Raw genomic sequence first — 56,453 nt, forward strand, 5'->3', positions numbered from 1 at the left:
CAGGGCCTCGACGTGGATGCGGCAAGCCGCGAGTTGCTCAATCATGAAAACATGCTCAAAAAATTAAGGATCGGCAAAAACGGCCGATAACAACGGTGAACGGCATTTTGCCAGAGCTGAGCGTCGACCGAGAAAAATGTCAGACATTCAATCCACATCGATAGGCGTTATCTCCCCTTACGGCGATTACAGCCTGCGTAACACCCAAGCGCTGAGCGGCGTCAGTCACCTGTGGCAGGATTTTTTTGCCCGGGCCCTGGCCGATCAGTTGGGTGAAAACGCACCGGCGCCCGGCAGCTACCAGCCAGTCGCCCTCGATGAAGCGGTTGAACCGACCCTGGGCGCCGAGCTGCTGGAGCATATCGTCAGCCAGCGCACCTGCGACGTGACGGAAACCCAGGTCAAGCCACCCGAGCCGTTGTTCCTGCCGATCGCCGAGTTCGAACTCGATTTGCTCGACAAGCCGTTCCCGCCCTTCCCGCCAGAAGAAATCGTCGCACAGCAAAAGCAGCAGACCTTCGAGAGCAACTGGGTTCGCCCGATCGTCCTCGCCGCCGGTCAACCGTTGCCAGAACCGGGCCCGGCACCACAGCCGCGTCGACTGCCCCTGCCGATTGCCGAATTCGAACTCGACCTGTTGGACAAGCCATTCCCTCCATTCCCGGAAGAGGAACTGGTGGCGCAGCAGAAACAACTGGACTTCGACACTCGCTGGGCGCGTCCGATCGTATTGCAGAACCTGCGCATCGCTGCCTGATTCCTCAACGACAAATCCACCAGGGCCCCACATCCAGATGAAAATGGTTGCGGTGCGCCGCGTTGTAATCCGGACTCAAGACCACACTGAACATGTCGCAGGCGCCATCGCGCACCTGCCGTAGAAACTGCGCATCGGTGTTGTCCTTCGGCCAATCCCTGAGCACGCTGACGGCTCGTCCATCGGCCAGGCGAAACCCGGCGATGTCCAATGCGCTGGCAGTGGCGTGCTGGCTGCGCGCGCCGCTTTCACGACCGTACATGTTGCGACAGGCAAAACTGCCCAGGTGATCGACCCGCGTGACTTGCTTGCCATAGGCGGCCATTGCCGCCGGCTGCAATGCATGGCGCTCGAACAGCGCGAAGGCCACCGCCAGTGGGCAACTGGCGAGGAAGCTGCTGCTCAGCGCCACCTCACCGCCCTGCACCCGCAGCACATTGGTCAGCGGGCACGAGGTATTGGCGCCGCTGTCGGCCTGGCGAGCGGTGCGCAGCCCCGACGTGGCGAGCGCCTGGTCACACAGTTGCGGATCGTTGCGCAGCGCCATGAGTTTGTAGCGGGTCAGCAGATTTGGCGGCGCTTTCACGTCCAGCGGCGCCCAGGGGTTCCATTGCGGCGGTACGGTCAGCCAACCGCGCCATACCGCCACCACCGCGACGCCAGCGATCAGCGTCAATACCATCAGTCCTTTCAAAAACCGCACGACAACGCCTCGGGATTCAACCCTTGAATAATTGATTGGCCTGGTTGAAAGGCATTGAGCGACGGGTGAAGGTGAAGGTCCCCTGCCGTTGGATTTCTTCGGCGGCGCGGAAAAACTCGCCATACGCCGCCAGCGCGAGGGCCGATCCGACACTGATGCGCTTGACGCCCAGTTCACTCAACTGGGCTACCGTCAGATCCAGCGCGCCGGACATCAGTACGTTAACGGGCTTGGGCGCCACGGCCCGGACCACCGCCAGCACTTGCTCGGCGCTGCTCAGCCCCGGCGCGTACAGCACATCGGCGCCGGCGTCGGCGAAGGCCTTCAGGCGTCGGATCGTGTCGTCCAGATCCGGCCTGCCATGGAGGAAATTTTCCGCCCGCGCGGTCAGCAGGAAAGGGAAAGGCAGACTGCGCACCGCCTCGGCGGCGGCCTTGACCCGCGCCACGGCGTGCTCGAAATCGTAGATCGGGCTGTCTTCGCGGCCCGTGGCATCTTCGATGGAGCCCCCTACCGCGCCGGCTTGTGCCGCGCGGAGCAAGCTGCGGGCGCAGTCTTCGGGCGCATCGGCAAAGCCGTTTTCCAGGTCGACGGCGACTGGCAGGTCCGTGGCCGCAACAATCGCTCGCACATTCGCCAGCGTGTCATCAAGGCCCAGGGCGCCGTCGGGTCGTGCCAGGGAAAAAGCGTGACCGGCACTGGTCGTCGCCAATGCTTCAAAGCCGAGGCTGGCGAGCATCTTTGCCGAACCGGCATCCCATGGATTGGGAATGACAAACGCCCCATCGCGTTCGTGCAAGGCCTTGAACGCCTGGGCTCGGCGGGTTTGTGCATCCATGAAAGTCGCTCCTGAGCAATTTTGCGCAATTCGCCTCAGAGCAGACCGAGTTGCTCGGCGGCGGGTTCTCTATATAGCTCAGGCAGCGCCGGCAAGCCAGGCAAACGCTTCATCAGGCGGCTGTGAAAATGCATCGCGAGTTTCGCCGCCAGCAGATTGTCGGCGGTGTGCAGGAACATATACGGCGTGCGCCCCTCTTCGATCCACACGGCGATTTTTTCTACCCATGGCGTCAGGAACGGCTCGTTGGCCTCCACTACCGGATGACCGACGAAGCGCACCTGCGGGTATTGAGTGAACGCCGCCGGTCGCGTCGGCACCCGGGGCTTCTTGTATTGCGCGTGAATGACTTCAGGGGCGGTCGACGCGCAGCTGAACAGGCCGCGGGGATCGAGACAGATGCGTTCGACACCACGATCGAGCAGCAAACGGTTGAGCTGTCGTTCAGCGTCGCCTTTGGCAAAAAACTCATCGTGACGCACCTCTACGGCCAACGACCGTGGGAACGCGTCGATGAATGCCGCCAGCTCCTGCAATCGATTGGGCGTGAACGCCTTGGACAGTTGCAGCCAGAACGGCGAGACGCGCTCGCCCAACGGGCTCAGCAACTGGACAAAGGTTTCGGTGGCGGTCAGGTGTTCGCGCAGGTCGCCGCCGTGGCTGATGTCACCGGGGATCTTGGCGGTGAAGCGAAAGTGCTCGGGCATGATCTCGGCCCAGCGCTGAACGGTGGACGCGGCCGGGCTCGCGTAGAAGGTCGTGTTGCCTTCCACGGCGTTGAATACTTGAGAGTAGAGACCGAGGAAATCGGAGCTTTTGGCGTCTTGGGGATAAAGATAATCGCGCCAGGCGTTTTCGCTCCAGGACGGGCAACCCAGATAGTAGGGCAACCGCATCAGATGTAGAGGTCGAGGCCCAGCACTTCCATATCCCAATCAACGAAACCGGCGGTGCTCAGGTAGCTGGCCAGCGCCGTCGCGACACTGCGGCTCATGGCGCGGTGATACAGCATGTCCTGCTGACGGGCGGGAAGATTGCTCAGGCGTTGCGCGGAGGCTTTGGCGGTGCGGGCGGCCAGTTGCTCTTCGGACGGAAATTCCAGCTCACCATCGATGTCATCGAAGTTTTCCGGCTCAGCGGCTTTACCCGCACGAGGCCGACGCTTGATGGGGTAGGACTGGGATGAAACGCCGTCTATACGCATAACAGAATGCTCGGTATCAATGATGGCAATTTAGCGGCACATTCGTATCCGCGCAAATGCGCAAGTGATAACTAGAACACATAAAGGCAAAAAGGTTTAAAAACCGGCGAAAAAAGTGACGACTGGCAATTTTGGGTGTGACTTTTGGGTCTTGGGATGACTTTGACAGGCCTTAGCTGGATTAATGGCTTTGTGGCGAGGGAGCTTGCTCCCGCTGGGTTGCGAAGCAACCCCAAGATTTAATTTCAGCCCGACCAGTAAGGGCACCAAGGAAATTTCAGGGCCGCTTCGCGCCCCAGCGGGAGCAAGCTCCCTCGCCACAATGGTGCTCGCTCGAGAGTGTGGTCAAGTTTGGGTTTACCGTTCGGACTTGGGCGTCGCGACCTTGTCCCGCAGGTACACCGGCTGCGCATCGTCGGCAGGGATGGCTTCGCCGCGTTCCCAGGCAAAGCGTGCCAGGGCCAGCAGGTCTTCGGCATGGGGCAACATCGAGGCATCCTGGCCGACAAGGCTGACGCCGATTCGCTCGCCGTAGCCCCAACCGGTACCGGCGCCGAACCAGTCACCGCTGGTGTCAGCCGGCAACGCCGCCGCTTCGGGTGGCAACACCGCCTCGGCACCGACCAGGCGCATCTCGCCAGCGGTTTCGCGATAGCAGCCCCAGTACACCTCGTCCATGCGCGCATCGATGGCGGCCGCTACCTGATGCGCGCCGTGCTCGCGCAAGGCGCGCTGGGCCAGTACGGCCAGGTTCGAGACCGGCAATACCGGGCGTTCCAAGGCGAAAGCCAGGCCCTGCACGACGCCAATGGCGATGCGCACGCCGGTAAACGCCCCTGGGCCGCGGCCAAAGGCGATCGCATCCACGGCTTGCAAGGTGATCCCGGCATCGCTGAGCAATTGCTGAATCATAGGCAGCAATTTTTGCGCATGCAGGCGCGGGATCACCTCGTAGTGGCTCGTGACCTTGCCGTCATGCAGCAAGGCAACGGAGCAAGCTTCAGTCGCGGTGTCCAGGGCCAGCAAGGTGCTCATCGATATGTCCGTAAATCAGGTGGGAAAAAGTGCGCCAGTATAAACAACTACGGCCCGCAAGCGGGCCGTAGTTGAGGCTGCAATCAGCGTTTTCAGCTCAGTGCTTCAAGCACCTTGCCGGTGATCGCGTCGACCGAGCCGACGCCCGGGATGTGGCTGTACTTCGGCTTGCCCTGGGCAGCGGACAGCTTCTGGTAGAAATCCACCAGCGGCTTGGTCTGGGAATGGTAGACCGACAGGCGATGACGCACGGTTTCTTCAGTGTCGTCCTTGCGCTGCACCAGCTCGTCGCCAGTCACGTCGTCCTTACCGGCGACCTTTGGCGGGTTGTAGACGGTGTGATAGACACGACCGGACGCTTCGTGAACGCGACGCCCGGCAATACGCTGGACGATTTCCTCGTCATCGACCGCGATCTCGACAACATGGTCGAGCTCCACGCCAGCGCTCACCAGGGCTTCAGCCTGAGGGATCGTGCGTGGGAAGCCATCGAACAGGAAGCCGTTGGCGCAGTCGGCTTGAGCAATGCGGTCCTTGACCAGCGCGATGATCAGGTCATCCGACACCAGGCCGCCGGCATCCATGATGCTCTTGGCCTGAACACCCAGTGGGGTACCAGCCTTGACCGCGGCGCGAAGCATGTCGCCAGTGGAGATTTGCGGGATACCGAATTTTTCGGTGATGAACTTTGCCTGAGTACCTTTACCGGCCCCGGGAGCTCCCAGCAGAATGACGCGCATCGATGTGCTCCTCAATTTTTTTATGTAAAACGCTCGGATTCGCCTCGTGGGGCCAATCTTCGAAAAACTTGATCGTGACCGCCCAAACGGCCAAAGGCTGATCAAGATACACAGCGGGCCCGACCCACACAAGCCGCCGAAAGTCGGAGTAACCCGCGCCGCACGCGACCTTCGTAGGGGGTAGTGAGAGTCGCAAGCGGACAACAAACTGTCGCCTGGTCGACCTCCCTGCCCCTGCAAACAGCTACGCCCGGACAGGCCGGGCGTGCTGTTTTTTAGCCCTCCGGGAGATTAGCCGGTGTTGCGCAAACCGGCGGCAATCCCTGCCACAGACACCAGCAACGCCTGTTCCACAGGGCTGCCCTGGGCCACGTCCTGCTGCCGCGAACGTGCCAGCAGCTCGGCCTGCAACAGGTGCAGCGGGTCGAGGTAGGTATTGCGCAGGCGGATGAATTCCAGCGTGTCTGGGCTATGTGCCAGTAGCTGCGACTGGCCGGTCAGGCCCAGGACCACCGAACAGGCCTGCGACAATAGGTCGCGTAAATGCTCGCCCAAAGGCAGCAACGCTGGTTCCACCAGACGCTCGTCATAGGACTGGGCAATATCGGCGTCGGCCTTGGCCAGGACCATCTCCAGCATGTCGATGCGGGTGCGGAAGAACGGCCATTGCTCACGCATCTGCCCGAGCAGTTCGCCCTCGCCGCGCTCCAGCGCCTTGCCCAGGGCGGTTTCCCAACCGAGCCAGGCCGGCAGCATCAACCGGGTCTGGGTCCAGCCGAAAATCCACGGGATCGCCCGCAGGCTTTCGATACCGCCGGCCCGACGTTTGGCCGGACGGCTGCCCAAGGGCAGGCGGCCCAGTTCCTGTTCCGGCGTGGACTGGCGGAAATACTCGACGAATTGCGGATTTTCGCGCACTACGGCCCGGTAGGCATTGACCCCGTCGGCAGCCAGTTCATCCATCAGATGCCGCCATTGCGGGGTTGGCGGCGGTGGTGGCAGCAAGGTCGCTTCGAGCACTGCGGCGAGGTAAAGATTGAGGTTCTGTTCGGCGATGTCCGGCAGGCCGAATTTGAAACGAATCATTTCGCCCTGTTCGGTAGTGCGGAAACGTCCGGCCACCGAACCCGGCGGCTGGGACAGGATCGCCGCGTGCGCCGGGCCGCCGCCACGGCCGACGGTGCCACCGCGGCCATGGAACAACAGCAATTCGACTTGCTGCTCGCGGCAGATGTCCACCAGACGCTCCTGGGCGCGGTATTGCGCCCAGGCTGCCGCCGTGGTCCCGGCGTCCTTGGCCGAGTCGGAATAGCCGATCATCACTTCCTGGGGACCTTGCAGGCGCGAGCGATAACCCGGCAGCAACAGCAGGCGTTCGATCACCGGCCCGGCGTTGTCCAGGTCGGCGAGCGTTTCGAACAGCGGCACTACGCGCATCGGCCGCAATACGCCGGCCTCCTTGAGCAGCAACTGCACCGCCAGCACATCGGAAGCCGCGCCGGCCATGGAAATCACATAAGAGCCCAGGGACGCTGCCGGTGCCGCCGCAACCTCGCGGCACGTGGCCAGGACTTCCGCCGTATCGGCCGACGGCTTGAAGTAAGGCGGCAACAAGGGCCGGCGATTATTCAGTTCGCCCAAGAGGAAACCGATGCGCTGCTCTTCGGCCCATTCCTCGTAACGCCCCAGCCCGAGGTATTCGGTGATCTCGGTCATCGCCGCCGTGTGCCGCGTCGAGTCCTGGCGCACGTCGAGGCGCACCAGGAACAGGCCGAAAGTCACCGCGCGGCGCAGGCAATCGAGCAACGGCCCGTCGGCAATCACGCCCATGCCGCACTCATGCAGGGACTGGTAGCACAACTCCAACGGATCGAGCAGTTCACGGTTGCCCTGCAGCACCTCGGCGGTCGCCGGCGTCGCGCCTGTCAAGGAGGCCTGGGCCCAGTTGCGCGTGGCTCGCAGGCGTTCGCGCAATTGCTTGAGCACCGCGCGATAGGGCTCGGCGCTGTCACCGGCCTGGGCGCGCAAAGCCTCGCTGGCTTTCTGCATGGACAAGTCGGCGGCCAGATGGTCGACGTCGCGCAAATACAGGTCCGCCGCCATCCAGCGCGCCAGCAGCAACACCTCGCGAGTGACCGCGGCGGTGACGTTCGGGTTGCCGTCCCGGTCGCCGCCCATCCACGAGGCAAAGCGGATCGGCGCGGCCTCCAGCGGCAGGCGCAACCCGGTGGCGGCATGCAGGGCCTGGTCAGCCTTGCGCAGGTAATTGGGGATGGCGTGCCACAGTGAATGCTCGATCACCGCGAAGCCCCACTTGGCCTCGTCCACCGGCGTCGGGCGGGTCCGGCGAATCTCTTCGGTGTGCCAGGCTTCGGCGATCAACCGCTGCAAGCGTTCGTGGATCTGCGCGCGCTCGGCACTGGTGAGGTCGCGATGGTCCTGGGCGGCCAGTTGCGCGGCGATCGCGTCGTATTTCTGGATCAACGTGCGCCGGGCGACTTCCGTGGGATGCGCAGTGAGCACCAGTTCGATTTCCAGCCGGCCTAATTGCCGCGCCAGCGCTTCGGCGCCATGGCCTTCGGCTCGCAGGCGCGCCAGCAGCTCGGGCAGCACGCGTGCTTCGAACGGCGCCGGCCTGGATTCTTCGCGGCGGTGAATCAGCTGGTATTGCTCGGCGATATTGGCCAGGTTGAGGAACTGGTTGAACGCCCGCGCTACCGGCAGCAACTCGTCCTCGCTCAACTGGTTGAGGCTGGCGCTCAGTTCCGCATCCATCGAACCGCGTCGGTCAGCCTTCGCGCCTTTGCGAATCTGCTCGATCTTGTCGAGAAAGGCGTCTCCGTACTGGTCGCGAATGGTATTGCCCAGCAGCTCGCCGAGCAGGTGGACGTCCTCGCGCAAGCGGGCATCAATATCGGTCATCAGCAGGTCTCCAGCAAAAAGGTCCGGACAGCTTTGTAGGAGAGAGTGCCGATGCCGGTCGCTTATGACAAGCGACGAAGGGACTTTAAACCTTGTCAGCCAAAGCTAGTCTCATGGGTAAGCCACACAACGGCTTGTCACTGTCGCGCCCGCCACGAGCGGGTCCATTGAGGCGCCATCATGAAAATCCGTGAACTTGCTCAGCACTGGGAAGAAAACGCCAAGGGTCACCTGACCCAGACCGGTTATACGATTCATCTGGATGTAGAAGCCGCCGCACGCCTGGCGGCGATCTGCGACATGTACCCCAAGCGCCAGCCCGAAGAACTGCTCGGCGAATTGATCGGCGCGGCGCTGGAGGAGCTGGAAGCCAGCTTCCCCTACATCAAGGGCGCGCAGGTCGTGGCCACCGATGAAGAAGGCGACCCGCTGTACGAAGACGTCGGTCCGACCCCGCGATTTCTCGCCTTGTCCCGTCGTCATCTGCGCCAACTCTCCTCGCAAAACGACAAGTCCAAGCACTGATACCCTCTCCCCGCATCGCGCTATCCCGGCACCGCTACCGAGTTTGTGGTGCCGGAATACCGCTGCCCGCCTTGAAAGTTCAGCTTTTTGGCAGCTGACCGATCAGTCAGCATTTCTTTTGGCGATTGGCCATCCTTACCTGAACTTTTGAAAAACGCCTCGGGTCACACCGAGTAACCATACTGGAACGGTCGTTTAAATAAACGCGCCCTGGCGCCAGCGCCAAAACAGACGTCACGGCTTCGGTCCCAGCATGGATTAGTGTTTTTTCAGGAGTTTTCCAATGGAGTTGAAGCCTATGAATACCTGCACTGCCAAACCCTCATCCACTGGCTTGCGCGGCCTGAAGTTGGCTGCCCTGGCTATCGGTAGCAGCTTCATTCTGGCCGGTTGCGCCGGCAATCCACCTTCGGAGCAATACGCGGTCACGCAATCGGCGGTCAACAGCGCCGTCAGCGCGGGCGGCACCGAGTTTGCCGCGGTGGAAATGAAATCGGCCCAGGACAAACTCAAGCAGGCCGAGATCGCCATGCACGACGAGAACTACGAAGAGGCCAAGCGTCTGGCCGAACAGGCCGAATGGGATGCGCGCGTTGCCGAACGCAAGGCCCAGGCAGCCAAGGCCGAACAGGCCCTCAAGGATTCCCAGAAAGGGGTTCAGGAACTGCGTCAGGAAGGCATGAACAAGGTTCAGTAACCCTGTTCGAGCCACGACGTATTTCTCATTGATAAAAGGACGACAGACTATGACGCACAAACATTTCATGATGCCCGCCCTGCTTGCCGCCTGCGTAGCCCTGGCCGCTTGCTCCCACGACCCGAACGCGAACCTGGAACAGGCCCGTACCAACTACAACGGCCTCCAGGCCGACCCGGCGGCCACTAAGGTCGCGGCCCTGGAAACCAAAGAGGCCTCCGACTTCCTGGCCAAGGCCGACAAGGCCTACCTGGACAACGAAGACGAAGCCAAGGTTGACCAACTGGCCTACCTGACCAACCAGCGCGTCGAAGTGGCCAAGCAGACCATCGCCCTGCGCAACGCTGAAGCCGAGCTGAAAAACGCCGGTGACGAACGCGCCCGCGCACTGCTCGACGCCCGCAACGCGCAGATCAAGCAGTTGCAGGACAGCCTCAACGCCAAGCAGACCGAGCGCGGCACGCTGGTGACCTTCGGTGACGTGCTGTTCGCCACCAACAAATCCGACCTGCGCGCCAGCGGCATGACCAATGTGAGCAAACTGGCGCAGTTCCTCCAGGAAAACCCGGATCGCAAGGTGATCATCGAAGGTTATACCGATAGCACCGGTTCGGATTCCTACAACCAGTCGCTGTCCGAACGCCGCGCCAGCTCCGTGCGCACCGCCTTGGTAAAAATGGGCGTCGACCCGGCCCGCATCGTGACCCAGGGTTACGGCAAGGAATTTCCGGTCGCCGACAACACCAGCGTCTCGGGCCGTGCCATGAACCGTCGCGTGGAAGTCACTATTTCCAACGACAACCAGCCAGTCGCCCCGCGCTCGACCATGAGCGCCAACTGATCGGCTGACTGCAACGCAAAAGCCCCGCCTGACTTCAATCAGGCGGGGCTTTTTATTGGCTGAATATAGTTGGCAGTACCCCTTCCCTGTGGGAGCGAGCTTGCTCGCGATAGCGGAGTGTCAGCCAACCACAATGCTGCTGAACCACCGCCATCGCGAGCAAGCTCGCTCCCACAGAGGTCTTGCTTATGGCTGAAGTTTCTGCGGCGTCTCCTGCCCCATGCACCGCACCGCGCGTTTCTTCTCGTTGATCAGCACACCGGTCAGGCCTTTCTGCTCGGTGTCGAACAGCACCAGTACCCCATCAATGCATTGGGCGACCTGGGGCGCCGGCTCCAGGGCGACTTTATAGTCTTCGCCCGGCACGGTCTTGAGCATGGTGAACTGGCTGAGCAGCAACGCATCCTCGGGCTTGGCGAAATGCAGATAGCCGTAGTACCAGAGCGCCGCGACGGTGCCGAGAATGCTGCAGATACCGGTGATGATCAGGGGGATGGCGTTGCGTTCTTCGCTCATTGCGGGTTCTCGGATGATTCAACGGAAGATTTCGGGTAGTTCGGCACCTCGCCCAGGCGGCGCAAGCCATCGAAGTGCTGGGGATCGTCGAGGTAGCGCAGCATCACGGTTCGCCAGGTCGGGTCGGCGAAAGTCTGAACGTGGCCGCCCCGGGTCAGTTGCAGGACCCGGGGCGGCGGCGCAGCTTGATACAAGCGGATGCCGTTGGAAAGGGGCACGATGGGGTCGTCAAGGCTGTGGTAGATCAGTTTCGGCACGCCGTTCAATTGTGCGATCGAGCCAATGGCGCTGTCGCCGTCCGGCACCAGCCACGACAGCGGCACCTGCAACGCCCAGGTCAGCCATGAAGTGCCCAGGGCAAAACGTCCGACGTCGCGATAGCTGGCGGGCACGCCATCAAGCACCAACGCCTTGAGCTGCTGTTGACGCTGAGGATGTTCTACCAGGTAATGCACCGCCAGCGCGCCACCCAGGCTCTGGCCGAGCAGCACCAGCGGCTTGCCTTGGACCTCGGGCGATTGGTCGAGCCATTTGAACGCAGCGTCGATGTCCCGGTAGATCGCCGGCAGGCTCGGCTCGCCCTCGGACACCCCATAACCCCGGTAATCGACCATCAGCACTTGATAACCCTGCTCCGGCAACCACCAGCTCCCGCCGAGGTGCCAGGACAGGTTGCCGCCGTTGCCGTGCAAATGCAGCACCGTGCCCTTGACCTCGACACCCGGCTTCACCGGCAGCCACCAGCCACGCAGCTTCAGGCCATCAGCCGTGGTCAGGGTGACGTCGCGGTATTCGAGCTTGGCCCGCTGCGGCGTGAACGGCAGTCCGCGTTCGGGGTAGAACAGCAGGGAGCTGCAGCCACTCAGGGCCAGCAGCAGGCAAATGATGCCGAGGGTTCGCATCCGGTGAAGCCTCGTAAAATTGGAGGTTACACACCCCCCATTGTGGGAGCGAGCTTGCTCGCGATAGCGGTAGGTCAGTCAGCAAAGGCGTTGACTGAACCACCGCTATCGCGAGCAAGCTCGCTCCCACAGGGGATGGGTGGTGCTGTTAAAGAATGTTCGAATAGTCCGCTTCGATCCGGTCCAGGCTCAGGTGGTTCAAGAAGTTGGAGAAGCACATCCACGCCGACAAGGCGTTCATGTCGCGGAACTGCTCGGGCAGGTATTTGGGCGGCACGACCAGGCCCTCATCCACCAACTGGCGCAGGGTGCGCATATCCTCCAGGGTGGTCTTGCCACAGAACAGCAGCGGCACCTGCTCCAGCTTGCCTTTGCGCACGGCCAGCTGAATGTAGTTGTAAACCATGATGAAGCCCTTGAGGTAGGACAAGTCTTTGGTAAATGGCAGACCGGTCGGCACCGAGCCACGGAAAACGCGGCTGGCGTTGCCGTAGCTTTCGGCCATTTCAAAACCCTGTTCGCGGAAGAACTCGAAGACCTGCAGGAAATCAGCGCCCTCCTCCACCATATGGATGGCGCGGGTGCGGTTGGTGAGTTTGCGCAGGCGACTCGGGTAGGAGGCGAAGGTGATGATTTCCATCAGGATCGCCAGGCCTTCCTGGGTCACCGTCGACGAGGGCGGGCCCTTGGACAGGAAGGTGCAGATCGGCTGGTTCAAACCATTGAGGGTGGTGCCAACATGCACCAGTCCCTCATGGACCTCCAAGGCGCGCACATCCCGCTCGTTGAACATCGCGTCGGTGCGGATCTTGATGTAGTCGGCACCCGCCGCCGCGTCGGCGACGATACCGTCGGACTCGAATACGCGAATGGTTTCCTCGGCCTCGCCAAACACCCGGTTGAGGCGATGCTGCAACAGGCTGACGGCCTCCTTGGCACTGAGCACCTTGGGCTCGTCCTTGAGGTCGCCACGGCCATCGATGTTGTTCAGGTAGTCGGAGAGCATCAGGCCCAGGTCGGCCAGGGTCGGGTCACCAGCGTGGAAGGCATCGGAAGCGGCGCCGTACAGTTCCTGGGAAATCAGCCCGAAGTCCTCGGTGCCGCGCGCTTCGAGCATGCGCACCACCATGCGGTACTCCTTGCACATGCGCCGCATGATCTGGCCCACCGGGTTGAACTGCCCAAGCTGACGGGTGATGTCACGCTCGATGTTCTGGAACTCCAGCTTCACTTTGCTGGAATCGAAGGACAGTGGCCGGTTGAGGTAATAATCACGATCCACCGCAGGCATTTCCTTGCCCTTGGCCTTGAGAAACCCCTTGCGGATGCTCTCGTCCCACTTCACCGCGTCGAGAATGCGAATCGGCGTTTGCGCCAGCACAATGCGATCGGACAAGGTGCGTATCGTCTGCTGGTAATCGTCCACCCGAAACTCCTGTGAAAAAACGTCCGCTTGTAGCCGTTATTGGGATTTGCTCAGTCGCTGGTAGCGCACGGCTTCCGAGAACACATCGGAGTTGGCCGGGTCGTCGAGGTAGCTGAAAACCTTGTTCATGTCGCTGTCCACCAGCACGCCATCACCCTCCTCGCTCTGGTTTGGCTGGCCGCTGAGGAGTTTCTGGCCGATGGCCTGGTTGATCTGTTCCATGTCCAGGTTGTAGACCACCAGTTCCTGCTTGTCGGTCAGTTCGAAACCGGCGATGACGAAATGGCCGCCGAAGCGCGCCGGCACCTTGGCCGACAAATACCAGCGACTGCCGTGGCGGGAGACGGTCAGGGGAATGGCTTCGCGCTCCTGAGGCCTGGCCCTGAAATAACTGACGGCCTGGTAGCGATGCTTGCCGACCTCCGTCAGCTCCAGGTTCACCGGCTCGCCCCAGGCGTTGGTGCTGGTCCAGTGGCCGAGCAGGCCCTTGGGCGCGGCTTCGCTGTCGGGCAACGGCGCCTTGAACGACACCAGGCAGCCACTGAGCAGCAGCAACGACACGGCCAGTGCAACGGCACGCCAGGCTTTCATTGGAACTCCCTATGGCTTCAGCGTCTTGTCTTCCGTGGCGAGGGAGCTTGCTCCCGCTTGAGTGCGCAGCGCTCATAAAAGAGGGGCCGCTGCGCAGCCCAGCGGGAGCAAGCTCCCTCGCCACAGGGGACCGTAATAACCCATTTGGGTCACACCGACGCCAGTACCAAGTGCATGTAACGGGTCAGGATGCCGAGCATGTCTTCTTCAGCTACCGGCTCGGCGCCATTGAGCAAGCCCTGATATTCCATCCGTCCGATAATCGCCGTCAACACTTTGGCATCCTGTTGTGGCTCGCGGGAGCCCAGAACCTGGAAAAACTGACAGGTGCCGTGCAACAAAATCTGCTGGTGAGAACGCACCAACACCGCCAGGCGCGGGTTGAGCAGCGCTTCCTGGCGGAAGGCCTGTTCGGCCATCAGGTAGTCGCGACGGCTATGCAATTGATGCTGCACGTAGTCCGCCGTCATCCGCGCGATGTCGTCCGCCAGTTGCGAGCGCGACGCGGCGCTGCCATCCCCGTAGGCGACCATCTCGCGCAGCAGGCCTTCATTATTGGTCCACAGCTTGGCCATGAACGCCGCGCTGCGTTCCACGTACTGGGCGAAGGTGTCGGTGAGCAGGTCGTCGATGTCCTTGAAATAATAAGTGGTGGCCGACAGCGGCACGCCCGCTTCGGCGGCCACCGCGCGGTGGCGCACCGCACGCACGCCATCGCGCACGACAATGCGCATGGCCGCGTCGAGAATCTCCTGGCGGCGCTGTTCACTGCCCTGTCGGCTGGCCTTGCGACCCTGGTACTGAACACTTTCAGCGACAGCAGTGGCGACGCCCGCTGCACCTTCTGGAGCCATTGCACGATTCACGACAGGTCTTTCCTCGCTATTTCAGAAGTAACCAATTGATACGTTTGTACCAGACAGGCATTAAAAAGCCGCCCATCGAGGCGGCTTTTTAATTGAAACACTTACGCTTGGGGCCGCATGTGCGGGAACAGGATGACATCCCGGATCGACGGTGAGTTGGTCAGCAACATCACCAGGCGATCGATACCAATGCCTTCGCCAGCCGTCGGTGGCATGCCGTACTCCAAGGCGCGAACGAAGTCGGCGTCGTAGTGCATGGCTTCGTCGTCACCGGCGTCCTTATCGGCCACCTGGGCCATGAAGCGCTCGGCCTGGTCTTCCGCGTCGTTGAGCTCGGAGTAGGCGTTGGCGATTTCACGGCCGCCGATGAACAGTTCGAAACGGTCGGTCACGCTCGGGTTCTCGTCGTTGCGACGGGCCAGCGGCGACACTTCGAACGGGTATTGGGTAATGAAGTGCGGCTGCTCCAGCTTGTGCTCGACCAGCTCTTCGAAAATCATTACCTGCAGCTTGCCCAGGCCTTCGAAGCCGAGCACCTTGGCGCCGGCCTTCTTGGCGATGGCACGCGCCTTGTCGATGTCCTGCAGGTCGGCCGCAGTAATTTCCGGGTTGTACTTGAGGATCGAATCGAACACCGACAGGCGCACGAACGGCTCGCCAAAGTGGAACACCTTGTCGCCGTACGGCACGTCGGTGCTGCCCAAAATCAACTGTGCCAGCTCGCGGAACAGTTCTTCGGTCAGGTCCATGTTGTCGTTGTAATCGGCGTAGGCCTGGTAGAACTCGAGCATGGTGAACTCGGGGTTGTGCCGGGTCGAAACGCCTTCGTTACGGAAGTTGCGGTTGATCTCGAAGACCTTCTCGAAACCACCGACCACCAAGCGCTTGAGGTACAGCTCCGGCGCGATGCGCAGGAACATTTCCATGTCCAGGGCGTTGTGGTGGGTTTCGAACGGCTTGGCCGCCGCGCCACCCGGAATGGTCTGCAGCATCGGCGTCTCGACTTCCAGGAAGTCACGCTTCATCAGGAAGCTGCGGATGTGCGCGATGACCTGCGAGCGCACGCGGAACGTGTGGCGCACGTCTTCGTTGACGATCAGATCGACGTAGCGCTGGCGGTAACGCTGCTCGGTGTCGGTCAGGCCGTGGTGCTTGTCCGGCAGCGGGCGCAGGGATTTGGTCAGCAGGCGCACGCTGGTCATTTCGACGTAGAGGTCGCCCTTGCCGGAGCGGGCCAGGGTGCCTTCGGCGGCAATGATGTCGCCCAGGTCCCAGGTCTTGACGGCGGCCAGGGTTTCTTCCGGCAGGGTCTTGCGGTTGACGTAGACCTGGATGCGACCGGTCATGTCCTGGATCACCAGGAACGAACCACGGTCGAGCATGATACGACCGGCAACCTTGACCGGAATCGCCGCCTCGGCCAGCTCTTCCTTGGTCTTGTCCGCGTACTTCTTCTGCAAGGCATCGCAGTACGAATCGCGGCGGAAGTCGTTGGGGAAGGCCTGGCCCTTGGCGCGCTCGGCAGCAAGCTTTTCCTTGCGCAGGGCGATCAGGGAGTTTTCTTCCTGTTGCAGGGCTTGCGGGTCGAGTTCTTGGTCGCTCATGTCTTTAAGGTTTCCATCACAGGTTCGTTGCCCCCGGCCCGGGCCGGAGTCTGCCGGCGAGCCGCGCTTCGAAAGCGTGCCCGCCCGCCACGTGGGTGTCGCGTTACAGCCCTTGCTTGAGGCTGGCGATCAAATATTCATCGATGTCGCCGTCGAGCACCTTGTCGCAGTCGCTGCGTTCAATGCTGGTGCGCAGGTCCTTGATCCGCGAGGCGTCGAGGACGTACGAGCGGATCTGGTGACCCCAGCCGATATCGGACTTGGTGTCTTCCAGGGCCTGGGACGCCGCGTTGCGCTTCTGCACTTCCTGCTCGTACAAACGCGCCCGCAGCATCTTCATCGCGGTGTCTTTGTTCGCGTGCTGGGACCGTTCGTTCTGGCAACTGACCACGGTGTTGGTCGGTACGTGGGTGATCCGTACGGCCGAGTCGGTGGTGTTTACGTGCTGGCCACCGGCCCCGGAGGAACGGTAGGTGTCGATACGCAGGTCGGCCGGGTTGATCTCGATCTCGATGTTGTCATCGATTTCCGGCGAGACGAATACCGCCGAGAACGAGGTGTGCCGACGGTTGCCGGAGTCGAACGGGCTCTTGCGCACCAGGCGGTGCACGCCGATCTCGGTACGCAGCCAGCCAAAGGCGTACTCGCCCTTGATGTGCACGGTAGCGCCCTTGATCCCGGCGACTTCACCGGCGGACAGTTCCATGATGGTTGCGTCGAAACCGCGTTTGTCGGCCCAGCGCAGGTACATGCGCAGCAGGATATTGGCCCAGTCCTGGGCCTCGGTGCCGCCGGAGCCGGCCTGGATGTCCAGGTAGGCGTTGTTCATGTCCATCTCGCCGCTGAACATGCGGCGGAACTCCAGCTTGGCCAGGTTCTCGTCCAGGCGCGTCAGCTCGGCGACTACATCGCCGACCGCGCCTTCGTCGTTTTCCTCGACGGCCATGTCCAGCAGGTCGCGGCAATCGGCCAGGCCGCTGGACAACTCATCCAGGGTCTCGACGATCTGCGCCAGCGCAGAACGCTCGCGGCCCAGTTCCTGGGCGTAGGAAGGGTTGTTCCAGACATTCGGATCTTCAAGCTCGCGATTGACTTCGGTCAGACGCTCATGCTTTTGATCGTAGTCAAAGATACCCCCGAATAGTTTCGGAGCGCTCGGACAGGTCCTTGATGGTGTTCAGGATCGGGTTGATTTCCATGGCGGGCAGCACTCGTTGGCGAACTTTTGAAAGCCGGCGAGTATAACGTAATCAAGCGCCGGCGGCAGCCCGCCTGGCGGCTTTAGGGGGAATGAGATTGAGCGTACGGCCCTGTGGCGAGGGAGCTTGCTCCCGCTGGGTTGCGCGGCAGCCCCAAAACGGCCCCCTCAATCGACCTGGCACACCGAGCCAACTGGTTTAAGGGCCGCTGCGCGCCCCAGCGGGAGCAAGCTCCCTCGCCACAAAAGCAATCTCGCCAGGCAGGGTTTATTCAACCCCCACCCGATTGCGCCCATTGTGCTTGGCCAGGTACAGCCCCTTGTCCGCCGCCGAGATCAGTTGGCGGCACTCGCCGCCCTGTTGCGGGGTGAAGGTCGCGACCCCAATGCTGATGGTCAGGTTTTCGCCGCCGTCGGGCGTGGCATGCGGGATTTTCAGGGCAACGACGCTCTGGCGCAGCTTTTCGGCCATCAGCCGTGCACCGCCAGGCGAGGTGCCGGGCAGGACCAGGGCGAACTCCTCGCCGCCATAACGGGCCGGCAGGTCGGACGGACGACTGCAAGCATCACGAATCGCCGTGGCAACCTTGCGCAGGGCTTCGTCGCCTTCAAGGTGACCGTAGTTGTCGTTGAACGACTTGAAATAATCCACATCGATCATCAACAGCGACAGCTGGGACTGGTCCCGCAGCGCCCTTCGCCACTCCAGTTCCAGGTATTCGTCGAAGTGCCGGCGATTGGACAGCCCGGTCAGGCCATCGGAGTTCATCAGCCGTTGCAGCACCAGATTGGTGTCGAGCAACTGCTGCTGGCTGACCCGCAGCGCACGGTAGGCCGCGTCGCGCTGCAACAGCATCATGTAGGAGCGCGAGTGATAGCGGATCCGCGCTACCAGTTCGATGTTGTCCGGCAACTTGACCAGGTAATCGTTGGCTCCGGCGCCAAACGCCGCGCTCTTGATCAGCGGGTCCTCCTTGGTCGACAGGACGATAATCGGGATGTCGCGAGTGGCCGGATGGTTGCGGTATTCGCGCACCAGGCTCAAGCCGTCGAGACCGGGCATCACCAGGTCCTGGAGAATCACCGTCGGCTTGATGCGCACGGCGTGGGCGATGGCCTGGTGAGGGTCGGAGCAGAAGTGGAAGTCGATGTTCTGCTCGTTCGACAACCCGCGTCGCACTGCCTCGCCGATCATCGCCTGGTCATCGACCAGCAAGACCATGGCGGCGTTCTCATCGCGCTTGAAGTCGTCGAGCTGTAAATCAGTCATGGGGGCTCACCTGAATACTGCTTGGGGTGCAAGAGGGCATCATTGGCTGAAAATTTCCACCAGGCGTGGCGCTATCCGGTCCAGCGCGAGTATCTGCGCCGCCGCGTCGATAGCGGCGGCCGCCTTGGGCATGCCATAGACCGCGCTGCTCTGCTGGTCCTGGGCGATGGTCACACAGCCCTGCTGGCGCATCAGTTTAAGCCCTTGCGCACCGTCGCGGCCCATGCCGGTGAGCAACACGCCTACCGCCTCACCACTCCAGAAATTGGCGACACTCTCGAAAAACACATCGATGGAGGGCCGATAGATTTCGTTGACGGGCTCCGCCGTGTACGCCAGCGTGCCATTTTTCAACAGGCGCAAATGATGATTGGTTCCGGCCAACAGCACCACCCCGCCTCGCGGTGTCTCGCCCTCGCGGGCCAGCCGGACCTCAAGGCCCGACACGCCGCCAAGCCACTCGGCCATGCCCGCGGCAAACACTTCGTCCACATGCTGGACCAGCACGATGGCCGGGGCGAAATCGCGGGGTAGCGCCTTGAGCAGCACTTCCAACGCGGCGGGGCCGCCGGCAGACGAGCCGATCGCCACCAGGCTGTTGCGTGACATCGAGGCCCGCTGCGCAGCCGGCGCGGCGCGCTCACGGTTGCCCCGCTCGCCGATCAGCCAGCCGATGTTGGCGATCTTGCGCAGCAAGGGGGCAGCGGCGTCCTCCGGCCTGCCGACGCCCAGCGCCGGGGTATCCACTACGTCCAGGGCGCCATGGCCCATGGCTTCGAACACCCGATGGACGTTCTGCTGGCTGTCGCCAGTGACGATCACGATGGCGCACGGCGTGTCGGCCATGATTCGCCGGGTCGCCTCGACACCGTCCATGATCGGCATGAACAGGTCCATCAGGATCAGATCCGGCGTGTATTCATGGCAACGCTGCACCGCCTCGGCGCCGTTGGCGGCCACCCAGACCAACTGATACGCGGGCTCGAATGCCAGCGCGCGGCGCAGGGCCTCGACCGCCAGGGGCATGTCATTGACGATGGCGATCTTCAAGCGCGCGCTCCTCCGATCAATTCGACCACGGCGTCGAGCAAGGCGTCGTCATGAAAACTCGCCTTGGCTAGATAATAGTCGGCCCCGGCATCGAGGCCACGGCGGCGATCTTCCTGGCGATCCTTATAGGAAACCACCATCACCGGCAGCGATTGCAGGCGGTTGTCGCGGCGCAGCAGCGACACCAGTTCGATACCGTCCATGCGCGGCATGTCGATGTCCGTGATGAGCAAGTCGAAATCCTCCGAACGCAACGCGTTCCAGCCATCCATGCCGTCTACCGCCACTGCCACGTCATAACCACGATTGAGCAACAGCTTGCGCTCCAGTTCCCGCACGGTCAGCGAGTCGTCCACCACCAGGATCCGCTTGCGTGGGGCCTGGGCCTCGTTCTGCCGGGCGATGCGTTCCAGGCGCCCGGTGTCGAGCAACTTTTCTACCGAACGCAGCAGGTCTTCGACATCGACGATCAACACCACCGAGCCGTCGTCGAGCAAGGCACCGGCGGAAATGTCCTGGACCTTGCCCAGGCGCTCATCCAGGGGCAGCACCACCAGGGTTCGCTCGCCGATGAAGCGTTCCACCGCCACGCCATAGATCACTTCACGCTCGCGGATCACCACGACCTTGAGACTCTGGCCGTTGTTCGGCGCTACCGGGCGGTTGAGCAATTGCGTGGCGGCGACCAACCCCACATGGCGGCCTTCATGCCAGAAATGCTGGCGACCTTCGACCTGGACGATGTCCTCGGGCGACAGGTCGCACATGCGTTCGATATGGGCCAAGGGAAACGCATAAGCCTCGCCGCCGACTTCCACCACCAGGCTGCGCACCACCGAAAGCGTCAGCGGCACCTCGAGGTGGAAGCGACTGCCCGCGCCTGCCGTCTGCTCCAGCACCACTGCGCCACGCAACTGCCGGACCATGTGCTGGACAGCGTCCAGGCCGACACCGCGCCCGGACACCTCGGTGACCTTGTCCCGCAGGCTGAAGCCGGGCAGGAACAGGAACGTCAGCAATTCTTCTTCGCTCAGGCTGGCGGCGGTGTGCTCGGGAGAAAGACCACGCTCCACGACGCTGCGGCGCACCCGCTCCAGATCCACGCCGGCACCGTCGTCCGCCAATTCCAGCACCAACAGGCCGGCCTGGTGCGAGGCACGCAAGCGGATCAGGCCTTCGGCGGGTTTGCCGGCCAACAGCCGTTGCTCCGGCGTCTCGATGCCATGGTCGACGGCGTTGCGCAGCAGGTGAGTCAGGGGCGCTTCGAGTTTTTCCAGTACGTCGCGATCGACCTGGGTTTTCTCGCCTTCGATTTCCAGGCGTACCTGTTTGCCCAGGCTGCGTCCCAGGTCACGAACCATGCGCGCCTGGCCCGCAAGCACATCGGCAAACGGGCGCATGCGGCAAGCCAGCGCCGTGTCGTACAACACTTGTGCGCGCTGGCCGGCCTGCCAGGCAAATTCATCCAGCTCAGCGGTTTTTTGCGCCAGGATCTGCTGGGTTTCCGCCAACAGGCGCCGGGCATCGTTGAGTGCCTCCTGGGCCTGCAGACTCAAGGCATGGTCCTTGAGATGCACATTCAGGTCTTCAAGAGCACGCAGGCCATTGCCTTGCTGGCGCTTGAGCCGCAGCAGGGTCGCCAGCCAAGGCTTGAGACGCTGGGTTTCGACCAGCGACTTGCTCGACAGGTCCAACAGGCTGTTGAGGCGCCCGGCAGTGACCCGCAAGACCCGTTCGCCCTCCTCGGTGACATGCTTTTTCCTTGCCGCCGGTTCTACAGGCTCCATGGGCATGGGCACAGGCTCCGGCATCTCGACCCGCACGGGCTCGAGGGGTATCTCACTGGTCGGCGACATCGCGCTTGAAGCCGCCGCAGCGGCAGGATCCAGCAGGCGACCCAATAACGCGACATAGGCCTCGATGTCCTCGGCGCCGACGCTGTTGCCTGGGGTCGCGATGCGCGTCAGCAGGTCGGTGCCTTGCAGCAAGGCGTCGATATGCTCGGCACGCAATACCAGGAGGCGTTCCTGGGCGCTGACCAGGCAATCTTCCATGACGTGGGCCACGCTGACCCCGGCGGGGATCCCGACGATTCGCGCGGCGCCCTTGAGCGAGTGGGCCGCGCGCATGCATGACTCAAGGTGGTCAGCCTGGGTCGGGTCACGCTCCAGGGCCAGCAGGCCGGCGCTGAGTACCTGGGTCTGAGCCTCGGCTTCCAGGCTGAACAGTTCGAGCAACGAGGCGTCGCGCATCTGATCGGGGGTCATGACAGGCTCCGGGACACGGCGGACAACAACTGCTCTTCATCCAGCCAACGCAGGCTGCGGCCTTTGTACTGCAACACGCCACGGGTGTACTTGCCCGCCGATTGCGAAGCACCCGCCAGGATGCGTTCGTCAATTGCATGAATGCCATCCACCTCATCCACCGGCACCAATACCGGTCCGCCCTGGGCGGCGATAATCAGCATGCGCGGCATGATTCGCCCACCGGAAGGCGCAGCCGAACCAGGCTCCAGCCCCAACAACTCGACTAGCGACAGGCAGGCCACCAGGGCGCCGCGCACATTCGCAACGCCGAGCAAGGCACGCGAACGCTGGTGCGGCAGCGAATGGATCGGCTGCAACGGCGCCACTTCCACCAGGCTGCGAGTACTCAAGCCCAACCATTCTTCGCCCAGGCGGAACATCAATACCGAGCGCGTGACGATGTCACTGTCGACCGGCGCAAGAGCCAGCTCTCGATCATCCTGGCGCAGGGCATAACGGTCGAGCAAACGGGTGGCCGCCGCCGAGTACACCGAACAGTTGCGGCAATGGATATGTTCGACCAGCAATGGGCAGGACTTGTCGCCGTGAACCCCGATGCGGTTCCAGCAGTCATCGATGGCCTGGGCATCGTCATGAGTCACGTTATAGGAAGCCGAACCACTCATCGTTTGCGCTCACTCTCAACCGGGCGCCCACTGCGGGCCGCACGTTCCTGCAATCGACGGGCACCGGCCACGTCTCCCTGGGATGCCAGCAGCGCCGCCAGATGCACCAGGGCCTCGGCGTGTTGCGGTTCAAGATACAGCGCCTTGCGATAAAACCCCTGGGCCTCGAGCGCGTTGCCGGCCATGTCGCTGAGCAGGCCCAGCCAATAGAACACCTGCGCACTGGGCGCATGGCTGCGCAAATATTCTTCGCAAGCCGCACGGGCCTCGGCACTTTTGCCGCCGTTGGCCAGGGCGGCGATATTGGCCAGCAAGGTCACCGCGTCGCTGCTCCTGGGTGGGGCGATCAGCGTCACGCTGGCTGCAAACGGTCGAGGCTGAAGCGGCGGCGCAGCGACTCGGGGTGGCGGCTGGCGAATCGGCAGCGGACTTGGCAACAGCGTTGGCAGCGGTTGCGGCTCGGGCGCGCCCTGGCGGCTGAAGGCGAACGATTGGGCGATGCCGATCGAGCGCATGCCTAGCCGCCCCAGCAAACTGCCCTCGGCGGGACCGATGAACAGGACGCCGTCCTGATGGGTCAGGCGCTTGAGCACCTCGAATACCTGTTGCTGGGTCGGCTGGTCGAAATAGATCAGCAGGTTGCGACAGAACACAAAATCATACGGCGCCTCATTCACCAGCAAGGCCGGATCCAAGAGGTTGCCCACTTGCAGGCGCACCTGTTCACGTATGCGCTCATCGAGGTAATAGCCGTCCTCCTCGGCACTGAAATACCGTTCGCGAAAACCAAGGTCCGCGCCACGGAAGGAGTTCCTGCCGTAACGCGCTTGCCGGGCTTTATCAACGGACAGCGGGCTGACGTCCATCGCATCGACTTTGAACTGATGCGGCCCGAGGCCTGCGTCGAACAGGGCCATGACGATCGAATACGGCTCTTCGCCAGTGGAGCATGGCAGGCTGAGGATGCGCAGGGCGCGCAGGTGCTTGATCGCGGCGAGGCGCTGGGAGGCCAGTCGCCCCAGCGTCGCGAAGGATTCGGGATAACGGAAGAACCAGGTCTCCGGGACGATCACCGCTTCGATCAGCGCCTGCTGCTCCTGGGCAGAATGTTGCAGGCTTTGCCAATAGTCATCGGTGGTCCGGCCGGGCACGGCAAGGACGCGCTGGCGCACGGCCCGCTCGATAATAGCGGTGCCGACGGACGTCACGTCCAGGCCGATGCGCTCCTTGAGGAAATCGAAAAAACGCTGGTCGTTGTTCATCGCCGATCCTCGAAACCATCAAGGTCCAGCGGCGGCGTGGGGAACAGCACCGCACGCACCGACTCGTCGAGCAAATCGTTGACTCGTACCCACTGCAGCATTCCTTGGGCATCCTCCCGTACCGGGCCCAGGTAAGGCGCCTGGGGATTGTCCAGGCCATAAGGCTTGAAGTCGGCCGGATCACAACGCAGGGTGTCGGTGGCCTGTTCCAGGATCAAACCCAGCACGTGCGCTGCGTGCTGCGCCTGGGGCCGGTAATTGACCAGCACCAGCCGGGTGCTGGTGCGCGCCTCGGCGGCCTGGCCGAAGGTCAAGGCGCACAGGTCGAGCACCGGCACCACCCGGCCACGCCAGGCGAATACCCCGGCCACCCAGGACGGCGTCCGGGCAATCGGCTTGAGCGGCAGGCGCGGTAGCACCTCCACCACATCGATGGCTTGCAGGGCGTAGCGCTCGTTACCGATGCAAAACACCAGGAACAACGCCTGCCGGGCCGCCGGCCCGGTACCGCGTCGGGCATCGAAATCGCTCATCAGACTTTGAAACGCGAGACGCCGCTGCGCAGGCCCACGGCCACCTGGCTGAGCTCGTCGATGGCGGAACTGGCCTGGCGTAGGGACTCCACGGTCTGGCTGCTGGCATCGCCCAGTTGCACCAGGGCGTGATTGATCTGCTCGGCACCGGTGGCCTGGGCCTGCATGCCTTCGTTGACCATCAACACCCGCGGCGCCAGCGCCTGGACCTGATGGATGATCTGCGACAATTGCTCGCCGATCTGCTGTACCTCGGCCATGCCACGGCGCACTTCTTCGGAAAATTTGTCCATGCCCATCACACCCGCCGAGACAGCGGACTGGATCTCGCGCACCATCTGCTCGATGTCGTAGGTGGCGACAGCGGTCTGATCGGCCAGACGCCGTACCTCTGTGGCGACCACGGCGAAACCGCGTCCGTACTCACCGGCTTTCTCGGCCTCGATGGCGGCGTTGAGCGACAACAGGTTGGTCTGGTCGGCAACCTTGACGATGGTCACCACCACTTGGTTGATGTTGCCGGCCTTCTCGTTGAGGATCGCCAGCTTGGCGTTCACCAGGTCAGCGGCGCCCATCACCGAATGCATGGTCTCTTCCATGCGCGCCAGGCCTTGCTGACCTGAGCCGGCGGCGACAGAGGCCTGGTCGGCGGCGCTGGAGACTTCGGTCATGGTGCGCACCAGGTCGCGAGAGGTGGCGGCGATTTCACGGGACGTCGCGCCGATCTCGGTGGTGGTGGCTGCGGTTTCGGTGGCCGTGGCCTGTTGCTGCCGTGAGGTCGCGGCGATCTCGGTCACCGAGGTGGTGACCTGCACCGAGGAACGCTGGGCCTGGGACACCAGTGACGTCAACTCGGCCATCATGTCGTTGAAGCCGGTCTCCACAGCGCCGAACTCGTCTTTGCGCGCCAGGTTCAGGCGTCCGCTCAAATCGCCGCTGCGCATGACATCGAGTATCTCGACGATGCGGCTCATCGGCGCCATGATCGCGCGCATCAGCAACAGGCCGCAAATAACAGCCACCAGCACCGCGACGACAAACGACAGGCCCATGGCGACCTCGGCGGCTGTCACCGCACGGCCGATGGTCAGGGCGGCCTGCTCAGCCAACTCACGATTGCGCTCGATGATCTGGTTCAAGTGCCCACGACCGTCGAGCCATGCCGGCGTCAGGTCTTTTTCCACCGCCAGCCGAGCGCCTTCGTAGTCCTTGCGCTGGTACAGATCCAGTACCTTCGCCAGGGCTTTGTTGAAGTCCTGGTGATTGACTTCGAATTCATCGAATGAGGCCTGGTCGGCCGGGTCCTGGATCAGCTTCTGGTATTGCTGCATTTCATCGCGCAGATGCTGCTCGTACCGCTGGTAGAGCGCCTTGTCTTCGTCGGTGATTTCCCGGTGATCGGACAGACCCACGAGCTGCTGGGTCTTGACGTAACTGTCGACCCAGCCCCCACGGATCATGGAACTGTAATACACCCCTGGAACGGCGTCGGTACGTACTTCCTGTTCACTGGCCTCGATCTTCAACAACCGCGAGTAAGTGATCACCACCATCAGCAACATGATGGCAATAATCACCGCAAAACTCGCCAGAATGCGTTGGCGCAACGTCCAGTTCTTCACAGGAAAACCTCGGGTACTTTGAATTGCCGGGAGTATAGCCGAGGGTGGTGGTGCGTCTGTATGGCGGTCTGGGGGAATTTGACGAAGCCGAGGATTGCGATTTTTCAGGTTGAGCGATGCTCCTGTGGGAGCGAGCTTGCTCGCGATAGCGGTGGGTCAGTGAATAAAATACTGACTGACCGGACGCCATCGCGAGCAAGCTCGCTCCCACAGGGAAAGTGGTGGGCAATTATTGTTCAAACATCACAAAATTATTTCCTGAGACAGGATCATGCAGCCGCCTGACGCACCTGCTTCTCCAGCTCCGCCTTCAGTCCCGGTTCCAGCTTGAGTTGTCGCGCCAGTTCGTCGAGGTAGGATTTCTCCATGAAGTTTTCCTCATCCACCAGCATCACGCTGGCGATGTACATTTCGGCGGCGATTTCCGGTGTGCTGGCCGCCCGGGCGACGTCGCTGGGATCCAGCGGTTTGTTGAGCTCGGCGTGCAGCCAGTGTTGCAGTTCCTGGTCGTTGTCGAGCTTGGTGAATTCGCCTTCGATCAGTTGACGCTCGCGTTCGTCCACATGGCCGTCGGCCTTGGCCGCCGCGACCAGGGCCTTGAGTATCGCCTGGCTGTGCTGTTCGACCTGCGCCGGTGGGACGCGGTCGAGGGTCTGCGGTTCGGTTTTCGGCGCATTGCCCTGCTGGGCCTGCCAGTTGCCATAAGCCTTGTAGGCAATCACGCCCAATGCAGCCAGGCCGCCATACGTCAGGGCCTTGCCGCCAAAGCTACGGGCTTTCTTGTTGCCCAGCAGCAACCCCATGGCGCTGGCCGCCAGCGCCCCGCCCCCTGCGCCGGAGAGCATTCCGCCGAGGTTGCCGGAGCCGCAGAGCAAACCACCCAGACCGCCGGACGACTTGCCCTGGGAGCCGCCGGCCTTGTTCTGCAACATTTCCTGACCGGACTTGAGTAACTGATCGAGCAATCCACGGGTGTTCATTTGCTGCCTCCACGCATTCGGGTTAACCGGATCATAAGGCCCCCAGCGTAGATCGAAAGTGCCCCACCACCCTCGGCCAGATTGCTTCGAGATGTTGCCTACGGACTTGCCGGTGATTGGAAGGCAGCCGCAGCCATTCGATAAAAACGATATACACTCCAAGACATCGATAAATACGTTTCCTGGGTATCCAACAATGATGACCCTGCGCCAGATCCGTCATTTCATCGCGGTAGCCGAAACCGGTTCGATTTCCGCCGCCGCGCAAACCGCGTTCATCTCCCAATCCACCCTGACCCTGGCCATCCAGCAACTGGAAGAGGAAATCGGCGTCAGTCTGTTCAACCGTCACGCCAAGGGCATGACGCTGACCCACCAGGGGCATCAGTTCCTGCGTCAGGCGCACCTGATACTCGCCACCGTCGACAACGCCAAGCGCAGCCTGCAACAAAGCACCGACCAGGTTGCCGGACAGGTCACCATCGGCGTGACCAGCCTGGTCGCCGGGTACTATCTGGCGGACCTCTTGACCCGCTTCCAGCGCGCCTACCCCAATGTGGCCATCCGCGTGATGGAGGACGAACGCCCCTATATCGAACATCTGCTGGTCAGCGGCGAGATCGACGTCGGTGTGCTGATCCTGTCCAACCTGGAAGACCGCCACGCCCTGCAGACCGAAGTACTGACCCACTCGCCCCATCGTTTGTGGCTGCCGGCCCAGCATCCGTTGCTCGAACACGACAGCATCAGCCTTGCGGATGTGGCTCGCGAGCCGTTGATCCAACTGAACGTCGACGAGATGGATCGCAACGCGCAACGCCTGTGGCGCGGTGCGGGCCTGCAACCGCAGATCACCCTGCGTACCGCCTCGACCGAGGCGGTACGCAGCCTGGTGGCGGCCGGGCTGGGGGTATCGATCCAACCGGACATGACCTACCGCCCATGGTCGCTGGAAGGCGACATCATCGAGGCACGACCCATCGCCGACCTCAACCAGACGCTGGATGTCGGACTCGCCTGGCGCCGGGGCACGGCACGCCCGGCCTCGGTCGACCCGTTCCTGGCTGTTGCCCGCGAACAGCCCCACGGACGCAAGCCATCTATTTAATCGAATGCTGCCTTGAGTATTTCGAATTTGTCGGCCTGGCGACTGGGCACTAGTCTTGCTGCACCCCCCACAATCCAATGTGGGAGCGAGCCATTGTGGGAGCGAGCTTGCTCGCGATAGCGGTCTTTCAGTCAATTTAATGCTGCCTGTCATACCGCTATCGCGAGCAAGCTCGCTCCCACAGGGTCCGTGTTCACCGTTATAAAAAAGAGAAGGCGAATATGGCCGGCACGCAAACCCCGTTATGTACAGCGTTGTTGATCGACGGCGAAAGCGTACCCGGCGAGGGCTTTGTCGAGCCGATCCTCAACCCGGCCACCGGTGAAGTGCTCGCCCACATCGCCGAGGCCAGTACCGAACAGGTCGAAGCCGCGGTCCTCGCGGCTCATCAGGCCTTTGACGGCTGGTCGCGCACCACGCCGCAACAACGCTCGAACCTGCTGTTGGAGATCGCCGGCGCTGTCGAAAAAAACGCCGATTACCTGGCCCGTCTCGAATCCCTGAACTGTGGCAAGCCACTGCACCTGGCGCGTCAGGACGACCTGAGCGCCACGGTGGATGTGTTCCGTTTTTTTGCCGGCGCCGTACGCTGCCAGACTGGCCAGCTCAGCGGCGAATACTTGCCGGGCTACACCAGCATGGTGCGTCGCGACCCGATTGGCGTGGTGGCGTCCATTGCGCCCTGGAACTACCCGATCATGATGGCGGCCTGGAAAATCGCCCCGGCCCTCGCCGCCGGCAATACCCTGGTGTTCAAGCCTTCGGAACACACGCCGCTGTCGATCCTGGCCCTGGCGCCGATCCTGGCCGAGATCCTGCCGCGCGGCGTCATCAACGTCATCTGCGGTGGCGGCGAAGGCGTCGGCAGTCATCTGGTCAGTCACCCCAAGGTGCGCATGGTCTCGTTGACGGGCGATATCGTCACCGGCCAGAAAATCCTCCAGGCCGCGGCAAAAACCCTCAAGCGCACGCACCTGGAACTGGGCGGCAAGGCCCCGGTGATCGTCTGTGACGACGCCGACCTGCAGGCAGTGGTCGAGGGTGTACGCACCTATGGTTACTACAACGCCGGCCAGGATTGCACCGCCGCGTGCCGGATCTACGCCCAGGCCGGGATTCACGACCGGCTGGTGGCTGAACTCGGCGCGGCGGTCAGCAGCCTGCGCTTTGCCGGCAAGCGCGACGTCGACAACGAAATCGGCCCGCTGATCAGCACCCGCCAGCGCGACCGCGTCGCCAGTTTCGTCGAGCGTGCCCTCGGCCAGCCGCATATCGAGCGCATCACCGGCGCGGCGGTGCATTCCGGCGCCGGTTTCTATTACCAGCCCACGCTGTTGGCGGGCTGCAAGCAAAGCGACGAGATCGTCCAGCGCGAAGTATTCGGCCCGGTGGTCACCGTGACCCGTTTCGATGAACTCAGCCAGGCGGTGGACTGGGCCAACGATTCGGAATACGGCCTGGCCTCCTCGGTCTGGACCCACAACCTCGACAAGGCGATGCAGGTGGCGGCGCGGCTGCAATACGGCTGCACCTGGATCAACAGTCATTTCATGCTGGTCAGCGAAATGCCCCACGGCGGCCTGAAACGCTCAGGTTATGGGAAGGACCTGTCCAGCGATTCGCTTCAGGACTACAGCGTGGTGCGCCACATCATGGCCCGCCACCGCCAGCATCTGTAGGGAACAGCACTACTCTAATAACAGGCCAGCCATGGCGCTTCACCCCGTTCGAAAACTGCCCCGACCATAATTAAAGCAAGAGGGATTTCCATGTACGCGCACAAGACCGCATTGCTCAGCGCAATCACCACGGCGCTGCTGGCCAGCGCCAGCCTCCAGGCCGCCGAACCGCTCAAGGCCATTGGCGCTGGCGAAGGCCAACTGGATATCGTCGCCTGGCCGGGCTACATCGAACGCGGCGAAAGCGACAAGGCCTATGACTGGGTCAGCGGTTTCGAGAAAGAAACCGGCTGCAAGGTCAACGTCAAGACCGCCGCCACCTCCGACGAAATGGTCAGCCTGATGACCAAGGGCGGCTACGACCTGGTCACCGCGTCGGGCGATGCCTCGCTACGGCTGATTGCCGGCAAACGCGTGCAGCCGATCAATACCGCGTTGATCGCCAACTGGAAAAACCTCGACCCGCGCCTCAAGGACGCGCCGTGGTACGTGGTCAGCCAACAGACCTACGGGACGCCGTACCAGTGGGGGCCGAACGTACTGATGTACAACACCGAAGTATTCAAGCAAGCGCCGACCAGCTGGGGCGTCCTGTTCGAGGCGCAGAACCTGCCCGACGGCAAGCCGAACAAGGGCCGGGTGCAAGCCTACGATGGGCCGATCTACATCGCCGACGCGGCGCTTTACCTCAAGACCGCCAAGCCCGAGCTGGGCATCAAGGATCCGTATCAACTCGACGAAGCCCAGTACAAGGCCGTGCTGGAATTACTGCGTGCCCAGCAGCCGTTGATCCACCGCTACTGGCATGACACGACCGTGCAGATGAGCGATTTCAAGAACGAAGGCGTGGTCGCATCCGGCGCCTGGCCATACCAGGTCAACGGCCTGATCAACGAAAAACAGCCGATCGCCTCGACCATCCCCAAGGAAGGCGCCACCGGCTGGGCTGACACGACGATGCTGCACGCCGAGGCCAAGCACCCCAACTGCGCCTATAAATGGATGGACTGGTCGCTGCAGCCGAAAGTCCAGGGCGACGTAGCCGCCTGGTTCGGCTCGTTGCCGGCCGTGCCCGAGGCGTGCAAGGCAAGCGAACTGCTGGGCGCCGAGGGTTGCAAGACCAACGGGTTCGACCAGTTCGACAAGATCGCCTTCTGGAAAACCCCACAAGCCGAAGGCGGCAAGTTCGTGCCGTACAGCCGCTGGACGCAGGATTACATTGCGATCATGGGTGGACGCTAAGTCGCAGTCACCTGTTTGGACCGGGGGACATGGTTAGCCCTGTGGCGAGGGAGCTTGCTCCCGCTGGCGCGCGCAGCACGCCCAAAACCGACCGACGCGGTATTAGCTGACCCACCGCATCGGCTGGTGTTGGGGTGGCTGCGCCACCCAGCGGGAGCAAGCTCCCTCGCCACGGGACCGCGTTCCAACCGTTGAGATTTCATACCCGCCCCGCTTTCTGGAGCACCGCACCATGACGCTTGCAGTCCAGTTCACTCACGTTTCCCGTCAGTTCGGCGAGGTGAAGGCCGTTGACCGGGTCTCCATCGACATCCAGGACGGCGAGTTCTTTTCCATGCTCGGCCCGTCCGGCTCGGGCAAGACCACTTGCCTGCGGCTGATTGCCGGGTTCGAGCAGCCCAGCGCCGGTTCGATTCGCATCCATGGAGAGGAAGCCGTCGGGCTCGCGCCGTATCAGCGGGACGTCAACACGGTGTTCCAGGACTACGCCCTGTTCCCGCACATGAACGTACGCGACAACGTCGCCTACGGCCTGAAAGTCAAAGGCGTCGCCAAGGCCGAGCGCATCAGGCGCGCCGATGAAGCGCTGGAGATGGTTGCCCTGGGCGGCTATGGCGAACGCAAGCCGGTGCAACTGTCCGGTGGCCAGCGCCAGCGCGTTGCCCTGGCCCGCGCGCTGGTCAATCGCCCGCGTGTGTTGCTGCTGGATGAGCCCTTGGGCGCGCTCGACCTGAAGCTGCGCGAACAGATGCAAAGCGAGTTGAAAAAACTGCAACGCCAGTTGGGTATCACCTTCATCTTCGTTACCCACGACCAGACCGAGGCCCTGTCGATGTCCGATCGCGTGGCGGTGTTCAACAAGGGCCGGATCGAACAGGTCGATACCCCACGCAACCTGTACATGAAGCCGGCCACCACCTTCGTCGCCGAATTCGTCGGCACTTCCAACGTGATTCGCGGTGAGTTGGCCAGGCAACTGAGCGGTTATCCACAGCCGTTCTCGATCCGCCCGGAACACGTGCGCTTTGCCGAAGGTCTGCTGGCAGGCGATGAAATCGAAGTCAGCGGCCTACTTCACGACATCCAGTACCAGGGCAGCGCCACGCGCTACGAGTTGAAGCTGGAAAACGGCCAGACCCTGAGCCTCAGCCAGGCCAACAGCCAATGGAACGACAGCGGCGCCCAGCACCATACCGGCCAGCATCTCGCCGTGCGCTGGGCCCGCGAGGCAATGGTTGCCCTGCACGATACCGCCAGCAGCGAGGCCTGAGATGAGCACCCTGGCCATGACTCGAACCGAGACGCACGGTTCGCCGTTGCGACGCTTTTCGAACCTGCTGTACCGGCGTCCCAACCTGTACCTGTCGCTGTTGCTGGTGCCACCGCTGATCTGGTTTGGCGCGATCTACCTGGGCTCGCTGCTGACCTTGCTGTGGCAAGGCTTCTATACCTTCGACGACTTCACCATGGCGGTCACGCCGGACCTGACCCTGGCGAATTTTTCGGCGCTGTTCCAGCCGTCGAATTTCGACATCATTGCGCGGACATTGACCATGGCGATCGCGGTGTCCATCGCCAGCGCCATTGTCGCCTTCCCGATCGCCTACTACATGGCGCGCTACACCAGCGGCAAGACCAAGGCGTTTTTCTACATCGCGGTGATGCTGCCGATGTGGGCCAGCTACATCGTCAAGGCCTACGCCTGGACACTGCTGCTGGCCAAGGGCGGCGTGGCGCAGTGGTTCATCCAGCACCTGGGGCTGGGGCCGGTGTTGCAGTTCGTGCTGGGCATTCCCGGCGTCGGTGGCAGCACGCTGTCTACTTCGCACCTGGGGCGCTTCCTGGTGTTCGTCTACATCTGGCTGCCGTTCATGATCCTGCCGATCCAGGCCTCCCTGGAGCGCTTGCCGCCATCGCTGCTGCAAGCTTCGGCGGACCTCGGCGCCAGGCCACGCCAGACCTTCATGCAGGTAATCCTGCCGCTGTCGATCCCGGGCATTGCCGCCGGCTCGATCTTCACCTTTTCGCTGACCCTGGGGGATTTCATCGTGCCCCAGTTGGTGGGCCCGCCGGGCTACTTCGTTGGCAGCATGGTCTACGCCCAGCAAGGCGCCATCGGCAACATGCCCATGGCCGCGGCGTTCACGCTGGTGCCCATCGTGCTGATCGCCATCTATCTGTCTGTCGTCAAGCGACTGGGGGCTTTCGATGCACTCTGACTCCAAGGCCTCGTGGGGCTTGCGGATCGCGGCATGGGGCGGGCTGGTGTTCCTGCATTTCCCGATCCTGATCATTTTCCTCTATGCCTTCAACACTGAAGACGCTGCGTTCAGCTTCCCGCCCAAGGGCCTGACCCTGAAGTGGTTCAGCGTCGCCTTCTCGCGCCCGGACGTGCTGGAGGCGATCAAGTTGTCATTGCAGATCGCAGCCGTCGCGACCCTGATTGCCATGGTGCTCGGCACACTCGCGTCGGCGGCACTGTACCGCCGTGATTTTTTCGGCAAGCAGGGTATCTCGCTGATGCTGATCCTGCCAATTGCACTGCCGGGGATCATCACCGGCATCGCGCTGTTGGCGACGTTCAAGACCCTGGGCATCGAACCCGGCATGTTCACCATCATCGTCGGCCATGCGACCTTCTGCGTGGTGATCGTCTACAACAACGTCATCGCCCGTCTGCGTCGCACCTCCCACAGCCTGATCGAAGCGTCGATGGACCTGGGCGCCGACGGCTGGCAGACCTTTCGCTACATCATCCTGCCTAATCTGGGGTCGGCCCTGCTGGCCGGCGGGATGCTGGCGTTTGCCCTGTCGTTCGATGAAATCATCGTCACCACGTTCACCGCCGGTCATGAGCGCACGCTGCCGCTCTGGCTGCTCAACCAGCTCAGCCGCCCTCGCGACGCGCCAGTGACGAACGTGGTGGCGATGCTGGTGATGTTGGTGACGATGCTGCCGATACTCGGCGCGTATTACCTGACGCGCGGGGGTGAGAGCGTGGCCGGTAGCGGTGGGAAGTAACCCAGGCCCCAATGAAAACTATGCCATGTGGGAGCGAGCCTGCTCGCGATGACAGATCAGCATTCAGCAGCGATGTCGACTGTTGCATCGCCATCGCGAGCAGGCTCGCTCCCACAGGAAAACAACAGCGTTCAAGAGGACACGGACATGCAAACCAAACTGTTGATCAACGGCCATCTGGTGAACGGCGACGGCCCTGGCCAGGCCGTCTTCAATCCGGCGCTGGGCCGGGTCCTGGTGGAAATCAATGAAGCCAGCGAGGCCCAGGTCGACGCCGCCGTGCGCGCCGCCGACAGCGCTTTCGATGCCTGGTCGCAAGTGCCGCCCAAGGACCGCTCCCTGCTGCTGCTCAAGCTGGCCGATGCCATCGAGGCCAATGGTGAAGAACTGGCCAGGCTCGAATCGGACAACTGCGGCAAGCCATTGAGCGCCGCCTTGAACGATGAAATCCCGGCGATCGCCGATGTGTTCCGTTTCTTTGCCGGCGCCAGCCGTTGCATGAACGGCTCGGCGGGCGGCGAGTACCTGCCGGGGCACACCTCGATGATCCGTCGCGACCCGGTGGGCGTGATCGCTTCCATCGCCCCGTGGAACTACCCGTTGATGATGGTCGCCTGGAAAATCGCCCCGGCCCTGGCCGCCGGTAATACGGTGGTGCTCAAGCCGTCGGAACAGACGCCACTGACCGCGTTGCGCCTGGCGGAACTGGCGTCGGAAATTTTCCCGGCAGGTGTGCTCAATGTCGTTTTCGGACGCGGGCAAACCGTCGGCCAACCGCTCGTCACGCACCCGAAAGTCCGCATGGTTTCCCTGACCGGGTCCATCGCCACCGGCTCGAACATCATTTCCAGCACCGCCGAGAGCGTCAAGCGCACGCACATGGAACTGGGCGGCAAGGCCCCGGTGATCATCTTCGATGACGCCGACATTGATGCTGTGGTGGAAGGCATCCGCACCTTCGGCTTCTACAACGCCGGCCAGGACTGCACAGCCGCCTGCCGCATCTATGCCCAGCAAGGCATCTACGACAAATTTGTCGAAAAACTCGGCGCCGCCGTCGCCAGCATCAAGTACGGCCTGCAGAACGAACCCGATACCGAGATGGGACCGTTGATCACCGCTCAACACCGCGACCGAGTGGCCGGCTTCGTCGAGCGGGCCATCGCCCAGCCCCACATCCGCCTGGTCACCGGTGGCAAGGCCGTGGACGGCAACGGCTTCTTCTTCGAACCGACGGTGCTGGCCGACGTCCAGCAGGACGACGAAATTGTCCGCCGCGAAGTGTTCGGTCCGGTGGTGTCCGTCACGCCATTCCTTGAGGAAGCACAAGTGCTGGCCTGGGCCAACGATTCGGACTACGGCCTGGCCTCATCGGTGTGGACCGCCGACATCGGCCGTGCCCATCGCTTGTCGGCACGCCTGCAATACGGCTGCACCTGGGTGAATACGCACTTCATGCTCGTCAGCGAAATGCCCCATGGCGGTCAGAAACGTTCTGGCTATGGCAAAGACATGTCGATGTATGGGCTGGAGGATTACACGGTGGTTCGGCATGTGATGTTCAAGCATTGAGCCTACGCCAACGGCAGGCACTCCACGATCAAGGTGATTGGTCGTGGTGGTGCGCCATTCAGGATGGCACTACCAACTCGACCGAGGGGAAATAATTCTGGTAACGCTTCGCATCACGGGTGAGCAAAGGGAGGCGCTTCACAGCCGCATGTGCACCGATAAAAAAATCTGCAAGGACGTTACTTTTTCCACCGCCCATTTTTCGATACCGCACAAAAGCCTTCCCTGCCAGAAACAATGCTGGTCTGGGTATTTCCTGCAGCACCAGCCCCAGCTTCTCGACCACCTCATCCAAGGCTTCGAAGGTGGAAAAAGTCTGGGACAGCTCTGCGTAAATAATTGGATTGATGACCAGGTCATGAGCTCTGGATTGGGCACGCAGCTGCTGGATAGACCAGTCAGCCCAAACCGGATCATCCTCCAGCACATCGATCAGAACGTTGGTATCAACTAATATCATCAGTCGTCACCGCGCAGCAGCGCCATAAGATCGTCCGTACGCCATTTGATATCCGCCTTGCCACGTACCGCTTCGAAACGATCGCTGATGGCTGCGGCCGTTGTTTCTGGCCTGCCGGCATGCAGCACCACTTCACCGCGCGCATTGATGCTGAACTCAACTGCACTACCAGGCATCAAGTGCAATGCATCGCGGATGGGTTTGGGAATGGTGACCTGCCCTTTACTTGTCATAGTCGTCGGCATTGTATTCTCCTTAAGGTATTACTTTTATGAAAAAGTAATACTTCGCGCTCAGACCTGCAACTGCCGTTTACGGTGGTCGATGTGCTGTGGCTTTTGTGACCCGAATTACCCAACAGGAAAGCTGAATTCGAACTGCTGCGGTTTCCGCTCAAAACCGCGAAGCACGGCCCATCGCATCCATCAGATAACGCATGGCGATCCGGTCGCTTTCCGACAACTCTCGATAACGCTCGACCAGCCTCATTTCCTCCAGGCTGAGCGGGCGTTTGCTCCGTGTTCTGGTCAGGCCAGGAAAGATCCCCAGCATTTCGGTAATGCTCTGTATTTTGGTGATGGGTTGTCCTTCGTTACGTCGATTCAAAGCGTAAAGACAGTCATAAAGTAATTGATCAAAAAATTCCCGAATCCTCACAAAAACAGAAATAACTGTAAGAATTTTTAACCAAGCCACGCTTTCCCATCTCTCCAAGCGGGCATTTCCCCTATGATTTTGCGTTTCGGTGAACCGATCCAGCTCTCAGGCATCTGTTCTAACGTTCGTCGCGTTTGGCCAAAGGCATGTCCGAACTCCTTTACCAGTCTCTGTTGCCAGGATCGGCTCGGGATTGTCTTCAGATAAGGTTGTATTTATGCACCGCAGGAATCTGCTCAAGGCCTCCATGGCCTTCGCCGCCTACACCGGACTGTCGGCCTCCGGGCTCATGGCCGCACGTGCCTGGGCTGCCGATCAGACCGCCGACGGCGAAGCCCGTCCCTTCGATTTCAACCAATTGAAAGACCAGGCCCTGCGACTGGCCGCAAGCCGCTACGTCGACACCAAGCAAGTCCTGCCGCCGACGCTGGCCCAGATGTCCCCCTTGCAGTTCAATGCCATCCAGTACGACGCCAATCATTCGCTGTGGAACGAACTGGACGGCAAGCTGGACGTGCAGTTTTTCCATGTCGGCATGGGCTTCAAGCAGCCGGTGCGCATGTACAGTGTCGACCCGAAGACCCGCATGGCGCGTGAAGTACACTTTCGCCCGGAACTGTTCAACTACGAGAAGACCACGGTCAATACCTCGCAGCTCACCGGCGACCTCGGGTTCGCAGGTTTCCGGGTGTTCAAGGCACCGGAGCTGGACCGGCACGACATCGTTTCGTTTCTCGGCGCCAGTTACTTCCGCGCGGTAGACGCCACCGGCCAGTACGGCTTGTCTGCCCGCGGCCTGGCCATCGACACGTATGCAAAAAAACGCGAGGAATTCCCCGACTTCACCAAGTTCTGGTTCGAAACGCCGGACAAGAACAGCACCCGCTTCGTGGTCTATGCCCTGCTCGACTCACCGAGCGCCACCGGTGCCTACCGCTTTGACATCGACTGCCAGCCTACCCGGGTGGTGATGGAAGTCGACGCGCACGTCAACGCGCGTACCGCCATCGAGCAGTTGGGCATCGCGCCGATGACCAGCATGTTCAGTTGCGGCACCGTCGAGCGACGCATGTGCGACACCATTCACCCGCAGATCCACGACTCCGATCGCCTGGCCATGTGGCGCGGCAACGGCGAGTGGGTCTGCCGTCCGCTGAACAACCCCGCCACCTTGCAGTTCAATGCATTCGCCGACAACAACCCGAAAGGTTTCGGCCTGGTGCAAACCGACCACGACTTCGAGAGTTACCAGGACACCGTGGATTGGTACAGCAAACGGCCAAGCCTGTGGGTCGAACCTACGACCGCTTGGGGCGAAGGCTCGGTCGACCTGCTGGAAATTCCTACCACCGGCGAGACCCTGGATAACATCGTTGCGTTCTGGACGCCGAAAAAACCGGTCGCTGCCGGCGATTCGTTGAACTATGGCTACAAACTCTACTGGAGCGCCCTGCCACCGGTCAGCACGGACCTGGCCCGCGTCGACGCCACCCGTTCCGGCATGGGCGGCTTCATCGAAGGCTGGGCTCCCGGCGAACACTACCCCACCGTCTGGGCACGGCGCTTCGCGGTGGACTTTACCGGTGGCGGTCTCGATCAGTTGCCATCGGGCACCGGCATCGAGCCGGTGGTGACCTGCTCCCACGGCGAGGTCAAGGATTTCAACGTGCTGGTGCTGGACGCGATCAAGGGTTATCGCATCACCTTCGACTGGTACCCGACTGACGACCGCGTGGACCCGGTGGAGATGCGCCTGTTCATTCGCTCCAAGGACCGGACGTTGAGCGAGACCTGGTTGTACCAGTACTTCCCGCCGGCGCCGGATAAGCGTAAGTACCCCTGAGCCCTGCTGCGTCAGGAATGACGCCTTCGCGAGCAGGCTCGCTCCCACAGTGGACAGCCCTCTGTGATCCTTTTGTGGGAGCGAGCCTGCTCCGGGCGGCGATCCGACGATGAGGCCGGTACAAGCACCAAATTTTTTCAATCAGACAAACAAAAAGCCCCGGCCAATGAGACCGGGGCTTTTTGTTTCAGCGGCCGCTCAGTCGCGCAAATCCGACTCATGGATCGGCTGGTCCCGATGCGTCGCCCGCTGGTACTGCGCCGGCCAGGTGGCCTTGCGTCCGCCCAGGTCATCATCGGCATGCAGCGCCCAGTACGGATCACGCAACAGCTCGCGAGCGAGGAAGATGATATCGGCCTGGCAGGTGCGCAGGATGTGTTCAGCCTGGGCCGGCTCGGTGATCATCCCGACCGTGCCAGTGGCGATTTCCGACTCCTTGCGCACCCGCTCGGCGAAGCGCGTCTGGTAGCCCGGGCCGGTGGGAATCTCGGCGTTGGCGGCGGTACCGCCCGACGACACATCAATCAAGTCCACCCCCAGCGCCCGGAATCGCCGCGCCAGTTCCACCGTTTCATCGGGGTTCCAGCCGTCTTCGACCCAGTCGGTGGCGGATACCCGAACAAAAACCGGCAGCTCCTCTGGCCATACGGCCCGGACCGCTTCGGTCACTTGCAGTACCAGGCGGATACGATTTTCAAACGACCCACCGTATTGATCCCGACGCTGATTGCTCAACGGCGACAGGAACTGGTGCAGCAGATAGCCATGGGCTGCATGGACCTCGACGACCTTGAAACCAGCCGTCAGGGCACGTTTGGCCGCATCGACGAATGCCTGGATGACATCGGCGATCTGTCCCTCATCGAGCTGCTTCGGTTGAGTGTGCTGGGGATCAAAGGCAATCGGCGAAGGGCCGACCGGAACCCAGCCACCCTCTTCCGGTTTGACGCTGCCATGCTTGCCCAGCCAGGGCCTCCAGGTGCTTGCCTTGCGCCCGGCGTGGGCCAGCTGGATGCCGGGCACGGCGCCTTGGGCGGTTATGAACCGGGTGATGCGTTGCAAAGGCTCGATCTGTTCATCGTTCCACAACCCGAGGTCCTCGGCGGTAATCCGGCCATCGGCCGTGACGGCGGTGGCTTCGGTGAAAACCAGGCCGGCACCGCCCACGGCACGACTGCCGAGGTGCACCAGATGCCAGTCGTTGGCCAGGCCATCGGCGCTCGAATACTGGCACATCGGCGAAACCGCGATGCGATTGGGCAGGGTCAGTTGACGAAGGGTATAAGGTTCCAGCAGCAGACTCATGGGGCACCTCTCGAATCAGTGGGCAGGCTCCAGGGTTCTGTTTGAAAGTCGACGAGTGACAAACGGTGCAACACCCGCCCCCGCGGGCAAAACAATCGACAAGACGTCACAAGGCCTATCAAGCAGTGCTTAGAGACTAGTCGACAACCGGGGAGGAGGAAGGGTTCAGAAGTCAAAAACCGCCCTTTCGAAGCCAAGCTGTGTCTTCAAGGCTTGTGTGAACTCCCGTGGCGAGGGAGCTTGCTCCCGCTCGGCTGCGCAGCAGTCGTAAAACCGATCATTGCGGTTTACCTGAAAGAATTGCTTCACGCCAACAGGGGCCGCTTCGCAGCCCAGCGGGAGCAAGCTCCCTCGCCACGGGGGCAGTAAGGCTACCGGGGTTCGATATGAGCAATCATCAACTGCACCGTTTCCTGGCCACGGAACTCGTTGAGGTCAAGCTTGTAGGCCAGCTCCACCCAGCGCACGGTGGGGTTGGGCCAGATTTCCCGGTCAATGCCGAAGGCTATGCCATCGAGTTTCACCGAACCGCACTCAGTCTTGAGAATGACCTTCAGGTGCCGTTCACCCACCACTCGCTGCTCGACCAGCTGGAACACGCCGTGGAACACCGGCTCCGGAAAATGCTGTCCCCACGGCCCCGCATGGCGCAATGCCCGGGCCAGTTCCAGGTGGAACTCTTCCACCGCCAGAGAGCCATCCGACAACAGCCGCCCCGTCAGGTCTTCTTCACGTAGTTGCCGGCGCACCTCCGCGTCAAAAGCCTCGGCAAACAAGGCAAAGTTCGCCTCCGGCAACGTCAGCCCCGCCGCCATGGCGTGACCGCCGTATTTGCTGATCAGGGTCGGATGCTGCGCTGCGACAACGCTCAACGCATCGCGGATATGAAAACCCGGCACCGAGCGGCCCGACCCTTTGAGCAGGCCGTCCCCGGCATCGGCGAAAGCAATGGTCGGACGGAAATAGCGCTCTTTCATGCGTGACGCCAGGATCCCGATGACGCCCTGGTGCCATTGCGGATCGAACAGGCACAAGCCGAACGGCATCGACTCCACCGGCAGATCCTTAAGCTGGGCCATGGCTTCACGTTGCATGCCCTGTTCGATGGATTTGCGGTCCTGGTTCATGCCATCCAGCTGCGCCGCCATGTCCCGTGCCAGCGCCGGGTCGTCGGTGAGCAGGCACTCGATGCCCAGGCTCATGTCGTCCAGCCGCCCCGCCGCATTCAGGCGCGGCCCGAGGATGAACCCGAGGTCGGTGGACGTGATGCGCGAGTGATCGCGCTTGGCTACTTCGAGGATGGCCTTGATGCCGGGCCGGGCGCGTCCGGCGCGAATACGCTCCAGGCCCTGGTGCACCAGGATCCGGTTGTTGGCATCCAGCGGCACCACGTCGGCGACGCTGCCCAGCGCCACCAGGTCGAGCAGTTCGCCGATGTTCGGCTGCGGCTTGCTGGCATACCAACCGAGGCTGCGCAGACGGGCCCGCAGGGCCATCAGCACATAAAAAATCACCCCGACGCCTGCCAGTGCCTTGCTCGGGAACTCACAACCGGGCTGGTTCGGGTTGACGATGGCATCGGCCGCCGGCAATTCGAGCCCCGGCAAGTGGTGGTCGGTGACCAGCACCTTGAGGCCGGCCGCTTTCGCCGCTGCCACGCCCTCCACGCTGGAGATGCCGTTGTCCACGGTGACCAACAGTTGCGGCGCGCGTGTCAGGGCGACTTCGACGATTTCCGGCGTGAGGCCATAGCCATATTCAAAGCGATTGGGCACCAGGTAGTCGACATGGGCCGCACCGAGCAGGCGCAGACCAAGCATGCCCACGGTACTGGCGGTCGCTCCATCGGCATCAAAATCGCCGACGATGAGGATGCGCTGGCGTTGCTCCAGCGCCACCACCAGCAGGTCCACCGCGGCATCAATCCCCTTGAGCTGCTGATAAGGAATCAGGCGCGCCAGGCTCTTGTCCAGCTCCGCTTCGGACTGCACGCCACGTGCTGCGTAAAGACGGGTCAACAACGGCGGCAGGTCACCGAGAAACGGCAGGGTGGCGGGTAACTGGCGGGGTTCTATGCGCATGGGCTAACGATCATTTCTCTATTTTTGTAGATCCTGTGGCGAGGGAGCTTGCTCCCGCTGGGCTGCGTAGCGGCCCCTTTCTGTGGGCGCTGCGCACCCAAGCGGGAGCAAGCTCCCTCGCCACAAAGCGTTCACTTGATACAGGGTCAACGGCTCAGCCACGCTCGCCCAGCAACCATTGCAACTGAACCTCATGCTGGCCACGGTCGTCGGTCACGAAGATCGTCCCTTCGCTGATCATCACGTCCCACTTGATCACCCGTGGCATGTCCTTGGCCAGGGTTTCAAGCACTTCCTGGGGGACGGCGGCGATGTTCACGTTCTTCAGGTTCTTCACCGCGGGGATCACCTTGCCTTCCCATACCCGCAGGCTGCCGTAGGCCAGCAGGCTGGTGCGCTCGGTGCGGCGCGAGCACCAGGTCAGGCGATCGGCATCCGGCTGGCCGACTTCGATCCAGTGCAGCACACGGTCATCCAGACTTTTTTCCCACAGCGCGGGTTCGTCGACATCCGACAGCCCACGACCAAACGCCAGCAGCTCGTTGTACCAGAACGCGTAGGCCAAGAGGCGCACGGTCATGCGCTCTTCGGTTTCCGAAGGATGGCGGGCAATGGTCTGCTTCACATTCTCGTACACGCTGCGGTCGAGGTCAGTGAGGTTCAGTTCAAACTTGTAGGTCGTGGACGGCTGGGCCATGAACGGGCTTCTTGATACGAGGAAAGGCGGCAAGTCTAACCGATGCGACGGCTAATCCACGAATTGCCGACCATCAACCTGCGGCGACGATGGTCGGCCTATGATAAAACGCTCTATTCGTTCTGCCTTTGTCCTACAGGATCCGTCATGTCGCTTACTGCCAAACCTCTTGCCGGCGTCAAGGTCATCGAACTCGGCACGCTGATCGCCGGCCCTTTTGCCTCGCGTATCTGCGGTGAATTCGGTGCCGAGGTCATCAAGGTCGAATCGCCGGACGGCGGCGATCCGCTGCGCAAGTGGCGCAAATTGTATGAAGGTACGTCGTTGTGGTGGTTCGTCCAGGCACGCAACAAAAAGTCCGTGACGCTGAACCTTAAGCACCCCGAAGGCCTGGCGATCCTGAAAAAACTGCTTGGCGAAGCCGACATCCTGATCGAGAACTTTCGTCCCGGCGTGCTGGAAAAGCTCGGCCTGGGCTGGGACGTGTTGCACGCACTGAATCCGAAGCTGGTCATGGTCCGGCTATCAGGCTTCGGCCAGACCGGGCCGATGAAGGATCAGCCCGGGTTCGGCGCCGTCGGTGAGTCGATGGGAGGCCTGCGCTACATCACCGGCTTCGAGGATCGCCCACCGGTGCGCACCGGCATCTCCATCGGCGACTCGATCGCCGCGCTCTGGGGGGTGATCGGCGCGCTGATGGCCTTGCGTCACCGGGAGGTCAACGGCGGGACCGGCCAGGTGGTGGACGTGGCGCTATACGAAGCGATTTTCGCCATGATGGAAAGCATGGTGCCGGAGTTCGACGTGTTCGGTTTCATCCGCGAACGCACCGGCAACATCATGCCTGGTATCACGCCGTCGTCTATCCACTCCAGCGCCGATGGCAAGCATGTACAGATCGGCGCCAACGGTGACGCCATCTTCAAGCGTTTCATGCAGGTCATTGGCCGGGACGACCTGGCGAACGACCCCCAGCTGGCCAGCAATGATGGCCGTGACGAACGCCGCGACGAGTTGTATGGGGTCATTGATCGCTGGGTCAACTCGCTGCCGTTGGATGCCGTCATCGACCAATTGAACCAGGCCGGCGTGCCGGCGAGCCGGATCTTCAGTGCCGAGGACATGTTCAGCGACCCGCAATTTCTCGCCCGCGAGATGTTCCTGCAAGCCAGGCTGCCGGATGGCAAGGCGTTCAAGATGCCTGGGATCGTACCGAAGCTTTCCGACACACCGGGAACAGCCGAATGGGTCGGGCCAGCATTGGGCGAGCACACGGCAGAGGTGCTCGGTGAGCTTGGCTACGATGCGCAGCAGGTCGCCAGGCTGCGCACCGACGGCGCCGTCTGAAGCCTGCCGTGCAAAAGATTGAGTAATCGGAGGTCAACTGTGGGAGCGAGCTTGCTCGCGATTGCGGTATGTCCGCCAACATCGGGTCGACTGAACCGACGCTATCGCGAGCAAGCTCGCTCCCACATAGGTCGTCGTTATCCGGTGACAGAACGAGCCGCCCCCTAAACACCAGGCAAAAAGAAACCCCGAGAAGTGGGGAGACAACTCGGGGTTAAACGTGACCCTTAAAGGTCCGTACAACAAGCTACAGGCACCGGAGCACAATGCTTGCTCTTGTTGGTAAAAAGTCTGACTCGCTAGAACGTAGGAAGGTTCCCGCGGGATGTCACTCAATTGGCAGCAAGCATGACCTTGTCGCGCGCCACGTTACGTAACGCCGCGATGACACACGGCTCCAGCCGCCCCTCGGCAATCAGCACATCGCGATGCAGGCCGTCGACCACGTCGGTCAGTTGGCGCTTGTCGGTCAGCTGGGCCTGGTTGAACAGCCGCTCGACCATGATGGCCCCCGAGGAATTCTTCAGCGTTACCAGGCATTCGCCTTTGGTACCGGAGGGCGTGAGCGTGACCTGATACGGGCTCAAGGCTTCATTGAGCAACAGGCTGATACTTTCCATTCGATCACCCTTCAATAGTCCGAAAAAAAACAACTGCACATTAAGTGACCCCGCGGCCCGGCGGAAAGTTCGCCAGCGCGACGAACCGGCACAACGGCGGCCTGTTCAACCGAGCATGCGCGTTCAATATGACAGCTGGATATCAGCCTCAGCGGATGCCATCGATCAAGCCGGCAGCCGCTTGGAACGATCCCTCCGGCGTCCAACCTCGATCCAACCGCCCAGGACACCGCGCAACCGGCCATCGGCGGCATAAAAAGGCACCGACCAGTGATAGATGTCCTGCAATCCACTGCGCAACATCAGCTGGCGGTCGACAAACCGAGGCTGACGGGTTCGCAGCTGCTCCATCAGCTCCCCGTGCAACAGTTCGGCGGTTGCCGCCGGCATTGCCGCAGACTCCATCAGACACGTGCCTCGCAGCTTCTCGAAGCGAGTCGCGAACCGCTCCTCATAACTCTTGTTGCACATGATCAGCCGCCCTTCGAGATCTCGAATGAAGATCGGATCGGGAATGGCATCCAACAAGGCGCGCTGGAACGTCAATTGGTCGTTGAGTACGGTCTCGGCCTTGAGGCGCTGTCCGATCTGGCCCTGCAAGCGGCGGTTCCAGAGCAGCGACAACAGGCCGAACACCCCTGCCGCGATCACACACCAATAACCTTGCAGGGGGATGCGCGACCAGAACGACGGTTCTTGATCAGGTGTTTTCTCGGCGAACCACTTGAAACGTAGCGCGCGCATGTCTTCGGCGGGAAACGCTTCCAGCGCCTTGTTGAGGATCTCCAGCAACATGTGAGAATCCTGCCGTACAGTGAGATAGTCTGGTTCCCACATGCCTTCGAGACTGCCTCCTACCTGCAGCTGCCCTGAAGGATAGAGGTGCACGGCGGTTTCGCTTTCGATGGTGGCATGGGCTTCGCGATTTTCCACTAACGCCCTTGCCTCGGCACGGGTCATCACCGTGCGCAGCGCTATGGTCGGATGCTCGCGGCGGATTTGCGCTTCGAGGGCATGCCGTGCCGGCAACGCCAGCACCTTGCCCGCCAACTGATCCAGCGAACGAAGCGCGGGCTCCCCCTCACGGCCAACGAATACCCAGTCGAAACCGCCGAACGCATGGCTGAAATTCAGCACAGCCCGGCGCTCGTCATTCATCGCCAGGACACTAGACATGTCGGCTTCGCCGTTTTCCAGCATCTCGATCAATTGATCGGCAGAGAACGACTCCCGATGGATGAATTCAAGTCCGGTCATTTGCTCAATGGCATGGAGCATGTCAGCGTTCAGGCCGCTCCATTCTCCCTGTGCATTCTTGAACAGGTACAGCGGGATTTGCATCGACGCCACAACGACACGCGGGTTCTGCCTGATCCAGTCCAGCTCACGGGCGTCGAGCACCAGTCTCTCGCCCGCTTCGAGCGGTGACTGTCCGGGAGTCGTCGACGGGTCAGCGCCGCCCCATTGGCTCCAGTACATCAGGGCCAGGCCCATGATCCAGCTCAACGCCGGTTTGCATCGGTTTACGAACAGCATCTGCACTTCCTTCGAGATAACTCACCCGTTCTTCCTTGGGCGAAACCCGGAGAGTTTGGCATGCAGAAACAAAGAAGCCCGTCAGGAGACGGGCTTCAAGATGTGACAGCTTCCAGCGATCAGAGCGGTTTGCCGCGGTTGCCATGCTGGCTGACAAAGGCCTGCACGGCCTTCAGATCATTAGGCAATACGGTGCAACGCTCATCTCGCTCAAACAAATCAGAAAGATGTGCAGGCAGCTCAAGCGCTTTTCCTACGCCAGCCTTCTCCACTGCTTCCGGAAACTTCACCGGGTGAGCGGTGCCCAGGATGACCATTGGGATATCCAGGCTGCGGCGGCATTCGCGCGCCGCTCGCACCCCGATGGCGGTGTGCGGATCGAGCAACTCACCGCTCTGCTCGAACACCTCGGCGATGGTTTCGCAGGTCTGCGCGTCATCCACCGCCAGGGAGTCGAACAGCTTGCGGGCTTCGGTCCAGCGCTCGGCCTCGACGCTGAAACCACCGCCCTGACGGAAGCTGTCCATCAGGCCCGCAATCGCCGCGCCATTACGACCGTGCAGGTCGAACAGCAAACGCTCGAAGTTCGACGACACCATGATGTCCATCGACGGCGACAACGTCGCGTGCAGGGTTTCCTTTACGTACTGGTTACCGCTCATGAAGCGGTGCAGGATGTCGTTGCGATTGGTGGCGACGATCAACTGGTTGATCGGCAGCCCCATGTTGCGTGCCAGGTAACCGGCGAAGATATCGCCGAAATTGCCGGTGGGCACCGAGAACGCCACCGAACGGGCCGGGCCGCCCAACTGCAGGGCCGCGTGGAAGTAATAGACGATCTGGGCCATGATCCGCGCCCAGTTGATCGAGTTCACCGCCACCAGCCGGGTGCCCTTGAGGAAGCTCTGGTCGGCGAAGCTGGCCTTGACCATTTCCTGGCAGTCATCGAAGTTGCCTTCGATGGCGATGTTATGGATGTTATCGCCGAAAATCGTCGTCATCTGCCGACGCTGCACTTCCGAGACGCGGTTGTGCGGGTGCAGGATGAAAATATCGACGTTCTCGCAATGCTTGCAGCCTTCGATGGCGGCCGAACCGGTGTCGCCGGAAGTGGCACCGACAATCACCACCCGCTCGCCACGCTTTTGCAGCACATAGTCCAGCAGCCGGCCGAGCAACTGCAGGGCGAAATCCTTGAAGGCCAGGGTCGGGCCGTGGAACAGCTCCATCACCCATTCGTTACCGTTGAGCTGACGCAACGGCGCGATAGCGTTGTGGGAAAAGACGCCGTATGTCTCTTCCAGGATCTTCTTGAAATCAGCGTCCGGAATGCTGCCGGTGACGAACGGGCGCATCACTCGGAAGGCCAGCTCGTGATACGGCAGGCCGGCCCAGGAAGCGATTTCTTCCTGGGTGAAGCGCGGCAGGTTCTCCGGCACATAGAGGCCGCCGTCCGTGGCCAGGCCGGCCAGCAGGACATCTTCGAAATTCAGGGCCGGTGCCTGGCCGCGGGTACTGATATAGCGCATAGGGGCAAACCTTCGGTTTGAGCTGCGAGCTGTAAGCTACAAGCTGCAAGCAAAAGCGGATCTGCTTTTACTTGGAGCTTGCAGCTTTCCGCTTGCCGCTGCTTAGTTCAAATGCTCGACGCGGATACGGACCACCGGGCCAACGACTCCCTGAAGCGCCTCCAACGCTGCGATCGCATCGTTGATGCGTTGCTCCACCACGCGGTGGGTCAGCAGGATCATCGGCACCAGGCCGTCGTGTTCCTCGACTTCCTTCTGCATGATCGACTCGATGTTGATGCCGCGTTCCGAAAGAATGCTGGCAACCTGGGCCAACACCCCTGGATGGTCCTTCGCCTGGATACGCAGGTAGTAGGCACTTTCGCACGCTTCGATCGGAAGAATCGGATGGTCCGACAGCGAGTCCGGCTGGAACGCCAGGTGCGGCACGCGGTTTTCCGGGTCGGATGTCATGGCGCGAACCACGTCCACCAGGTCGGCCACCACCGAAGAAGCGGTCGGCTCCATGCCGGCGCCGGCGCCGTAGAACAAGGTCGAGCCGGCGGCGTCGCCGTTGACCATTACCGCGTTCATCACGCCGTTGACGTTGGCGATCAGGCGATCGGCCGGGATCAGCGTCGGATGCACACGCAACTCGATGCCGCTGGCGGTGCTGCGCGCCACGCCCAGGTGCTTGATGCGATAGCCCAGGGCCTCGGCGTAGTTCACGTCGGCGGTGGTCAGCTTGGTGATGCCTTCGGTGTAGGCCTTGTCGAACTGCAGCGGAATACCGAAGGCGATCGACGCCAGGATCGTCAGCTTGTGCGCCGCATCGATGCCTTCGACGTCGAACGTCGGGTCCGCCTCGGCGTAGCCCAGCGCCTGGGCTTCGGCCAGCACGTCTTCAAAAGTGCGGCCCTTCTCGCGCATCTCGGTGAGGATGAAGTTGCCGGTGCCGTTGATGATCCCGGCCACCCAGTTGATCCGGTTGGCCGACAGCCCTTCGCGAATCGCCTTGATCACCGGGATACCACCGGCTACGGCGGCCTCGAAGGCCACGATCACACCCTTCTCGCGGGCCTTGGCGAAAATTTCATTGCCGTGAACGGCGATAAGCGCCTTGTTCGCGGTGACCACATGCTTGCCATTCTCGATGGCCTTGAGTACCAGCTCGCGGGCAACGGTATAGCCGCCCATCAGCTCTATCACGATGTCGATCTCAGGGTTCGTGGCCACTTCGAAGACATCGTTGGTAATCGCAATACCGGTCGTCTGGAACTGAGGCTTTGGCGTGCGCATGGCAATTTGTGCCACTTCGATTCCACGCCCGGCACGACGAGCAATTTCCTCGGCGTTGCGCTGAAGTACGTTGAAGGTGCCGCCACCGACGGTACCTAACCCACAGATGCCTACTTTGACCGGATTCACTCTTGACTCCCCATGAAACGGCCGACACAAGGTCGGCCGTGAATACAGCCGCGCAGCAACGCGACTTTGTGTTTAACGGCCCGGCAAAGATTTTCGCCAGGCCGTGATCTTCTGCAGCGCACTGGCCACGATCATTTCGCCCCAAGGGCCAGTTTGGCGACTTGCGGCGCCGGCTGGTAGCCCGGAATCACCTGGCCATCGGCCAAAACGATGGCCGGCGTGCCGTTCACACCAATGGACTGGCCGAGGGCGAATTGCTTGGAGACCGGGTTCTCGCACTTGGCGGCTTTGATTTCCTTGCCGTCGACCATTTTGTCCATGGCCGCTTTCTTGTCCTTGGAGCACCAGACTGCCTGCAATTGCTCATCACCCGGCGAGCCGAGGCCCTGACGCGGGAAGGCCACATAGCGCACCTCAATGCCGCGCTTGTTCAGCTCTGGCACTTCGGCGTGCAGTTTGTGGCAGTACGGGCAGGTGGTGTCGGTGAACACGGTAATGTGCGACTTGGTTTCGCCCACCGCCGGGTAGACCACGGTTTCGGCGACCGGGATACCGTTGATCAATTTGGAGATGCCTTGGCGCTCGGTGATCTCGGTGAGATTCACCGGCTTGCCGTCCTTGAGCGCGAACAGGTTGCCCTGGACGATGTACTGACCGTCGGCGCTGGCATACAGCACACGGCTGCCCTGGAGCTTGACCTCATACAGGCCGGACATCGGGCTGGCGGAGATGGCCTCGATCGGCACTTCAAGCTCGAGGTTGGCGAGGCTTTTGCGGATCGCCTGGTCGGCCGCGTCATCGGCGATGGCAAAGGTACTGGCCAACGCAATGGCGGCGGCGGTGAACATCTGGATCAAACGCATGAGGACTCCTGAGGCAAACAAATAGGCGGGGACACCGAGGCAGAGATTCGGGTTCCAGCCGCCCACTGTGCAAACCGGGAAAGCCTACCACATAAGGCCCGTATGGCCGAATTCACCTGTCGCAAGACAACACACGATGTCGGTGTACCAGGTCCCCTGTGGCGAGGGAGCTTGCTCCCGCTCGGCTGCGCAGCAGTCGCAAATGGAGTCACTCCGCTCTCAGGGAAGATCGCGGCTGCTGCGTTGGGGCGCTTCGCGCCCAGCGGGAGCAAGCTCCCTCGCCACAAAAGCGGGTGTTCATTCAGCCGCGCGGATGGTGCCTGGCATGCAACTCCTGCAACCGCGCCCGGGCCACATGGGTATAGATCTGGGTGGTGGACAGGTCGCTATGCCCCAGCAGCATCTGCACCACCCGCAGGTCGGCGCCGTGATTGAGCAGGTGCGTGGCGAAGGCATGGCGCAGCGTGTGGGGCGAGAGCGATTTGTTGATCCCGGCCACCTTGGCCTGGTGCTTGATGCGGTGCCAGAACGTCTGGCGGGTCATCTGCTCGCCGCGCAGGCTGGGAAACAGCACGTCGCTGGGGCGACCGCCCAGCAAGTCATGACGGGCGTCGCGCATGTAGCGCTCGACCCAGACGATCGCTTCTTCGCCCATCGGCACCAGGCGCTCCTTGCTGCCCTTGCCCATCACCCGCAACACGCCCTGGCGCAGGTTCACTTGCTCCAGCGTCAGGCTGATCAGCTCGGTGACGCGCAAGCCACAGGCATACAACACTTCCAGCATGGCCCGGTCGCGCTGACCGATGGGGTCGCTGAGGTCCGGTGCCGCCAGCAGCGCCTCGACGTCCGCTTCCGACAAGGACTTGGGCAGCGGACGCCCCAGTTGCGGCATCTCCACGCGCAAGGTCGGGTCCACCGCGATCAGCTTTTCCCGCAACAAATAACGATAGAACCCACGCAAGCCAGAGAGAAACCGGGCAGTAGAGCGTGGCTTGTAGTTCTGCTCCAGGCGCCACGCCAAGTGATCGAGGATCAGCTCCCGCCCGGCATTGGCCAGCTCCAGGTTGTTTTCCTGGAGCCAGCCGTTGAATAGGGCGAGGTCGCTGCGATAAGCATCGCGGGTGTTATCGGACAACCCCTTCTCCAGCCACAGGGCATCGAGAAACTGGTCTATCAGCGGGTGATCGATGGCAGGCATAAAGACTCTTGAAGGATACGGGCGTACACGGATTCAACGGGAATGAAGCCATGCAGGGTGCGCAAAGACCAAATCGCAGGCAACAAAAAAGCAGCCCGCAGGCTGCTTTTTTTTGCATCGGAAGCTGGACTTAAGCCAGTTTTTCCTTGATGCGAGCTGCTTTACCGGACAGGTCACGCAGGTAGTACAGCTTGGCTTTACGCACGTCACCGCGACGCTTCACAGCCATGCTGTCGATCTGCGGGCTGTAGGTCTGGAAAGTACGCTCTACGCCAACACCGTTGGAGATTTTACGAACGGTGAATGCACTGTTTACGCCGCGGTTACGCTTGGCGATAACAACGCCTTCGAACGCTTGCAGACGTGCACGGTCGCCTTCCTTCACTTTCACCTGAACGACAATGGTGTCGCCCGGGGCAAAGGGAGGGATTTCTTTGGTCATCTGCTCTGCTTCGAGTGCAAGGATGATTTTGTTAGTCATGCTGTGCTCCTAAGGCAAGTCATCGGACTTACCATCGATACGTTGTTAACTATCGTCCCGCTCGCGGATGTATTCCTCGAGCAGCTTCTTCTCTTCTCCAGAAAGCGAGCGGCTTTCCAGAAGATCGGCGCGTCGTTCATAGGTCCGACCAAGGGACTGCTGTAAACGCCAACGCCGGATGTGCGCGTGGTTGCCACTTAGCAACACGTCGGGAACACGCTGATCCGCATACACCTCCGGTCGGGTGTAATGCGGGCAATCCAGCAGACCATCCGTAAAGGAATCTTCCTCGGCGGAATCCGCATGCCCTAAAGCTCCAGGCAGCAGTCGTGTAACCGCATCGATCAGGACCATCGCCGGCAGCTCGCCGCCAGACAGTACATAGTCGCCAATCGACCACTCTTCATCGACATGAGCTTCAATGAAACGCTCGTCAATGCCTTCGTAACGGCCGGCAATCAGGATCAATGCATCCGATTTCGCCAGCTCGCGTACCGCCGACTGAGTCAGCTGACGGCCTTGGGGCGACAGGTAGATCACCTTCGCACCCTCCCCGGCTGCCGTCCTGGCCTGAACCAGCGCATCTTCCAGGGGCTTGATCTTCATCACCATGCCCGGACCACCGCCAAACGGGCGATCGTCCACAGTGTGATGTCGATCCTTGGTGTAGTCCCGCGGATTCCAACAAGTGAGCTGCAACAGCTCCTGTTTCACCGCGCGGCTGGTTATGCCGTACTCGCTGATGGCGGAAAACATCTCGGGAAACAACGTGATGACTTCAACGCGCAAATTAGCCACGTCTAGAAATCCGCATCCCATTCCACCTTCATCTCGCCTGCTGCCAGGTCAACGGCCAACACGCATTGCTCGGTATAGGGCAACAGGCGTTCGCGATCATCCAGGCTACCGACGCAAGGCTTTACCACCATGACATCGTTCGAACCGGTCTCGAGCAGGTGATCGATCTTCCCGAGCAGTTGCCCGAGGTGGTCGATGACCTTCAGACCTACAAGCTGGTACCAGTAGTACTCGCCGTCGGTCAGTTCAGGGAACAGGTTGCGCGGCACGCAGATCTCATAACCGGCCAGAAGACGCGCTTCTTCACGATCATCGAGACCCTTGAGCTTTGCGACCAGGAACTTGTCGTTCCCACGTCCGCTGACCAGCTCAACCTGTTTCACGCTACCTTCGCGCTTGAGCGTCCAGGTTTTGTAGTCCAACAGGTTTTTGATCGGATCAGTAAAGGAGTAAACCTTCACTTCGCCGCGAACGCCATGAACAGAATAAATCTTGCCGACAACGATCAGATCATCAGCATCTTTTGGCGTCGCGTTCATATTGCTCAGGCCGCAGCCTTAGCCGATTCCTTCAACAACTGAGCAACACGCTCAGAAGGCTGTGCACCAACGCTCAGCCAGTAGGCTACGCGCTCTTGGTTCACGGACAGACGGATTTCCTGACCACGGGCAACAGGGTTGAAGAAACCAACCTGTTCCTTGTGGGAACCGTCACGCGGATTGCGGCTGTCGGTTACGGTCAGGTGGTAAAACGGGCGCTTTTTGGAGCCGCCAAGGGCAAGACGGATTGTTAGCATGTGAACATCGTTCCTGTAGTCGGTGCTGCAAATCTAAATGCACAGCGGGCATAGGTGCCCGAAAGGCCGCATATTCTAAGGAATATCCGGACTTTTGCAAATGACTTTTTCCGGCGCATGGCGCCGTGCGATCAAGATTTGCCGTAGAGCCGTCATGAAAAACGGCAGGTTAGCTCCCGCATAGCACGGGTTTGCTGGAGATCCCCGCATCCGTGCGGGGCAACGCCGACATGACAGCCGGCGCAGATTCTTTACATTTTCGGCATACCGCCGCCGGGCAACATACCGCCCATGCCGCGCATCATCTTGGCCATCCCGCCCTTGGCGGAGAACTTCTTCATCATCTTCTGCATCTGCTTGTGTTGCTTGATCAAGCGGCCGATGTCCTGCACCTGCGTGCCGGAACCCATGGCGATACGGCGTTTGCGCGAACCGCTGATCAGGTCAGGGTCGCGGCGCTCGGCCGGGGTCATGGAGTTGATGATGGCTTCCATCTGCTTGAACTGCTTCTCGGCCGCGCCCTGTGCATTGCCCATTTGCGCCAGGTTCACGCCACCGATGTTCGGCAGTTTGTCCATGAGGCCGCCGAGGCCGCCCATGTTCTTCATCTGTTGCAACTGGTCGCGGAAGTCTTCGAGGTCGAAGCCCTTGCCCTTCTTCAGCTTCTTGGCCAGTTTGTCGGCCTTGTCCTTGTCGAGGGTCTGTTCGGCCTGCTCGATCAGGCTGAGCACGTCGCCCATGCCGAGGATACGCGAGGCGATACGCTCCGGGTGGAACGGCTCGAGCGCCTCGCTCTTCTCGCCCATACCGATAAACTTGATCGGCTTGCCGGTAATCGCGCGGACCGACAGCGCGGCACCGCCACGGGCGTCGCCGTCGACCTTGGTCAGGATCACGCCGGTCAGCGGCAGTGCGTCGCCGAAGGCCTTGGCCGTGTTGGCCGCGTCCTGGCCGGTCATGGCGTCGACCACAAACAGGGTTTCCACCGGGTTGATCGCGGCGTGCAGTGCCTTGATCTCGCCCATCATCTCTTCATCGATGTGCAGGCGACCGGCGGTGTCGACGATAACCACGTCGATGAACTTGAGCTTCGCTTCCTTTATAGCAGCCTGGGCGATGTCCACCGGCTTCTGGCTCAAGTCGGACGGAAAGAACGTCACGCCGATGTCGTTGGCCAGGGTTTCCAGCTGCTTGATCGCCGCCGGACGATAGATGTCCGCGGACACCACCATCACCGACTTCTTCTTGCGCTCTTTAAGGAAGCGCGCCAGCTTGCCGGCAGTGGTGGTCTTGCCCGCGCCCTGCAGGCCGGCCATCAGCACGACCGCCGGAGGCACGGCGCTCAGGTTCAGGTCTTCGTTGGCGGCGCCCATCAGGCTTTCGAGTTCGGCCTGGACAATCTTCACGAAGGCCTGGCCCGGCGTCAGGCTGCGCGACACTTCGGTGCCGACGGCGCGTTCCTTCACCGAATTGACGAAGTCCTTGACCACCGGCAGGGCGACGTCGGCTTCGAGCAACGCCATGCGCACTTCGCGCAGGGTGTCTTTGATGTTGTCTTCGGTCAGTTTCGCCTTGCCGGTGACATGGCGCAGCGTCTGCGAGAGACGGTCGGTTAGGTTTTCAAACATGCGCGATCCTTTCAGGCCCAGATAAGACCGGGATAATGGCGGCCCAGACCGTGAAATATGTGCTCGGCGAGCCTGCGGCGTGGGCAGGTCGCGGATTATAGCGAAGAAGCGTGCGACGTACACCTCGCCGTCGGTTGCGGTGGTCTTTCGTGCGGTGGGGGTTCTATGCCAAACTCAGCGCCTTTCGGGCTTGCCTAACAGGATTTATGCTCCCCTTGCCACCCAGCTTGCTTGCTTCCCTCGCCGCCGCTTGTCTTTATGCCGCTGCGACCTTCTATCAGGGCACCCGCCTGGCCTCCGGCGCCAAGGCGAACAAGCGCCTGCTGGTCACGCTCGGCGTGCTGGCGGTGCTTGTCCACGCGGCCAGTCTTGTCACCCACCTGATGACGCCGATCGGCCTGGGCCTGGACTTCTTCAATGCCGCCAGCCTGATTGCCGTGGCCGTGATTGCCCTGACGCTGCTGGCCTGCTCGCGCATCCCCGTGGAAAACCTGCTGGTGCTGCTGTTCCCGCTGGGACTGGCCACGGTGCTGCTGGCGCAGTTCGCGCCGTCGGGCACCGTGCAGATCATCGACGAAGAGCCAGGCATTCTCGCCCATATCCTGTTGTCGATCCTCGCCTACGGCCTATTCACCATCGCGGTATTCCAGGCATTGCTGCTGCTGGTGCAGGACCATCAGCTCAAGCACAAGCACCCGTCCGGGCTGATCCGCAACTTTCCGCCGCTGCAAACCATGGAAAGCCTGCTGTTCGGTTTCCTCTGGGCCGGCTGGACGCTGCTGTCGCTGTCGCTGATTTCCGGCTGGCTGTTCGTCGAAAACCTGTTCGCCCAACACCTGGTGCACAAGACATTGTTGGCGTGCCTGGCGTGGATCGTGTTCAGCGTGCTGCTGTGGGGGCGTAATCGTCTCGGCTGGCGGGGCCACAAGGCAATTCGCTGGACCCTGGCCGGATTCTGCCTGCTGATGCTCGCCTACTTCGGCAGCAAGCTGGTCCGCGAATACATCCTGCATGTCTGACGGACGACACTGATGGATAGGCTGCCCTTGGGGCCATTGTTTGCGGTAATGGTCGTGCTGATCCTCTGGTCGGCGCTGTTCACGGCCATCGAAGCGGCCCAACAGTATCTGCTCGCGCAACGCAAAGCGTCGCGCTCTGGCGACAAGCCACTGGCGAAGCTGAACTTCCCTATCGCCAGCCTGATCCTGGGCAACACCCTCTGTCGTGCGCTGGCCGTGGTAATCGGCACCTGGCTGGCGATTTTTGCCTGGCTGGAAAACGGCCCGTGGCTGGCCTGGCTCGGCACCAGCGCGGCCTTGCTGGTTTTTGCCGATTACCTGCCTCGCACCCTGGCGACCCGCTACCCCGACGCGGTGCTGGGCCTGGGCAACAGCTTGCTTGCCCTGCCGCTGAAAATTGTCTATCCGGCCGCCTGGCTGCTCAACGGTTTCAGTCAGTTGCTGCTGCGCCCGTTTGCCCGCAAGACCGGCGCTGTCCAGCACAGCGACGATGAGATGCCCGCACCGCCACGCGCTGAGCATGAACAGGAACACAGCGGCCGGGTCCAT

Annotated in this window: 55 protein-coding genes (2 of these 55 only partly in view); 15 read left to right on the forward strand and 40 right to left on the reverse strand. The window is 61.7% G+C overall.

What is annotated here, in order from left to right:
- Nucleotides 1–45: the start of a class I SAM-dependent methyltransferase gene (locus J3P91_RS21905; protein ID WP_434601730.1), read on the reverse strand. Its footprint begins 738 nt before the window's first position; the window shows 45 of its 783 coding nt (coding positions 1–45); the start codon lies at nt 43–45; the stop codon falls past the left edge of the window.
- Nucleotides 46–136: 91 nt separating this feature from the next.
- Here J3P91_RS21905 and J3P91_RS21910 point away from each other — a divergent pair, with 91 nt between their 5' ends.
- Entirely contained in the window at nt 137–757 is a 621-nt protein-coding gene (locus J3P91_RS21910; protein WP_305499072.1) for an energy transducer TonB, read from the forward strand.
- Nucleotides 758–761: 4 nt separating this feature from the next.
- On the opposite strand, the gene J3P91_RS21915 is transcribed toward J3P91_RS21910, so the two are convergent.
- The 7 genes from J3P91_RS21915 to ppc form a co-directional block, all read right to left on the reverse strand.
- Nucleotides 762–1,439 carry an extensin-like domain-containing protein gene (locus tag J3P91_RS21915; RefSeq protein ID WP_434574103.1) on the reverse strand — a complete coding sequence of 226 codons (678 nt, stop codon included), beginning with the start codon at nt 1,437–1,439 and terminating at the stop codon, nt 762–764.
- Nucleotides 1,440–1,476: 37 nt separating this feature from the next.
- Complete coding sequence (locus J3P91_RS21920) at nt 1,477–2,298, reverse strand: isocitrate lyase/PEP mutase family protein (RefSeq protein WP_434601731.1); 822 nt, start codon at nt 2,296–2,298, stop codon at nt 1,477–1,479.
- Between the two features lie 35 nt (nt 2,299–2,333).
- Entirely contained in the window at nt 2,334–3,194 is an 861-nt protein-coding gene (locus tag J3P91_RS21925) for a DUF72 domain-containing protein (protein ID WP_434601732.1), read from the reverse strand.
- The gene (locus J3P91_RS21930; protein WP_434572076.1) at nt 3,194–3,502 is read right to left on the reverse strand and encodes a hypothetical protein; all 309 of its coding nucleotides are present in this window, start codon (nt 3,500–3,502) and stop codon (nt 3,194–3,196) included. Before J3P91_RS21930 ends, J3P91_RS21925 begins: the two co-directional genes overlap by 1 nt.
- A gap of 357 nt (nt 3,503–3,859) precedes the next feature.
- Nucleotides 3,860–4,537 (reverse strand): tRNA (adenosine(37)-N6)-threonylcarbamoyltransferase complex dimerization subunit type 1 TsaB, encoded by a 678-nt coding sequence (gene tsaB / locus J3P91_RS21935; RefSeq protein WP_434601733.1) that lies wholly within the window; start codon nt 4,535–4,537, stop codon nt 3,860–3,862.
- A 92-nt stretch (nt 4,538–4,629) separates the two neighbouring features.
- On the reverse strand, nt 4,630–5,277 hold the full coding sequence (gene adk, locus J3P91_RS21940) for an adenylate kinase (RefSeq protein WP_434601734.1): 648 nt from the start codon (nt 5,275–5,277) through the stop codon (nt 4,630–4,632).
- A gap of 291 nt (nt 5,278–5,568) precedes the next feature.
- Nucleotides 5,569–8,199: a phosphoenolpyruvate carboxylase gene (gene ppc / locus J3P91_RS21945; RefSeq protein ID WP_434601735.1), complete on the reverse strand. Its 2,631-nt coding sequence runs from the start codon at nt 8,197–8,199 to the stop codon at nt 5,569–5,571.
- A 180-nt stretch (nt 8,200–8,379) separates the two neighbouring features.
- Here ppc and J3P91_RS21950 point away from each other — a divergent pair, with 180 nt between their 5' ends.
- From J3P91_RS21950 to J3P91_RS21960, 3 genes are all read left to right on the forward strand, one after another.
- The gene (locus tag J3P91_RS21950; protein ID WP_434572070.1) at nt 8,380–8,724 is read left to right on the forward strand and encodes a pilin assembly protein; all 345 of its coding nucleotides are present in this window, start codon (nt 8,380–8,382) and stop codon (nt 8,722–8,724) included.
- A 283-nt stretch (nt 8,725–9,007) separates the two neighbouring features.
- Nucleotides 9,008–9,421: a DUF4398 domain-containing protein gene (locus J3P91_RS21955; protein WP_014336761.1), complete on the forward strand. Its 414-nt coding sequence runs from the start codon at nt 9,008–9,010 to the stop codon at nt 9,419–9,421.
- Between the two features lie 49 nt (nt 9,422–9,470).
- Complete coding sequence (locus tag J3P91_RS21960) at nt 9,471–10,262, forward strand: OmpA family protein (protein ID WP_305499061.1); 792 nt, start codon at nt 9,471–9,473, stop codon at nt 10,260–10,262.
- Between the two features lie 186 nt (nt 10,263–10,448).
- Here the strand turns inward: J3P91_RS21960 and J3P91_RS21965 are convergent, their stop codons facing one another.
- The 15 genes from J3P91_RS21965 to J3P91_RS22035 form a co-directional block, all read right to left on the reverse strand.
- Complete coding sequence (locus J3P91_RS21965; RefSeq protein ID WP_434601736.1) at nt 10,449–10,778, reverse strand: hypothetical protein; 330 nt, start codon at nt 10,776–10,778, stop codon at nt 10,449–10,451.
- On the reverse strand, nt 10,775–11,680 hold the full coding sequence (locus tag J3P91_RS21970; RefSeq protein ID WP_434601737.1) for an alpha/beta hydrolase: 906 nt from the start codon (nt 11,678–11,680) through the stop codon (nt 10,775–10,777). The genes J3P91_RS21965 and J3P91_RS21970 overlap by 4 nt, the downstream gene beginning before the upstream one ends.
- A 148-nt stretch (nt 11,681–11,828) precedes the next feature.
- Nucleotides 11,829–13,106 carry a flavohemoglobin expression-modulating QEGLA motif protein gene (locus J3P91_RS21975; RefSeq protein ID WP_014336757.1) on the reverse strand — a complete coding sequence of 426 codons (1,278 nt, stop codon included), beginning with the start codon at nt 13,104–13,106 and terminating at the stop codon, nt 11,829–11,831.
- A gap of 36 nt (nt 13,107–13,142) precedes the next feature.
- Nucleotides 13,143–13,697, reverse strand: coding sequence for a hypothetical protein (locus tag J3P91_RS21980; RefSeq protein WP_305499058.1), 555 nt, complete (start codon nt 13,695–13,697; stop codon nt 13,143–13,145).
- A 149-nt stretch (nt 13,698–13,846) separates the two neighbouring features.
- On the reverse strand, nt 13,847–14,563 hold the full coding sequence (locus J3P91_RS21985) for a TetR/AcrR family transcriptional regulator (protein WP_434572066.1): 717 nt from the start codon (nt 14,561–14,563) through the stop codon (nt 13,847–13,849).
- Between the two features lie 101 nt (nt 14,564–14,664).
- Nucleotides 14,665–16,167 (reverse strand): lysine--tRNA ligase, encoded by a 1,503-nt coding sequence (lysS, locus tag J3P91_RS21990; protein WP_305499056.1) that lies wholly within the window; start codon nt 16,165–16,167, stop codon nt 14,665–14,667.
- Nucleotides 16,168–16,270: 103 nt separating this feature from the next.
- Nucleotides 16,271–17,366, reverse strand: a protein-coding gene (gene prfB / locus J3P91_RS21995) for a peptide chain release factor 2 (protein WP_095963568.1) whose coding sequence is annotated in 2 segments (ribosomal slippage) — nt 16,271–17,293 and nt 17,295–17,366 — 1,095 coding nt in all. Because the reading frame shifts where the segments join, the coding sequence is not laid out codon by codon here.
- Between the two features lie 267 nt (nt 17,367–17,633).
- Nucleotides 17,634–18,635, reverse strand: a complete 1,002-nt coding sequence (locus J3P91_RS22000; protein ID WP_434572065.1) for a diguanylate cyclase domain-containing protein — start codon at nt 18,633–18,635, stop codon at nt 17,634–17,636.
- A gap of 39 nt (nt 18,636–18,674) precedes the next feature.
- Nucleotides 18,675–19,685, reverse strand: coding sequence for a chemotaxis response regulator protein-glutamate methylesterase (locus J3P91_RS22005; protein WP_434572063.1), 1,011 nt, complete (start codon nt 19,683–19,685; stop codon nt 18,675–18,677).
- Entirely contained in the window at nt 19,682–21,952 is a 2,271-nt protein-coding gene (locus J3P91_RS22010; RefSeq protein WP_434601738.1) for a hybrid sensor histidine kinase/response regulator, read from the reverse strand. Before J3P91_RS22010 ends, J3P91_RS22005 begins: the two co-directional genes overlap by 4 nt.
- Nucleotides 21,949–22,620 carry a chemotaxis protein CheW gene (locus tag J3P91_RS22015; RefSeq protein WP_434572060.1) on the reverse strand — a complete coding sequence of 224 codons (672 nt, stop codon included), beginning with the start codon at nt 22,618–22,620 and terminating at the stop codon, nt 21,949–21,951. The genes J3P91_RS22010 and J3P91_RS22015 overlap by 4 nt, the downstream gene beginning before the upstream one ends.
- Nucleotides 22,617–23,882, reverse strand: coding sequence for a CheR family methyltransferase (locus tag J3P91_RS22020; protein ID WP_434601739.1), 1,266 nt, complete (start codon nt 23,880–23,882; stop codon nt 22,617–22,619). Before J3P91_RS22020 ends, J3P91_RS22015 begins: the two co-directional genes overlap by 4 nt.
- Nucleotides 23,879–24,415 carry a chemotaxis protein CheW gene (locus tag J3P91_RS22025; protein WP_434572057.1) on the reverse strand — a complete coding sequence of 179 codons (537 nt, stop codon included), beginning with the start codon at nt 24,413–24,415 and terminating at the stop codon, nt 23,879–23,881. Before J3P91_RS22025 ends, J3P91_RS22020 begins: the two co-directional genes overlap by 4 nt.
- Complete coding sequence (locus J3P91_RS22030; RefSeq protein ID WP_434601740.1) at nt 24,415–26,037, reverse strand: methyl-accepting chemotaxis protein; 1,623 nt, start codon at nt 26,035–26,037, stop codon at nt 24,415–24,417. Before J3P91_RS22030 ends, J3P91_RS22025 begins: the two co-directional genes overlap by 1 nt.
- Nucleotides 26,038–26,306: 269 nt before the next feature.
- Nucleotides 26,307–27,017, reverse strand: coding sequence for a tellurite resistance TerB family protein (locus J3P91_RS22035; RefSeq protein ID WP_434601741.1), 711 nt, complete (start codon nt 27,015–27,017; stop codon nt 26,307–26,309).
- A gap of 196 nt (nt 27,018–27,213) precedes the next feature.
- Between J3P91_RS22035 and J3P91_RS22040 the strand changes: the two genes are divergently transcribed.
- The 7 genes from J3P91_RS22040 (at nt 27,214) to J3P91_RS22070 (ending at nt 35,639) form a co-directional block, all read left to right on the forward strand.
- Nucleotides 27,214–28,125: a LysR family transcriptional regulator gene (locus J3P91_RS22040; protein WP_434601742.1), complete on the forward strand. Its 912-nt coding sequence runs from the start codon at nt 27,214–27,216 to the stop codon at nt 28,123–28,125.
- Nucleotides 28,126–28,346: 221 nt separating this feature from the next.
- A complete protein-coding gene (locus J3P91_RS22045; protein ID WP_434601743.1) occupies nt 28,347–29,804 on the forward strand; it encodes a gamma-aminobutyraldehyde dehydrogenase in 1,458 nt (485 codons plus the stop codon).
- A 90-nt stretch (nt 29,805–29,894) separates the two neighbouring features.
- Nucleotides 29,895–31,046, forward strand: a complete 1,152-nt coding sequence (gene ydcS, locus J3P91_RS22050; protein WP_434601744.1) for a putative ABC transporter substrate-binding protein YdcS — start codon at nt 29,895–29,897, stop codon at nt 31,044–31,046.
- 232 nt (nt 31,047–31,278) lie between these two features.
- The gene (locus tag J3P91_RS22055; RefSeq protein ID WP_434601745.1) at nt 31,279–32,316 is read left to right on the forward strand and encodes an ABC transporter ATP-binding protein; all 1,038 of its coding nucleotides are present in this window, start codon (nt 31,279–31,281) and stop codon (nt 32,314–32,316) included.
- Nucleotide 32,317: 1 nt separating this feature from the next.
- Nucleotides 32,318–33,265, forward strand: coding sequence for an ABC transporter permease (locus J3P91_RS22060; RefSeq protein ID WP_434572044.1), 948 nt, complete (start codon nt 32,318–32,320; stop codon nt 33,263–33,265).
- Nucleotides 33,255–34,067 (forward strand): ABC transporter permease, encoded by an 813-nt coding sequence (locus tag J3P91_RS22065; RefSeq protein ID WP_434601746.1) that lies wholly within the window; start codon nt 33,255–33,257, stop codon nt 34,065–34,067. Before J3P91_RS22060 ends, J3P91_RS22065 begins: the two co-directional genes overlap by 11 nt.
- Before the next feature lie 147 nt (nt 34,068–34,214).
- The gene (locus J3P91_RS22070; protein WP_434601747.1) at nt 34,215–35,639 is read left to right on the forward strand and encodes a gamma-aminobutyraldehyde dehydrogenase; all 1,425 of its coding nucleotides are present in this window, start codon (nt 34,215–34,217) and stop codon (nt 35,637–35,639) included.
- A 58-nt stretch (nt 35,640–35,697) separates the two neighbouring features.
- Here J3P91_RS22070 and J3P91_RS22075 read toward each other — a convergent pair whose 3' ends face one another.
- The 3 genes from J3P91_RS22075 to J3P91_RS22085 all read right to left on the reverse strand — a co-directional run bounded on the left by J3P91_RS22075 (nt 35,698) and on the right by J3P91_RS22085 (nt 36,678).
- A complete protein-coding gene (locus tag J3P91_RS22075) occupies nt 35,698–36,099 on the reverse strand; it encodes a type II toxin-antitoxin system VapC family toxin (RefSeq protein ID WP_434601748.1) in 402 nt (133 codons plus the stop codon).
- The gene (locus J3P91_RS22080; RefSeq protein WP_434572036.1) at nt 36,099–36,344 is read right to left on the reverse strand and encodes an AbrB/MazE/SpoVT family DNA-binding domain-containing protein; all 246 of its coding nucleotides are present in this window, start codon (nt 36,342–36,344) and stop codon (nt 36,099–36,101) included. The genes J3P91_RS22075 and J3P91_RS22080 overlap by 1 nt, the downstream gene beginning before the upstream one ends.
- 148 nt (nt 36,345–36,492) lie before the next feature.
- Nucleotides 36,493–36,678, reverse strand: coding sequence for a hypothetical protein (locus tag J3P91_RS22085; RefSeq protein WP_434572035.1), 186 nt, complete (start codon nt 36,676–36,678; stop codon nt 36,493–36,495).
- A 295-nt stretch (nt 36,679–36,973) separates the two neighbouring features.
- Between J3P91_RS22085 and J3P91_RS22090 the strand changes: the two genes are divergently transcribed.
- Complete coding sequence (locus J3P91_RS22090) at nt 36,974–38,599, forward strand: glucan biosynthesis protein D (RefSeq protein WP_434572033.1); 1,626 nt, start codon at nt 36,974–36,976, stop codon at nt 38,597–38,599.
- Between the two features lie 198 nt (nt 38,600–38,797).
- Here the strand turns inward: J3P91_RS22090 and J3P91_RS22095 are convergent, their stop codons facing one another.
- The 3 genes from J3P91_RS22095 to J3P91_RS22105 all read right to left on the reverse strand — a co-directional run bounded on the left by J3P91_RS22095 (nt 38,798) and on the right by J3P91_RS22105 (nt 42,682).
- Complete coding sequence (locus J3P91_RS22095) at nt 38,798–39,904, reverse strand: NADH:flavin oxidoreductase/NADH oxidase (protein WP_305499036.1); 1,107 nt, start codon at nt 39,902–39,904, stop codon at nt 38,798–38,800.
- A gap of 371 nt (nt 39,905–40,275) precedes the next feature.
- Entirely contained in the window at nt 40,276–41,985 is a 1,710-nt protein-coding gene (recJ, locus tag J3P91_RS22100; protein WP_434601749.1) for a single-stranded-DNA-specific exonuclease RecJ, read from the reverse strand.
- 154 nt (nt 41,986–42,139) lie between these two features.
- The gene (locus J3P91_RS22105; protein WP_047227511.1) at nt 42,140–42,682 is read right to left on the reverse strand and encodes a YaeQ family protein; all 543 of its coding nucleotides are present in this window, start codon (nt 42,680–42,682) and stop codon (nt 42,140–42,142) included.
- Nucleotides 42,683–42,829: 147 nt separating this feature from the next.
- Between J3P91_RS22105 and J3P91_RS22110 the strand changes: the two genes are divergently transcribed.
- Nucleotides 42,830–44,029: a CaiB/BaiF CoA transferase family protein gene (locus J3P91_RS22110; RefSeq protein ID WP_434601750.1), complete on the forward strand. Its 1,200-nt coding sequence runs from the start codon at nt 42,830–42,832 to the stop codon at nt 44,027–44,029.
- A 332-nt stretch (nt 44,030–44,361) separates the two neighbouring features.
- On the opposite strand, the gene J3P91_RS22115 is transcribed toward J3P91_RS22110, so the two are convergent.
- From J3P91_RS22115 to ffh, 11 genes are all read right to left on the reverse strand, one after another.
- The gene (locus tag J3P91_RS22115) at nt 44,362–44,649 is read right to left on the reverse strand and encodes a DUF3509 domain-containing protein (protein ID WP_305499033.1); all 288 of its coding nucleotides are present in this window, start codon (nt 44,647–44,649) and stop codon (nt 44,362–44,364) included.
- A 165-nt stretch (nt 44,650–44,814) separates the two neighbouring features.
- Nucleotides 44,815–46,185, reverse strand: a complete 1,371-nt coding sequence (locus J3P91_RS22120) for a transporter substrate-binding domain-containing protein (protein WP_434601751.1) — start codon at nt 46,183–46,185, stop codon at nt 44,815–44,817.
- Between the two features lie 119 nt (nt 46,186–46,304).
- On the reverse strand, nt 46,305–47,714 hold the full coding sequence (thrC, locus tag J3P91_RS22125) for a threonine synthase (RefSeq protein ID WP_305499032.1): 1,410 nt from the start codon (nt 47,712–47,714) through the stop codon (nt 46,305–46,307).
- Between the two features lie 102 nt (nt 47,715–47,816).
- Nucleotides 47,817–49,121 carry a homoserine dehydrogenase gene (locus J3P91_RS22130; RefSeq protein WP_305499031.1) on the reverse strand — a complete coding sequence of 435 codons (1,305 nt, stop codon included), beginning with the start codon at nt 49,119–49,121 and terminating at the stop codon, nt 47,817–47,819.
- 131 nt (nt 49,122–49,252) lie between these two features.
- Nucleotides 49,253–49,984, reverse strand: coding sequence for a DsbC family protein (locus J3P91_RS22135; RefSeq protein ID WP_305499030.1), 732 nt, complete (start codon nt 49,982–49,984; stop codon nt 49,253–49,255).
- A gap of 301 nt (nt 49,985–50,285) precedes the next feature.
- Nucleotides 50,286–51,182 carry a site-specific tyrosine recombinase XerD gene (gene xerD / locus J3P91_RS22140; protein WP_434572028.1) on the reverse strand — a complete coding sequence of 299 codons (897 nt, stop codon included), beginning with the start codon at nt 51,180–51,182 and terminating at the stop codon, nt 50,286–50,288.
- Nucleotides 51,183–51,312: 130 nt separating this feature from the next.
- Entirely contained in the window at nt 51,313–51,663 is a 351-nt protein-coding gene (gene rplS, locus J3P91_RS22145; RefSeq protein ID WP_305499028.1) for a 50S ribosomal protein L19, read from the reverse strand.
- Between the two features lie 45 nt (nt 51,664–51,708).
- Complete coding sequence (gene trmD, locus J3P91_RS22150; RefSeq protein ID WP_434601752.1) at nt 51,709–52,482, reverse strand: tRNA (guanosine(37)-N1)-methyltransferase TrmD; 774 nt, start codon at nt 52,480–52,482, stop codon at nt 51,709–51,711.
- Nucleotides 52,464–53,000, reverse strand: a complete 537-nt coding sequence (rimM, locus tag J3P91_RS22155) for a ribosome maturation factor RimM (RefSeq protein WP_058544503.1) — start codon at nt 52,998–53,000, stop codon at nt 52,464–52,466. The genes trmD and rimM overlap by 19 nt, the downstream gene beginning before the upstream one ends.
- 5 nt (nt 53,001–53,005) lie before the next feature.
- On the reverse strand, nt 53,006–53,257 hold the full coding sequence (gene rpsP, locus J3P91_RS22160; protein WP_003185073.1) for a 30S ribosomal protein S16: 252 nt from the start codon (nt 53,255–53,257) through the stop codon (nt 53,006–53,008).
- A gap of 251 nt (nt 53,258–53,508) precedes the next feature.
- Nucleotides 53,509–54,885 (reverse strand): signal recognition particle protein, encoded by a 1,377-nt coding sequence (gene ffh, locus J3P91_RS22165; RefSeq protein WP_135843856.1) that lies wholly within the window; start codon nt 54,883–54,885, stop codon nt 53,509–53,511.
- A gap of 206 nt (nt 54,886–55,091) precedes the next feature.
- On the opposite strand from ffh, the gene J3P91_RS22170 reads away from it, so the two are divergent.
- Nucleotides 55,092–55,904 carry a cytochrome C assembly family protein gene (locus J3P91_RS22170; RefSeq protein ID WP_434601753.1) on the forward strand — a complete coding sequence of 271 codons (813 nt, stop codon included), beginning with the start codon at nt 55,092–55,094 and terminating at the stop codon, nt 55,902–55,904.
- Between the two features lie 12 nt (nt 55,905–55,916).
- Nucleotides 55,917–56,453, forward strand: the start of a protein-coding gene (locus J3P91_RS22175; RefSeq protein WP_434601754.1) for an HlyC/CorC family transporter. 702 nt of this gene lie beyond the right edge of the window; only the first 537 of its 1,239 coding nucleotides appear in the window; the start codon lies at nt 55,917–55,919; the stop codon falls past the right edge of the window.

Origin of the sequence: Pseudomonas sp. Z4-7 (assembly GCF_051131965.1) — a bacterium.
Taxonomy (GTDB): Bacteria; Pseudomonadota; Gammaproteobacteria; order Pseudomonadales; family Pseudomonadaceae; genus Aquipseudomonas.

What these genes read in the sequence shown, in the direction of transcription:
- adk (WP_434601734.1), bottom strand. Translation starts at nt 5,277, where the DNA reads ATGCGCGTCATTCTGCTGGGAGCTCCCGGGGCCGGTAAAGGTACTCAG.
- J3P91_RS21930 (WP_434572076.1), bottom strand. Translation starts at nt 3,502, where the DNA reads ATGCGTATAGACGGCGTTTCATCCCAGTCCTACCCCATCAAGCGTCGG.
- J3P91_RS22065 (WP_434601746.1), top strand. Translation starts at nt 33,255, where the DNA reads ATGCACTCTGACTCCAAGGCCTCGTGGGGCTTGCGGATCGCGGCATGG.
- tsaB (WP_434601733.1), bottom strand. Translation starts at nt 4,537, where the DNA reads ATGAGCACCTTGCTGGCCCTGGACACCGCGACTGAAGCTTGCTCCGTT.
- J3P91_RS21950 (WP_434572070.1), top strand. Translation starts at nt 8,380, where the DNA reads ATGAAAATCCGTGAACTTGCTCAGCACTGGGAAGAAAACGCCAAGGGT.
- J3P91_RS22045 (WP_434601743.1), top strand. Translation starts at nt 28,347, where the DNA reads ATGGCCGGCACGCAAACCCCGTTATGTACAGCGTTGTTGATCGACGGC.
- thrC (WP_305499032.1), bottom strand. Translation starts at nt 47,714, where the DNA reads ATGCGCTATATCAGTACCCGCGGCCAGGCACCGGCCCTGAATTTCGAA.
- J3P91_RS22015 (WP_434572060.1), bottom strand. Translation starts at nt 22,620, where the DNA reads ATGAGTGGTTCGGCTTCCTATAACGTGACTCATGACGATGCCCAGGCC.
- rpsP (WP_003185073.1), bottom strand. Translation starts at nt 53,257, where the DNA reads ATGCTAACAATCCGTCTTGCCCTTGGCGGCTCCAAAAAGCGCCCGTTT.
- J3P91_RS22020 (WP_434601739.1), bottom strand. Translation starts at nt 23,882, where the DNA reads ATGAACAACGACCAGCGTTTTTTCGATTTCCTCAAGGAGCGCATCGGC.
- J3P91_RS22000 (WP_434572065.1), bottom strand. Translation starts at nt 18,635, where the DNA reads ATGACTGATTTACAGCTCGACGACTTCAAGCGCGATGAGAACGCCGCC.
- J3P91_RS21970 (WP_434601737.1), bottom strand. Translation starts at nt 11,680, where the DNA reads ATGCGAACCCTCGGCATCATTTGCCTGCTGCTGGCCCTGAGTGGCTGC.
- J3P91_RS22090 (WP_434572033.1), top strand. Translation starts at nt 36,974, where the DNA reads ATGCACCGCAGGAATCTGCTCAAGGCCTCCATGGCCTTCGCCGCCTAC.
- J3P91_RS22115 (WP_305499033.1), bottom strand. Translation starts at nt 44,649, where the DNA reads ATGGAAAGTATCAGCCTGTTGCTCAATGAAGCCTTGAGCCCGTATCAG.
- J3P91_RS22080 (WP_434572036.1), bottom strand. Translation starts at nt 36,344, where the DNA reads ATGCCGACGACTATGACAAGTAAAGGGCAGGTCACCATTCCCAAACCC.
- recJ (WP_434601749.1), bottom strand. Translation starts at nt 41,985, where the DNA reads ATGCGCATAGAACCCCGCCAGTTACCCGCCACCCTGCCGTTTCTCGGT.
- J3P91_RS21980 (WP_305499058.1), bottom strand. Translation starts at nt 13,697, where the DNA reads ATGAAAGCCTGGCGTGCCGTTGCACTGGCCGTGTCGTTGCTGCTGCTC.
- trmD (WP_434601752.1), bottom strand. Translation starts at nt 52,482, where the DNA reads ATGGGATGCGGATTTCTAGACGTGGCTAATTTGCGCGTTGAAGTCATC.
- J3P91_RS21960 (WP_305499061.1), top strand. Translation starts at nt 9,471, where the DNA reads ATGACGCACAAACATTTCATGATGCCCGCCCTGCTTGCCGCCTGCGTA.
- J3P91_RS22170 (WP_434601753.1), top strand. Translation starts at nt 55,092, where the DNA reads ATGCTCCCCTTGCCACCCAGCTTGCTTGCTTCCCTCGCCGCCGCTTGT.
- J3P91_RS21920 (WP_434601731.1), bottom strand. Translation starts at nt 2,298, where the DNA reads ATGGATGCACAAACCCGCCGAGCCCAGGCGTTCAAGGCCTTGCACGAA.
- rimM (WP_058544503.1), bottom strand. Translation starts at nt 53,000, where the DNA reads ATGAACGCGACGCCAAAAGATGCTGATGATCTGATCGTTGTCGGCAAG.
- J3P91_RS22095 (WP_305499036.1), bottom strand. Translation starts at nt 39,904, where the DNA reads ATGAGTCTGCTGCTGGAACCTTATACCCTTCGTCAACTGACCCTGCCC.
- ppc (WP_434601735.1), bottom strand. Translation starts at nt 8,199, where the DNA reads ATGACCGATATTGATGCCCGCTTGCGCGAGGACGTCCACCTGCTCGGC.
- J3P91_RS22025 (WP_434572057.1), bottom strand. Translation starts at nt 24,415, where the DNA reads ATGAGCGATTTCGATGCCCGACGCGGTACCGGGCCGGCGGCCCGGCAG.
- J3P91_RS22110 (WP_434601750.1), top strand. Translation starts at nt 42,830, where the DNA reads ATGTCGCTTACTGCCAAACCTCTTGCCGGCGTCAAGGTCATCGAACTC.
- J3P91_RS21955 (WP_014336761.1), top strand. Translation starts at nt 9,008, where the DNA reads ATGGAGTTGAAGCCTATGAATACCTGCACTGCCAAACCCTCATCCACT.
- xerD (WP_434572028.1), bottom strand. Translation starts at nt 51,182, where the DNA reads ATGCCTGCCATCGATCACCCGCTGATAGACCAGTTTCTCGATGCCCTG.
- J3P91_RS21910 (WP_305499072.1), top strand. Translation starts at nt 137, where the DNA reads ATGTCAGACATTCAATCCACATCGATAGGCGTTATCTCCCCTTACGGC.
- ydcS (WP_434601744.1), top strand. Translation starts at nt 29,895, where the DNA reads ATGTACGCGCACAAGACCGCATTGCTCAGCGCAATCACCACGGCGCTG.
- J3P91_RS22070 (WP_434601747.1), top strand. Translation starts at nt 34,215, where the DNA reads ATGCAAACCAAACTGTTGATCAACGGCCATCTGGTGAACGGCGACGGC.
- J3P91_RS22075 (WP_434601748.1), bottom strand. Translation starts at nt 36,099, where the DNA reads ATGATATTAGTTGATACCAACGTTCTGATCGATGTGCTGGAGGATGAT.
- J3P91_RS22135 (WP_305499030.1), bottom strand. Translation starts at nt 49,984, where the DNA reads ATGCGTTTGATCCAGATGTTCACCGCCGCCGCCATTGCGTTGGCCAGT.
- J3P91_RS22040 (WP_434601742.1), top strand. Translation starts at nt 27,214, where the DNA reads ATGATGACCCTGCGCCAGATCCGTCATTTCATCGCGGTAGCCGAAACC.
- J3P91_RS21925 (WP_434601732.1), bottom strand. Translation starts at nt 3,194, where the DNA reads ATGCGGTTGCCCTACTATCTGGGTTGCCCGTCCTGGAGCGAAAACGCC.
- ffh (WP_135843856.1), bottom strand. Translation starts at nt 54,885, where the DNA reads ATGTTTGAAAACCTAACCGACCGTCTCTCGCAGACGCTGCGCCATGTC.
- J3P91_RS22105 (WP_047227511.1), bottom strand. Translation starts at nt 42,682, where the DNA reads ATGGCCCAGCCGTCCACGACCTACAAGTTTGAACTGAACCTCACTGAC.
- J3P91_RS22055 (WP_434601745.1), top strand. Translation starts at nt 31,279, where the DNA reads ATGACGCTTGCAGTCCAGTTCACTCACGTTTCCCGTCAGTTCGGCGAG.
- J3P91_RS22010 (WP_434601738.1), bottom strand. Translation starts at nt 21,952, where the DNA reads ATGACCCCCGATCAGATGCGCGACGCCTCGTTGCTCGAACTGTTCAGC.
- J3P91_RS22120 (WP_434601751.1), bottom strand. Translation starts at nt 46,185, where the DNA reads ATGCTGTTCGTAAACCGATGCAAACCGGCGTTGAGCTGGATCATGGGC.
- rplS (WP_305499028.1), bottom strand. Translation starts at nt 51,663, where the DNA reads ATGACTAACAAAATCATCCTTGCACTCGAAGCAGAGCAGATGACCAAA.
- J3P91_RS21965 (WP_434601736.1), bottom strand. Translation starts at nt 10,778, where the DNA reads ATGAGCGAAGAACGCAACGCCATCCCCCTGATCATCACCGGTATCTGC.
- J3P91_RS22060 (WP_434572044.1), top strand. Translation starts at nt 32,318, where the DNA reads ATGAGCACCCTGGCCATGACTCGAACCGAGACGCACGGTTCGCCGTTG.
- lysS (WP_305499056.1), bottom strand. Translation starts at nt 16,167, where the DNA reads ATGAGCGACCAAGAACTCGACCCGCAAGCCCTGCAACAGGAAGAAAAC.
- J3P91_RS22035 (WP_434601741.1), bottom strand. Translation starts at nt 27,017, where the DNA reads ATGAACACCCGTGGATTGCTCGATCAGTTACTCAAGTCCGGTCAGGAA.
- J3P91_RS21915 (WP_434574103.1), bottom strand. Translation starts at nt 1,439, where the DNA reads ATGGTATTGACGCTGATCGCTGGCGTCGCGGTGGTGGCGGTATGGCGC.